Source organism: Saccharopolyspora antiqui, from assembly GCF_052246905.1.
Taxonomy (GTDB): Bacteria; Actinomycetota; Actinomycetes; order Mycobacteriales; family Pseudonocardiaceae; genus Saccharopolyspora.
Genome location: NZ_JBQQBO010000032.1, coordinates 1 through 56,179 on the forward strand (window position 1 = coordinate 1; position 56,179 = coordinate 56,179).

Below are 56,179 nucleotides of genomic sequence, written 5' to 3' on the forward strand. Positions count from 1 at the left end.
CGCAGCCACCACGACCCTGACTTCGAACTCGTCCTGCTTCGCGGTGCGGGTGGCAGACCTGGCGATTTCGCGCGAAATCGCCACCCGCCCCGCGTGGGAGAAGGCGATTTCGCGCGAAATCGTCCACCTCACCCGAGGTGGACGGCCCGACACGACCACTTCAAAGACAGGCACTCAGACCAGCGGCGGCGCGATCCACGTCAGGTCCGCGATGCCGTCGAGTCTGATCGGTCCGGGCCGACCGGTGGAACTCGTCGAGCGGTTCGGGGGCCAGCGGTGAACCGGGCGCGGGAGTGGCGCATGGCGGCCTTGTTCGTCGGACCGCTGGTGGTGCTGATCTTCGGGCTGATCGCGGTGCCGTTCGCCGACTCCATCGTGCTCAGCTTCACCGCCCGGCACGGCTCGGACACCGTGTTCGTGGGGTTGGCGAACTTCTTCGCGCTGCCGAGCGATCCGACGTTCCGGGCCGGGGCGCAGAACTCCTACATCTTCACGGTCTACTCGGTGCTGTTCAAGATCGTGATCGGGCTGATCGTCGCCCTGCTGCTGCACAACCTGCGCCGCGGCCGGGCGCTGCTGGCGGGACTCGTGCTGCTGCCGTGGGTGATTCCGACCGTGGTCACCGCGTTCACCTGGCGCGCGATGCTCGATCCGCTCTTCGGCGGCCTGAACACGCTGCTGTCGGCGCTCGGGATCGGGCCGCTGCTGGAGTGGCTGCACCTGGTGGACCAGTGGCCGGCCACCTGGCTGGCGGACCCGGACCTGGCCATGCCCGCGGTGATCGCGGTCAACGTGTGGAAGGGCATCCCGTTCTTCGCGGTGAACTTCCTCGCCGGGCTCAAAGCGATCGACAGCCACCTCTACGAGGCCGCGGCGGTCGACGGCGCGGACGCCTGGGAGCGGTTCCTGCACATCACGCTGCCCGGCCTGCGCTACGTGATCGTGGTGACCACGCTGCTGTCGTCGATCTGGACGTTCAACAACTTCGACCTGATCTGGCTGCTCACCCAGGGCGGTCCGGGTCAGGCCACCACGCCGTACGTGCTGGTGGCCTACACGAAGGCGATCCAACAGCTGCAGTACGGCGCTGGCGCGGCGGTGGCGCTGGTGATGGTGCCGGTCGTCGCGGTGCTGGTGTTCATCCTCGCGCGGTACCTGCGCAACCAGGGACCGGGTGTCAAGGAGAGTGCCATCGGGCGCTGGATCGCCCGCTACCGCCGGGCGCTGACCTGGATCGGCCTGATCGCGCTGGCCATCTCGCTGGTCGTGATCAACCCGTCGATCGCGTGGAAGGCCGCGCTCGGGCTCGCGGTCATCATCGGGCTCGGCGTCCTCTTCGGCCGCTTCGCCGGGGGGACGAACTTCAGCGGCGGACCGCCGAGGCAGGTCTCCCGGCGGCTCCCGGCGTGGCTGGCGATGGCGGTGGTGCTGATCTTCGTGGTCGGGCCGCTGTACTGGATCGTGGTGACGGCGTTCAAGACCGACACCCAGATCACCGCCCGCACCAACGACCTGTTCCCGCTGCCGTGGAGCCTGGAGCAGTTCACCCGGCTGTTCGACGAGCAGCCGTTCGGCACCTGGTACCTCAACACGATCTTCGTGTCGGTCGTGGCCACCGCGCTCACCATGGTCTTCGCCGCGCTCGCCGGTTACGCGCTGGCCCGGCTGCGCTTCCGCGGCGCGCAGACGCTGACCGGTGCGGTGCTGATCACCTACGTGATGCCCGGCGCGCTGCTGTTCATCCCGCTGTACCAGCTGCTCAGCGACCTGCAGCTGATCGACAGCCGGTGGGCGCTCATCCTCACCTATCCGACCTTCACCCTGCCGTTCGCGACGTGGCTGTTGCTGGGCTACTTCCGGTCGATCCCGGTGGAACTGGAGGAGGCGGCGATGATCGACGGCGCCACCAGGTTCCAGGCGTTCGTGCGGATCGTCATGCCGCTGGCGAAACCGGCCATGCTGGCGGTGGCGCTGTTCACCCTGACCAACGCGTGGAACGAGTTCCTGTTCGCCTTCGTGTTCATCACCTCCGACGACCTCAAGACGCTGCCGGTCGGTCTGCAGTCGATGATCTTCGGCGACGTGGTCCCCTACGGTGTGCTCGCGGCGGCATCGCTGCTGATCAGCATCCCGGTGGTGTTGATGTACTCCTTCGGCCAACGCTTCCTAACCGAAGGCCTAACCGCCGGAGCGGTGAAGGGCTGAGGCCCCGGCGTGCTCGTGAGTGAGAATTCCGGTTCGTACCGCAGAGATCACTCACGAGCACGCCGCCGACACGTTTCTTCGGGGGTCGATTCACTTGGCGTCGCCGCTTTTCGTGATTCTTTCCCGAATTTCGCCCTTCGCGCCGGGTGGTCGGCTGGTGGCAGGGGTGGGGTGCGGCTGCGAGACTGGGGTGACTTCCTCGCGGTGGGGGCTCGGCGGGTTGGCTGCGTCAGCAGCTGAGGGTGGTCGCAGGGACGTGCCAGCTCCCTCGCCGGTGCGATTGGCGGGAGGCAGCGATGTTCACCAGCCCAGACGAGGTCCTGCGGTTCGTCTCCGACCAGGATGTGAAGTTCATCGACGTCCGGTTCTGCGACCTGCCGGGCATCATGCAGCACTTCTCGGTACCGGCGGAGTCCTTCGCTGCCGAGATCTTCGACGAGGGCATCGCGTTCGACGGTTCGTCGGTGCGCGGCTTCCAGTCGATCCACGAGTCGGACATGCTGCTGCTGCCCGACCCCTACACTGCCCGGCTGGATCCGTTCCGGGCCGAGAAGACGTTGCTGCTCAACTTCTTCGTCCACGACCCGTTCACGTTGCAGGCCTACAGCCGCGATCCGCGCAACATCGCGCGCAAGGCCGAGCAGTACATCACCGAAACCGGCATCGCGGATGCCGCCTTCTTCGGTCCGGAGGCGGAGTTCTACCTGTTCGACTCGGTGCGCTTCACGACCTCGGAGAACGCCTCGTTCCACGAGATCGACGCCGACGAGGGCTGGTGGAACACCGGCCGCGCCGAGAACGGCGGCAACCAGGGCTACAAGATCAAGTACAAGGCGGGGTACTTCCCCGTCCCGCCCACCGACCACCAGTCCGACCTGCGGGACGAGATCGTGCTGAACCTGATCGACGCGGGCTTCAGCGTGGAGAAGGCGCACCACGAGGTCGGCACCGCCGGGCAGGCCGAGATCAACTACAGGTTCAACACGCTGCTGCACGCCGCGGACGATCTGCAGCTCTACAAGTACATCGTGAAGAACACCGCGTGGCAGCGCGGCAAGAGCGCGACGTTCATGCCCAAGCCGCTGTTCGGCGACAACGGCTCCGGCATGCACACCCACCAGTCGCTGTGGAAGAACGACCAGCCGCTGTTCTACGACGAGACCGGGTACGCGGGTCTCTCCGATCTCGCCCGGCACTACATCGGCGGCATCCTGCACCACGCGGCGAGCCTGCTGGCCTTCACCAATCCGACGGTGAACTCCTACCACCGCCTGGTGCCGGGCTTCGAGGCCCCGGTGAACCTGGTGTACTCGCAGCGCAACCGCTCGGCCTGCATCCGGATCCCGGTCACCGGCAGCAGCGGGAAGGCCAAGCGGATCGAGTTCCGCTGCCCGGATTCATCCGGCAATCCCTACCTGGCCTTCGCCGCCATGGTGCTGGCCGGCCTGGACGGCATCGCCAACAAGGTCGAGCCGCCGGAGCCGATCGACAAGGACCTCTACGAGCTGCCGCCCGACGAGGCCCAGCACGTCGTCCAGGTGCCGTCCTCGCTGGACGCGGTCTTGGCCAGCCTGGAGGACGACCACGATTTCCTGTTGCGCGGCGACGTGTTCACGCCGGATGTCATCGAGACCTGGCTCGCCTTCAAACGCGACCACGAGATCGATCCGCTGCGACTGCGCCCGAACCCCTACGAATTCGAGCTGTACTACGACGTCTAGCCGGGGACGTCCGGTTGCCTGGACGGTGGCGCGAGCCTTCGGCAGGCTACCGCGATGCCGAGCTGGCACGTCGCTGGTAGCGGGTGCGGGCGAGCTGGTGGGCGGTGCGGAGCAGCTCGCGGGCCGCTGTCTGCGTTCGCGAACCCGGGTTCACCACGGCGAGCCAACCCTGCCTGCCGTAGACCGGGTGGGCGATCACCGTGTCGGCAACGTCGGCGTCACCGGTGGTCGGTTCGCGCGGCTCGTGGCCCGTCCACCCGACGAATGCCTCTTTTCCGGCGGAGAAGTTCAGCCGGAAGGTGTTCGGCCGGTTCAGCCGTGATCCCTCGTCGCCCGGGTAGTCCTTCGTCACGATCGTCGCGAAGGGTTGGGTGGCGTTCGGAACGACACCGCCCGGTGAGTAGTAGAAGAACGTGTCGCCCCAGCTGATCTCGGGTGAACCATCGCCGGGTGCCGGGCTGAGGGTCAGGACCCCACCGAGGCCTTCGACGAACTCGATGATCTCGTCAATGCTCATGCGTTCCAGCTTTTCATTAAGGTGCTTGTGGAGACTTCACGTCGAGGGAGCCGAGGTGGTGGAGTGGGAAGTCGCAAATCGATCGGAATGCGCACGGTCGACGTCGCACGACAGGCCGGGTACTCCGTGCAGCAGGTGCGCAACCTGGAGCGAGACGGCGTGCTGCCCCCGGCCGGACGCACCCCGACCGGTTACCGGATCTACGCCGAGCCGCACCTGCACGCCGCGCTGGCCTATCGAGCTCTCGCGGTCGGCGCGGGTCCGGTCGAGGCGAAGCGGATCTTGCGCGCCGCGCACGGACACCCGCCGTCGAACGTGCTCGCCCTCCTGGACGCGGCACACGCCCGACTCGACACCGAGCGCCAGGAGCTCGAACTGGCCAAGGAGGCCGCCGAGGCCATCGCCGCGGAGCCGATCGATGACGTGCGCCCCTCGGACTCGATGAGCATCTCCGAACTCGCCACCGCGCTCGGCGTGCGCCCGTCGACCTTGCGGCACTGGGACGCGGAAGGTCTCGTCGTCGCCCGCCGGGACTCCGCACGAGAACCGCGACGCTACTCGCCCGATCAAGTCCGAGACGCCCGCATCGTCCACCAGCTGCGCATCGCCGGTTACCGCATCGCGCCGCTGAAAGCCTTGATGCCGCAGCTGAAACCAGCCCACCGCTGGGAAGAGGTGATGACCACGTTGGCCGCCCGGGACGCGAGCATCGAAGTTCGTTCGAGAGCTCTGCTGGAAGGCGCCGCCGCCCTCAGCGCCCTGCTGTCACGGTCGCCATCCGGGCCAGCAGAAGCCGCGCCGCTCACCGGATCGTCCGCGACTTCAGCGGTGTGAGCCACCGGTAGACGACGGCGGCGACCGCGAAGCCGACGAGGAAGGTGATGTCGCCGACCCATGGGAGGTTCTGCGGGACCAGGCCGGTGTAGCGGGCCTGGTTGGCGAACAGCACCACCGAGCTGAGCACGCCGACGACGAACGCGATGACGCCCGCCCCGTTGCGGTGCGCGGTGTCGTAGAGCAGGTCGTCGATTCGGCTGCCACGGCGCAGGTACTGGTCGATCAGCACCACCCCGAGCCACGGGCTGATCCAGTAGGAGATGATCAGCAGGAAGCTCTCGTAGGCCTCCCCGGCGTCGGCGAGGCCGAGCCAGGCGAGGACGAACCCGACCGCGCCGAAGGCCAGCGCCATGCCAGCGCGCCGCCACGCCAGCGGCAGCCGGATACCGAGGCAGAGGAAGGCCAACGCGCCGGAGTAGACGTTGAGCACGTTCGCCGCGATCGCGCCGAGGGTGATCACCAGCAGCGTCGCCGCGGCCAGCGCCGCGGGCAGGTGCCCGGTGAAGGCGGTCGTCGGGTTGTCCGATGCCACGCCGCCGACGATCGTCATCGACGCCGCACCGACCGCCATCAGGACCGTGGTGGCCAAGAACAGGCCGAGACCGGCGAAAACCCCGACCGCGCGGCGGTTCACCGACCTCGGCAGGTAGCGCGCGTAGTCCGCGGCGTAGGGATTCCACCCGGCCGTGTAGCCGAAAGCCGAGCCGACCGCGAGCAGGAACCCGCCGAGACCACCGCCACCGTCGACGCTTCCCGGACTGGTCTGGCTGAAGATCACCACCGCCACGACCGCGAACACCGCGGCGAGCACCCCGAATACGTACTTCTCGTAGGCCTGGATCAGGTTGTGGCCGAAGAACGCGATCACGATCTGCAGCACGGTCACGATGCCCAGGCAACCGAGCACCGGCAGGCCGGTCAAGGTGGCGAAGGCGAACGCCGCGCTGACGCTGTTGACGGCGAACCAGCCGACCCCGGCCATCACCGACATCAGCGCCGCGGGCACCGCGTTGCCCCGGTAGCCGAACGCCACCCGGCCGAGCACCATCTGCGGCACGCCGTGGTTCGGGCCGCGAGCCGACAGCACGCCGTGCGCCAGCGCGCCGAGCAGGTTGCCGATCGCCAACGCGAAACACGCCTGCCAGAAGCCGAGCCCGAAGGCAGATACCGCGAGCACGCCGATGAAGATCGTGGCGAATTCCAGGTTCGGCGACGTCCAGGTCCACAGCAGTTGGCGGGCGGTGCCGTGCCGGTCCGCATCGGAGACCGGCTCGATGCCGCCCGGCTCGACTGCGACCAGCCGTTCGCCGTACGCGGACGTGGTCTGCCGAGATTTCGTGGTGTCCATCCGCGGACCTTCCCGATCTTCGTCGCTTGTGGACACCGCAGCGCAGCAGTCCGATGTTCCGCTTCCCCGGGTTTGGCGCCGATGTCAGCCGACGGTGATGGCGTCCAGCTTGGCCTTCAGGTACTCCGAGGCGATCACGTCGGGATAGGTGGTCTGCCCGATCGGCGGCGCCAGGGAGCTGATCCGGGCGTCGTGGTTGGTCTCGTAGAAGAAGATCAGCGAGGTCAGCTCCTCGTCGGGGGCGCTGGCATCCGGTGGCAGGACCCGGTGCCGCGTCGAACGCCAGCGGTCCCCGGTCCAGCGTGCCATCAGATCCCCGATGTTCACGGTGAACGCGCTCGGGTCGTAGGGCGCGTCTTCCCAGCTGCCGTCCTTGGTGTAGACCTGCAGCCCGCCGACGCCGGTTTGGCGGTCCAGCACGGTCACCGTGCCGAAGTCGGTGTGCGGGCCGATCCGGAACTGGTCGGCGGCGGGCGTCCCGACCCGGTTGATCGCCGGATACCAGTTGATGTTGAACGTGTAGGTCGGATGCCGGGTGTGCGCCGTGAAGTGCGTCGGGTCCAGGTCCAGCGCGGCGGCGAAGATCGTCAGCAGCTCATCGGAGAGCGCGCGCATCCTGGTCATGTACTCCTGCGCGGTCGCGGCGAATTCCGGCACCTCCGTCGGCCACGCGTTGGGCTGGAACCAGAAGGAATCGACCGCTGCATCGCCGACCGGGGTGTCCGCACCGACCGAGTAGGACTCCTTGAGATCCGGTGGGGTCTCGGTGCCTTCGGAGTACCCGTTGGCCTCGGCGCCCGGCGGCAGCCAGCCCCGCCCGGCGACGGACACCGCGTAGGCCTCCTTCGTCTCCGCCGGTAGGGCGAAGAAGCGGCGGGCCACCTCGCGGGTGCGTGCGCGCAGCTCGTCCGGAACGCCGTGCCCGGTGATCAGCAAGAACCCGGAATCCCGCAACGCCTCGTCTATTTCGGCGGCGACCTGGGCGCGATCCTCGGTGCCACCCCGGAACCAGGGCCGCAGGTCAACGAGTGGTACCGACGAAGCCATCCGCGCTCCTCACATCGACGACACCGCTGCCAGCCACTCTCGGCCGCCCGCGGTCGACAGGCAAGACCACGGCCGGGATTTCACATCCGCGAAATACACGAGCCCCGAACTACGCTGATTTTCCTTCGGCAACCGCACCGGTCTGGTTCAGCGGGTGCCCCACCTGCCCTCGCCTCCTCCGACGGGAAGCTCGTTGACCACGAACCCGAACTCGCGCGCCCAACTCCGCCCGGCGCGTTCGAGGTCCGGGGAGCCGCTGTTGAGGTAGTCCTCCACGATCTCCCTGGTCGCGTACTTCTTGAGCAGTCTTTCCAGCTGCCCCAACGATTCCGGTCTGCCGACTTTGATCGCGGACTTCAGGACCGCGCGGGGCTCACCGCTTTCCACCGCCCCGGCCAGCGCGGCCTTGTACACGTCCGGCTCGCAGTCGCGCAGCAGGTCGTAGAGCTCACCGGCGGCGACCGGGTCGGTCCAGGTGCGATCCGGCGGCCTTCCACTGGGCTGGCCACGCCCGGAGAGGTCCAGCTGGATGGCGCCCCAGCTGTGGTGGGGGTTGACCAGGTCGGCCAGGTCGAGGAGCCGGGATTCGGCCAGCCGCACCTCGTCCTGCGTCGCTGCTTCGCCCTCGAACCGGTCGTGCGAATCGGTGTTCGTGGCGTCGTGCGGCGGAAACTCGACGGCGATCGCACCGTCGCAGCGATAGGTGAGGTGCGGCCCCGAACCGCCCGGATCGGCGTTGCGGGTCAGCGGCGCCAGCTGGGTGACGATGTGGTCGACGAGACCGTACTCGCGGGCTTCCTCGGCGTTCAACGATCGCCCCGAGAGCTGGTCGTCGAGGATCCGCTGGACGGTCTGCCCGGTGTGCTCGGCGATCATTCGGGCCAGCTCCTGCCGCACCCCGGTGACATCACCCGCGCCCGAGGTCGGCCGCATCACGATGCGGGCTTGCGGCAGGGCGTAGCGCTTGGCCTTCGTCCCAGCCGAGAGGATGAATTGCCCCATCCCCGCGACGAGGCCCATCGCATAGGTCGCCACATCGCAGGAAACCAGGGCCATCGTGTCGGTGATGGCCAACCCGGCGGTGACCGAGCCGCCTGGGGAGTCGATCAGGAAGATGATGTCGGTCGCCGGATCATCGGCGTTCAACAGCAACAGTTGCGAGACGAGCCGATTCGCCACGGCATCGTCGATGTCCTGGTCGAGCACGATGATCCGATGTCGCATCAGCTCGTCGCGATCGTGCCCGTACGCGGTCAGGTGCCCTGCCCGCGACCGGGTGCGGTTCGGGAATTCCGGGGGATCAGTCATTGCCAGGCGTTCTCCTCGTCAGCGGGACGCGGTGACACCTCGTCCGCCCGTTCAGGACGGCTCATTCGGTTACGGAGTCTAGGAATTCGGTGATGCCAGGCAGAACGTGACATCACGCGAGGTGATCGGTGTCGCGTCGAAGTCGGGTGCGTTGCCGTAGAAGAGCCCTACCGCGTTCGGATCTCCGGGCGCGGCGAACTGCGGGCACGCGGTGCGGGCGTCGCCGTCGACGACCCGCTGGAGACGCACCTTGGCCGTCGGGTCCGTGCAGTCCACCCGCCCTCCGGTGGCCAGCCGGGTGTCGAAATCCTGGTAGCAGTCGCCGTCGTCGCCGTGCAGCATCAGGCAGAGACTGGGCTTGGCGTTACTGGGCTTGGTGTTGTGGAAGTCGAACCCGACGTAATCGTCCGTCGTGCAGCTGTCCGACTGGCCGGTGGGCACCTGCCTGGTCACCCGGGCCACCGCATTGCGGTTGGCGCAGTCGACCACCCAGAGCTCGTCGCTGTCGATGCCGACGCAGTCGCCCGGCCGAGGCGTGGTGGTCGGGCGGATGTCGACGTCTGATGCGGTGCGATCAACCGAGCTGTTGGGCAAGCCCGCATTCACGGCCACGCAGGCGGTCAGCGGGGTGGCCGCGAGCAGACCACCGACCAGCAGCAGAACTTCTTTCCGCATCACAACTCCGAGGTGCCATCGGGGACCGTCCACGATCCGCTTGCGGAAGATGTGTACCGCGCACCGCTCGGGACCCCTCCCGAATTCGCGCGTTTTCCCGGTGCGAACCGGGAACTCACGAGTTGGCTGCATTGCCGAAGCGGTTGGCGAGTTTGCCGAGGTGCTTGGTGACATCGGCCGACTGCGGCGGGCACTTCGCCTCGTTGCAGGCGCCGGACCTGCTGGTCTCGGACATCCGGGAGTTCTTCCGGTCGGTGCGGTAGGAAACGGTCGCGCCGCGCGCTGTTCCGGACGCGGCGCGCCTGCTCGTCGAAGCGCGGGTGTGTCGGTGGCGCGGCCGTGGATTGCGTGGGATACGTTGCGTTTCTCGGGTGATGAAAGGGGAAGACGCAATGGCTGCTGCGCTGTCCGGCGAATCCACTGTGGGTGAATGGCTCGACCATCCGGTGGGTGGTCCGATCCTGCGTCGTCTGCTAGCGGACAGCGGCCAGAACCCAGGCGTTCTCGCGGCCGTCCGGCAGTTCTCGATGACCCGGCTCGTCGCCATGAGCGGTGGGCAGATGACCACCGCCGACCTCGACCGGCTCGTGGCGCAGGCCAACGAAGCGTCGGCCGCGCACGACGAACCGGCTCCGACCGAATCGGCTCGGCCCGCCCCGCTGCCGCAGTGGCAGGAGCGGATCACGCCAGGCCGCTTCACTGGGAACACCGTTGTCGTGACCGGCGCTGGCTCCGGGATCGGCCGCGCCACCGCATCGCGGGTCGCGCGGGAGGGCGGCCGGGTGGTGGCCGTCGACGTCGTGCCGGAGCGACTCGACGAACTCGTCGCCGCGCACCGCGAGCACGACCTCGTCCCGGTCCATGCCGACATCACCACCGAAGACGGTGTGGCCTCGATCGTGGCCGCTACCGACGGTCGGGTCGACGCCCTCGCCAACGTCGCGGGCATCACGGACTCCTTCGTGCCGCTGCACGAGGTCAGCGATGAGCTGTGGCAACGGGTTCTCGACGTCAACCTCAACGGGATGTTCCGGCTCACCCGGGCAGTCCTACCGGCGATGCTCGCGGCCCGGCGCGGGGCCATCGTCAACGTCGCCTCCGAGGCGGCGCTGCGCGGCTCGACCTCCGGGACCGCCTACACCACGTCCAAGCACGCCGTGGTCGGGCTGACCCGCAGCGCGGCGTTCATGTACGCCGCCCAGGGCATCCGCATCAACGCCGTTGCGCCCGGCGGCGTCGCCACCAACATCGAGGGCAACATGGGCTCGTCGCTGGCCCAGGAGCGGCTCGGACCGGTGCTGGCCTTGATCCCCGGCGTCGCCGAACCCGAACACCTCGCCGCGTCCATCACGTTCCTGCTCAGCGACGACTCGGTCAACATCACCGGCGTCGTCCTGCCCTCGGACGGCGGCTGGTCGATCCAATGATGTCCTCTCCCGTTCGCCGGTACGGCAGCACTTTCCGCATTCACGCCGCCCGCGAATGCGGGAAGGCATAAATCGGTCGCCCTCGGCGTGCGGCCTGCGGTAGACAGGCGTGGTGGTTGATCGACTGTTCGCCGATCCGCGCCTCGCCAGGCTGTACGACTCGCTCTGCGCGGGCCGACGCGACTTCGACTTCTACCTGCCGATGGTGATGTCCGCGGGGTCCGTGCTGGACATCGGTTGCGGGACTGGACAACTGCTCCACCTGGCGAGGGAGCTCGGTCACGCGGGGCGGCTGTGCGGCCTCGATCCCGCAGCGGCGATGCTGGAGCAGGCGCGCCAGCGGTCGGACGTCGAATGGATACTGGGCGACCTCTCCTGCGCCGCCTGGGACCGTGAATTCGACCTGGTGGTCATGACCGGTCACGCGTTCCAGGTGTTCGTCGAGGACGAAGAACTGCGCGCCGCGCTGGCGGCGATCCGGTCGACCCTCACCGCGGACGGTCGTTTCGCGTTCGAGACGCGCAACCCGCTCGTTCGGGACTGGGAGCGCTGGACCCCGGACGACGTGGTCGAGGTGACCGACGACGAGGGTGTCGTGGTGCGCTCCTGGCACGAGGTCGAAGCCCCGCTCGACGAGGGCGTGGTCCGCTTCACCCAAACGTTCGCCAGCCCCGGGTGGGACCGGCCGCGGACGAGTCGGAGCACGCTGCGGTTCCTCGACCGGGCCGCCCTGACGTCGTTGCTGACCAGCGCCGGACTTGCGGTCGAGGAGCAGTTCGGCGACTGGTCCCGAAGCCCGCTGACCGACACCAGCCCGGAGATCATCACCATCGCAAGGCGAAGCGCACCGCCCGCGCGGTAACCCGTCGACGTGCGGCTGGCACCTCAGCTCATGCTGCCGGAGCTTGGGGTTTGACGGTGACGATGCCGCGATCGGCGTCGATGCGAACGATGTCCCCGGTGGCGATGAGGTCCAGCGGGTCGCGGTCCAGTTCGGTGATGGTCGGTACCCGCGTGACCACCGCGCCCAGGGCCGCCTTCGTGGTGATGGTGTTGAAGATCATGCCGAGCGGGGCGGTGCCCAGCAGTCGGGTGCTCTGGAAGAACGCCGCCCACCCGGAAGAGCCCTTGGCGCCGGGGAACACCAGGATCTTCCCGGCGAACGACTGCCCGCAAAGCTCGTGGCGGCGTTCGATGATGGTGCCGGTGGCCGGGTCGATCCCGCCCCAGCCGGAGATGGTTTCCCGCGAGACCAGGGCCTCTCCCTCGGCGACGCCGGGGACGACCTGCCTGCCGTGCAGCGTGATCACTCCAGCTCCCCTCGCCAGCGGCCGTTGATCGCCGCGTCGATGCAGTCCTCCAGAGAACCGAACCACGCTTCGATGCCCAGGATGGCCGGTAGGTAGTGCGCTTGCTTCGCCGAGTCGGTGGCGAAAACCCGCGTGCCGGGCGGTGCGGCCCGCGACATGGCGGGGCAGGAGTCGGCGAGCACCCGCGCACCGGCCGCCTCGATGATCTCGGTGTATCCGCTGCGGTCCGCGGCGGTCTTCAGCGAGCGCGGCACCATCATCCACAGCTGCGCCTTCAACCGCTTGCCGTCCAGCAGCTTGGCGGTCATCCGGACCTGGTCCAGCGATGCGTGCGGGCAACCGAGCAGCACGAAGTCCACGTCGGTCGAGCTGCCCTGTCCGTTCAGGGTCTCGTACATCGCCTGGCGTTCGCCTCGCCCGTAGGCGACCGCGTCCGGGATCGAATGCGGTCCGAACGCCGCCTCCACGGTCGGCGCTTCCGGGGTGATGCCCGGCAGGTGGTACAGCTCGACCCCGCCCGAGGAGGCCGCGGCGGCGCCGAAGTGCTTCAGCTCCAGCAGGTCCGGGATGGCGAGCTCGCCCACCACGACCGGCCGCGCCTCCTGGACCAGGTCTCCGGCGAAGTAGCCGAGCATGCCCCATTCCATCGGGTCGTCGATCGGGACGGTCGCGTCGATCAGGTGGGTGCCGTAGCGGTTTTCCGCCAAGTGGTTGCCCCAGCAGGGGATTCGGCCGGTCAGCGAGGCGGCGCCGGTGGATGCGGTTCCTTCGCAGTTGGTTCGGGCGCCGAGCACCGAGTTGGCGTAGATGACCGCCGAGGACTCCATCCACGCGCAGTGCTCGCCGCGCACCGGCAGGTTGCCGACCTGGTACGGCGTGCAGGTGGCGAGGATGTTCACGCCCTTGCGCCCGTAGAACGCCTCGGCCTCGCTCTGCAGTTTGATCATCTCCGCCGGATACGGCACCACACCCGCCGAGTCGGGGCCGAAGCCCTGTTGCAGTTGGCAGGTCGGCACCCGCATGTCGGGGATTTCGAGCTCGTCGTCGCAGTCCAGGTTGATGACCGCGAACGCCTTGTGCCAGCCGCCTTCGCGCACCAGGCGGGCCTTCACCGGGGACGGTTGCGTCATGGTGCCCGCGACGTTTCGCACATCGCAGAGCTGCTCGGCGTCCAGTGCCTGCCCGTAGCGCACGAGCAGGTCCATCGCCGCGGCCACGGCCGGGCCTTCGGCGCCGTCGAGCATCGCCTTGTCGTCGTCGGAGAGCCTCATCGGGATTCCAATCGGTGGATACCTGGGCCTTCAGGTCGGGGAGCAGCCGATGGCGAGGTGCCCGGCTCAAAATTGCTGCGGAGCGCTCGTAAGATCCCGTTGCGGGAAAAGACGTTTCCGGAATGTTAAGGAGAATTTCCGAGCTACCGGAAGACATTCCGCGATAGATCCTTGGGCTGAGCGCCATAAACGAGATCTATGGTCGCAGCGGCGATGCGGCCGCGGTGAGGGTTTCCCGCAGCCAGCGGTGCGCTGGATCGTCGTCGAAGTTGCGGTGCCACCAGAACTCCTCGACGACCGGTTCGAGCTCGCCGGGCGGGTCGATCATCCGCAGCTGCGCCCCGTCGGCGAACTGGGTCGCCAACCGCTGCTGCAGCAGCGCGATCCGGTTGGTGCCGATGAGGAAGTGCGGGACCGCGCGGTAGCTCTCCACCCGGATCGCGATTCGGGGACGCACCCCGAGCAGGGCGAGCTGGCGGGGGATGGGGGCGGCGGACGGCGGGCCTTGATCGCGGTGGTAGGGCACGACCCAGTCCAGCTCGGCGAGGTCTTCCAGTCCGGGTGCCTCCGGCAGCGGGCTGTCGGCCGACACGAGGCACACCCACCGGTCTCGGAACAGCTCGACGGAGTTGATCTCCGGGATGCGGAATCGGTTCACCGGTGGGGAGATCACGCCGTCGATGAGCCGGATCGATTCGGTGGCGTCCGCGATCAGCGATTCGCCGACCAGCCGGACGTGCAGCCCGATCCGGGGGGCCTGCTCGGCCATCAGCCTGGAGAACCGCTCGCCGAGGACCGCGACGGTGTAGTCCGCCATGAGCAGGGTGAACTCGCGGGTCGAGGTTTCCGGGCTGAACTCCTTGCCGGTGGCGAACAGCCGTTCCAGCGCGGCGCAGACCACCTCGACCTGCTCGTCCAGCTGCGCGGCGAGGGGAGTGGGGACGTAGCCGCCGCGGCCCCGGACGAGCAGCTCATCGCCGAAATGCCGACGCAGCCGGGACAACGCCGCGCTGGCGGCGGGTTGGGTGATGCCGATCCGCTCGGCCGCCCGCGTCACGTTGCGCTCCCTGATCAGCTCGCGCAGCGCGACCAGCAGGTTCAGGTCGAGATTCGCCAGATGTGCACGCCCTCGTGTCATCGACGAACCTTACGTCGCGCTCCGCGATGCGGAAAGGTTTCGCGGGCTGCACCCGGCTGATCGCACTCCGCGCTCGAAGTCCACTGTGGTCGGTGGGCGACGGGGCGTTGTGGCGTGGGTGCTTTCCCGTCGCAGCGCGGTCCGCATGTTGCGTCAATGCATACGATTATTTCAGTGTTGAACGAAATAAACCCTCCGCTCGTCGTCCCGGAAAGCGCTGCTCCGACGCTGTTCAGGTGGCCGTGCGGGCCCGGCGGTCCTCGGCCAGCATGAGACCGGGGGCGCACGTCGAGCCGGGGGGACAGCATGAGGGTGGTCGTCGACCTGAACCGTTGTCAGGCATTCGCGCAGTGCGTGTTCCTGGCGCCGGACGTGTTCACCCTGCACGGCGAGGAAGCGCTGCTGTACCAGTCGCGCGTCGACGAGGCGCACCGCGACGAAGCGCTGCGGGCCGCGGCCGCCTGCCCGGTCCAGGCGATCCTGGTGGACCGCCTCGACGCATCCGACGCGGTCCGGCAGGAGCGCGGCCATGGTCGCTGACGGCATACCGCACGAGATCCGCGAAAGCGGCCGCATCGTGATCGTCGGTGCCTCGCTGGCCGGTCTGCGCGCCGCCGAGCAGCTGCGCGAGGAAGGGTTCGCCGGATCGCTGACGCTGATCGGCGACGAGCCGCACGAGCCCTACGACCGGCCACCGCTGTCCAAGCAGGTGCTGCTGGGACGGGTGCGCCCGGAAGACACCGGCCTGCCCAGGCGGCGGGCGATCGACGCGCAATGGCGGCTCGGCGTGGCGGCCACCGGACTGGACCGGGACGACCGGCGAGTCCTGCTGTCGGACGGGACGGCGGTCGAGTTCGACCGCCTGCTGATCACCACCGGCGTGCGGTCCCGGCCGTGGCCGCACGAAACCGAAGCCGCGCTGGACGGCGTGTGCGTGCTGCGCACCAGGGAGGACACCATCCGGCTGGAACGCCGACTGGCCAGGCGGCCCAGCCGGGTGCTGGTCATCGGTGCCGGGTTCACCGGCTCGGAGATCGCCTCGGTGTGCCGGGAACGCGGCATCCAGGTCACCGTCGCCGAGCGCGGGCAAGCGCCGCTGGTGGGCGCGCTCGGCGGGGTCATCGGTGACGTGGCCGCGCGGTTGCAGCGCGAACACGGGGTCGACCTGCGGTGCGGCGTCATGGTCACCGCGCTGGAAGGCGATGCGGGTGGCAGGCTGCGGCGCGCCCACCTCTCCGACGGCACCGTGCTGGACGCGGAGGTGGCCGTGGTGGCGCTCGGCGCGGTCCGCAACACCGCGTGGCTGGACGGGTCGGGGCTGGCGGCGGGACCCCGGGGGATCGCCTGCGACGCCGGGTGTCGAGCCTTCGACGTGCACGGCATCGTCACCGACGACGTGTTCGCCGCCGGCGACGTGGCCCGCACGCCCCACCCGCTGTTCGGGTACCAGTTCCTCTCGCTGGAGCACTGGGGCAACGCCGTGGCGCAGGCCGAGATCGCGGCGCACAACATGATCAGCACTGGTTCGCGGCGCCGACCGCACCTGTGGATGCCGTCGTTCTGGTCATCGCAGTTCGGCGTGAACATCAAGTCCGTCGGGGTGCCGTCGATGGCCGACGAGATCATCGTGACCCAGGGTTCGCTGGCCGCCTGCGGCTTCGTCGCCGCATACGGCTACCAGGGGCGCGTCATCGCCGCAGTCGGCTTCGACCACGCGAAGTGGATGGGCTTCTACGCGCGGCTGATCGAGCAGGCCGCCCCGTTCCCGCCCGATTTTCCCTGCGTGGGTCAGCGCGCCGAGGGACTGCGGCCGGTGCCTGCCCGGTTCCCCGACCCGGCGCTGCCCACCCACGGCCCCACCGTCACCCTGACCGGCCATTCGCCCAGCGACCGGCGGGTCGTCTTCACACCGCTGCGCGCCTGACCGGCGGGCCGAAATCGCGAGGAGCCGTTCCCATGCCGTCGAGCAGCCCGGTGCAGATGATCACCGACTACGCCATCCGCGCCGATCCCTATCCGAGCTTCGCGGAACTCCGGCGGACCCCGGTGGTGCGCGACGACAGCGGGGTCCACCTGGTCACCACCTACTGGGAAATCCGCAACCTGCTGCACGATCCGCGGATCAGCTCCGACGCCCGCAATCTAGCCCCGGGCACGCAACCGCAGCTCAGCGTGGGCGACGACGAGGCGCTGCCGCCCAGCTTCATCCGGCTGGATCCACCGGAGCACGACCGGCTGCGCCGCCTGGCGATGCGGCCGTTCGGCCCGCCGCACAGCCCGCGGCGCATCCACGACATGCACGGTGAGCTGGTTCGGATCGTGACCGGCCTGCTCGACGGGCTCGGCGGCGAGGACCGGTTCGACGTGGTCGACGACTTCGCCTACCCGTTCCCGGTCGCGGTGATCTGCCAGCTCCTGGGCGTGCCGAGGGATGACGAGCCGCACTTCCGGCGGATGGTCGACGCGGTGGTGGCCGGTCTGAGCCCGGCCGAGGACGCGGCGGAGCAGCGGCGTTCGGTGCAGCAGGGCCGCCTGGAACTCGGGCAGTACCTGGCCGGGTTGATCGAGGAGCACCGCCGCCACCCCGGCGACGACATGCTCTCCGCGTGGGTCACCGACGAGGGGCCGGAGGGGCGGATGTCGCTGGTGGAGCTGATCAGCACCGCCGTTCTGCTGCTGATCGCCGGTCACGAGACCACCGTCAACCTGATCACCAACGGGGTGCTCACCCTGCTGCGCCAGCCAGCGGCCCTGCAACGGCTGCGGGAGCACCCGTTGACGGTGGCCGACACCGTGGAGGAGTTGCTGCGCTACGAGCCCCCGGTGCAGATTCTGCCGCAGCGCACCACGTTGGCCGACATCGAAGTGGCGGGCACGATCATCCCGAAGGGCGCGCAGATTTGGCTGCTGCTCGCCGCGGGCAACCGGGACCCCGAACGCTTCCCCGATCCGGACCGCTTCGACCCGGCTCGCCCGGACAACCAGCACCTGGGTTTCGGCTTCGGCGTGCACGCGTGCTTCGGCGCGCCACTGGCCAGGCTGGAGGCGCAGGTCGCGCTGACCGAGATCACCCGGCGACTGCGCGAACCCCAACTGGTCGAAGACCCGCCGCCCTACCGCCCGAGCCCAGTCCTCCGCGGCCCACGCCACCTGCCAATAACCTGCACCGCCATCGCACCGCCCGCGTGACGGGTCGGCATCGTTGCGCGAGATCCTCAGGCTTCGTGCAAGCCGCGCAGGCCGATTTCGAGGCCGCATCGCATGGATTTCCAGAACTGCTCCTCGGGTTGGCCCAGCTCCAGGCTTGCGAGCGCGGCTGCCTGGGTGGCGCCCACCAGGGAGCCGACCACCGCGGCGGCGCTGATCGGGTCGAGCTCGTCCGGGTAGGCCTTCAGCAGCGCCGCGGCGATTTCCCGCTGCAGGTCGAACACCATGTGCAGCGCCCTGGCCTGCAGGGCTGGCACGGTCATGATCAGCTGGGTGTAGGTCTCCATCAGCGCTTGGTCGCGCCCTCCGACACCTTCGGTGTGGTAGTCGGCCAACATCTCGTCGTACATCCGGGTCAGCAGGTCGGCGATGCTCTCGCCCGGGCGCCGGTCGGCGATCACCGCGAGCGGGATCGTGTTGCGCTGCCGGGTGTCGGCGAACAGCACGTCTTCCTTGCTGGGGAAGTGGTTGAAGAACGTCTTCGTGGCCACGTCCGCGGCCGATGCGATCTGCGCGACGGTCGTCCGCTCGTACCCCTGCTCGCCGAACAGGCGAATTGCCGTCTCCGCGAGCAGCCGCCTGGTCTGCCGCTTCTTGCGCTCTCGCCGCGACTCATCCATGCGAAAATCTTACACCAAAGATAATGTTACATCCATTGCATGATTACACGTGATGTAGTTACATGTGGCGATGAGCGAGCACCAGGGCCCGGCTCGCTCCACCCGCCCCTTGCGTATCCATGGGCGGCCACGGATTCGCGGTCGCCTGGTGAGGACATTGACGATGACAACGACAGACCCCCTGACGTTCCCGATGACCAGCTCCGGCCCCTTCGACCCGCCGAAGGAGGTCCTGGCGATGCGCGCGGAGCAGCCGATCGCCCGAGTGCGTTACCCGGACGGCAAGCTCGGCTGGATGATCACTCGGCGCGCGACCATCCGCGCAGTGCTCGCCGACCCGCGGTTCAGCGCCCGGCAGGAGTTGCGCAGCACCCCGTTCAGCAGCACCGCGGACACGCCGCCCGCCCGGCCCGGCATGTTCATCGGCATGGACGCGCCGGAGCACACCCGATATCGACGCCTGCTCACCGGCCAGTTCACGGTCCGCCGGATGCGGCAGCTCACCGCGCGCATCGAGCAGATCGCCGAGGCGTACCTCGACCGGATGGCGACCACGGGCCCGTCGGCGGACCTGGTGGCGGCCTACGCCGTACCGATCCCCACGCTGGTGACCTGCGAGCTGCTCGGGGTCCCGGAGGACTTCCGCGAGCGGTTCATGCGGCAAACCACGCAGATGTCCCGACAGGACGCCACCGCAGAGGAGCAGCAGCGGGCGGTGGTCGACATCTCCGGATACCTCTTCGACCTGGTCGGGCACAAGCGGGCCAACCCGACCGACGATCTGCTCAGCGGGCTCATCGCCGACGGCGGTGAGTTGACCGACGAGGAGCTGACCAACATCGCGTTCCTGCTGCTGGGCGGCGGACTCGACACGACCGCGAACATGCTGGCCCTCGGTACCTTCGCGCTGCTGCGCAACCCCGGGCAGATCCCCGCGATCACTGCCGAGGAGACCGTCGACAACTCGATCGAGGAGCTCCTGCGCTACCTCTCGGTCGTCCCGGGCACCGTCCGCGCCGCACTGGAAGACGTCGAACTCGAAGGTGTCCTGGTCCGGGCAGGCGAGAGCATCACGGTCTCGCTGCCCGGCGCCAACCGGGACCCCGAACGGTTCGCCGACCCCGACATCCTCGACCTGACCAGACCGGCGACCGGACACATCGCCTTCGGACACGGCATCCACCAATGCCTCGGACAACAGCTCGCCCGGGTCGAGATGCGGGTCGGCTTTCCCGCGCTGTTCCGGCGGTTCCCGGACCTGGAGCTGGCGGTGCCACCGGAGGAGGTGCCGCTGCGCACCGACATGGTCATCTCCGGAGTCCACGCACTCCCAGTCACGTGGGGGCCGCGGTCACGATGAGGATCCACGCCGACGGACAATTTTGCGTCAGCTCGGGCATGTGCGTTCTGACCCTGCCGGAGATCTTCGACCAGGACGAGGACGATGGCCGGGTAATCGTGCGAAATCCCGTACCGGCAGCGGAATTTCACGACACCCTGCGCGAGGCCGTCATGCTCTGCCCCTCCCACGCCCTGTCCCTGCGCGAAAACCCTCGATCCTGCTGACCCGCCACACGGAGTCGGGTCTTTCCGCAGCAGTGGCCGTCGCCGCTGGACGAGACGACCGTGGCAAACGAGATCGGCACCGCGACGACCCGACAGTCGACGCCATCGCCACGTTTCTCGCTCCCACTAACCTCTTGTCCATCGGCAGCACGCCCTCCGAGCCGTTGTTGAACAGGTGAAGGGCACCTTTTACCGAGTAAGCCGGTCAAAGGTGCCCTTCACTCCACCGATGTCGTGCGGGCTCGGTGCGGTGGGGGCGATTTGCCAGCACCGGTTCGAGAGGCGGATCCCCTACGCTGGCAGGGGCAATTCCGTTCGGACGAGAGGTTGTCATGCCCCGATCGATCGCTGCCACCACCGGTGTTGGCCGCGGGTCGGCCGCTGGCCCGCGTGATCGGGTCGCGCCGTGACCGGGCCGGTCGAGCTCGATGCGGCCGAGGCGTGGACGCGGCTGCTCGGCGTCCGCACCGAGCAGGACGCCCTGGCCGCCGGACTAGTCGAGTGTCCGGACGGCGAGCTGCGGTGGGCGCAAGCAGCCTCGCCGGAGGCCGAGCAGCTCGCCGAGCTCTACCTCCCGTTGTGCCTCGCCGGTACGCGCTACGTCATCGCCCAGCTCGGCCAGAGCCTGGACGGCTACATCGCCACCCGCACCGGCGATGCCGTGTTCGTGACGGGGGAGGAGGACCGCTGCCACCTGCACCGCCTGCGGGCGCTGTGCGACGCGGTGATCGTCGGCGCGGACACCGCGATCACCGACGACCCGCGGCTGACCGTGCGGGCCTGCACCGGCGCCAACCCGGTACGCGTGGTCCTCGACCACCGCGGCCGCGTCCCGCGCGACCGGCAGGTCTTCACCGACGGTGCCGCACCGACGCTGTGGATGTTGGGCTGCGCGGATTCCGCTGATGTCCCGGACGGTGTCGACGCCGTCCGGATGCCGTGCGACGACGCTGGTCACGCACCCGAGCGCATCCTCGACGCGCTCGCGCAGCGCGGTCTGGGCCGCGTCCTCGTCGAAGGCGGCGGGGTGACCGTGTCGCGTTTCCTCCAGGCGGGCGTGCTGGACCGGCTCTACGTGACCGTCGCGCCGGTGCTGCTGGGCGACGGCGTGCCCGGCCTGCACTTCCCGGGGACCGAACGGATGCGCGATGCGCTGCGGCCACCGGTGCGCCGCGTCCCACTCGGCGTGGACACGCTCTTCGAACTCGACCTGGGTCGTGACTGATCGTTGCGGTGAATGCCCGTTTTCGTTCTTCCTTTGAAGCGATGAAGCCGCTTAGCCCACTCCCGGAACTTGCACCGCCGGTTCTCAGACGTCGTCTCGGGAGCGGAATGCATGATGTCGGGGATCGGCGGAGCGAGATCGCCCGGGGTGTGCGGGGTGTCCCCGCACCGGCACTGCCCGAGGTTCCGCTACCCGCACCGTCACGCGAAACGAGTTCGAAGACAGACCGTGCGAACCGGGATCCTCACTCGCGAGCAGGAGCGGGGCGTCGGCTGCGGCGCAGCAGCAGCACGCCAGCGCCGGGCAGGCTCGCGACGAAGGCGAGCACCCCGTACACCACGGCGACCGTGAGGCCCTGCGTCGCGCCCAGGCCCGCGGCGCCGAACGCCCAGGCCGTCACACCTTCCCGAGGTCCCCAACCGCCGACGTTGATCGGCAGGCCCATCGCCAGCAGCGCCAGCACCATCAGCGGCACCAGCTGGGACGCCGGTGCTACGACACCCGCCACCCGCGCCGCGACCAGGAACAGCGCGAGATGCCCCAGCAGGGTCGCCGCGGACAGCACGGCGACGGCTGGCCAGGTGTCGCGGGCGAGCAAGCCGTGGCGTATCTCGGCCACTGCCGTCGCGACGGCGCGCCTGCCCCGCGCGGTGCTGCGGCCCCAAGCCACGAACGCGACCGCGCACAACCCCACCGCCACGACGCCGGGCAGGTATGACCACGCGGCGAGGTCGGGCAGCCAGGAGGGCTGGCTGAGCAGCACCGCCGCCGCGGCCGCGACGACAACCACCTGGCCCGCGCTCCGTTCCAGAACCACCGCGCGCACACCGCGCCCCACGTCGTCGGCGTGCTGGCCGTGCCGCACCGCGCGGTGGACGTCACCGAGCACCCCGCCCGGCAGCGCCGCGTTCAGGAACAGCGCGCGGTAGTAGTCCGCCACAGCCGTGCCCAACCGCAGGGGCAGACCGATGCGGCGCGCGACGAGACACCACCGCCCGGCGCTGAACAGGGTTGTCAGCAAACCGATTCCCAGCGCGGCGACCACCGCCCCGGCGTTGATCACCCGCAGCCCTTCGACGAACGCGCCGCTGCCCAGCCGCCACACCAGGGCCACCAGGATCGCCACCCCGCCCAGCACCTGCAGCAGCGGCCACACCCGCCTGAACATGGCCCGGAAGCGACCGGTGGTCCGTTCATCGACATCCGTGCTCGACGCGGATCGGGTGCGGCGCATCCTGGCCACGCCTGCCTGCCCGGCAGGGGTGGTCCTTCCCGCCTCGCAGGGCGGCAGCGGCGGATCGTGCGCAACGCTTCGGATGAATCCACCGTAGCTCGGTGCGCGCCGCAGGCTCATCCGACGGGCCTCGGCGAGGGCAATGCCAGCAGGTCGCGGTGCCGGACCACCACCCGCAACCCACCCGCTGCGCACTCCGCGCGCCGATGCCGCAGATACCGCCGGGCCTCGACGGCCAGCTCGGGCCGCTGCTCGCAGGCCGCGCCGACCCAGCCGTCGAGCCACGCCGCGATCAACGCGGCATCCGACGCGCCGAGCCGCCAAGGGCTGGGGCGGGTGCGCACCGTCGCCCCGCGACGCTCGAACGCCTCGGTGGTCGCGTCGACGGCGTCCGGCCCCAGCAGTCGACGGCCCTGCACTGCCCGGCGCTGGTGCGCGTTGAACGCCGATCCGAGGACCGCGTCGAGCGGGTCAGCGGGATGCAGTTCGACCTCGCCCACCACCGACAAGGTCAGCAGCGCCGGGCATCCGGCGGCGACGCATGCCGCCGCGAGTCCGTCGATCTCCGCGCGGGTGAGCAGATCGAGCAGCGCGGAGGCGGTCACCAGCGATGTGTCGGTGAGATCGGCGCCGCGCAGGCTGGTCACGTCGGCCTGCTGCGCCTGCACTGCCACCGGGACGCCGCGCGCGTCGCGGAAGGTGGCCCGGCTCGCGCGCCGCAGCAGCTCGGGGTCGCGGTCGTGCAGGATCCAGCGCTGCGGTCCGGGCAGCCGTCCGGCCAGCCAACGCGCCATGGATCCGGTGCCGCAGCCGAGGTCGCGAACCACCATCGGCGTTGGGAGGACGGCGCGCAGCGGGGTGAGCAGCTCTGCCGCGCGGGCGGCGGCATCGGCGGGTTCCCGCAGCGCGAGCCAGTCCGGGGAGAATTCGCCTGCGGTGTTCACGATGCTCCCCGGCGAAGGGTTTCCAGCACATCGGCCAGCGCCCGCGTGGTCTCCGCCCACCCGGCCAGGGTGTCGCGGCGCGCACGCGCGGCGGCTCGGAGCTCCGCCCGCAGGTCCGGCTCGGTGAGCCAGCGCCGCAGCGCCCGAGCGAACGCCGCCCCGTCGCCGGGCGGCACGAGCAGCCCGGGCACCCCGCCATCCGGTGCGCGACCGAGCGTCTCGGGTACGGCGTCCACGGCCGTCGCCAGCACTGGGATCCCCCGGGCCAGGGCTTCGGTCACGACCATGCCGTAGGTCTCCGCGCGGGAGGTCAGCACCACGAGATCCGATTCGGCGTAGGCCGCGGCCAACTGCTCGCCCGACAGCGGGCCGACGAGCTCAACGCGGCCGGTGAGTCCGCTGCGGTCGATCAACCGACGCAGTTCCGCGACGTAGTCGGGGTCGCGGCGCACCGCCCCGGCGCAGGTGCAGGTCCACGGCAGGTCGGTGATCTGCGCGAGGGCTTCGACCAGCAGGTCCTGTCCCTTGCGGGGCGTCACCGCCGCCGGGCACAGCAACCGGGACGCGCCATCGCTGCCCTGCGCCAGTCCGGCCCGATCGGTGCCGGGAGGGGCGACGTGCACCCGGAATCCTTGCCGTGCAAGGCGTGCCGCGGTCCACGGGCTGGTCACCACGACCGCGCTCGCCGCGCGCAGCGTCGCCTTCTCCCGCGCGTCCAGCTCGGCCGCGACCGCCGGGGCCAGCCCGGTTTCATCCGCCAGCGGAAGGTGCACCAGCACACCCAGCCGCAGCCGATGTGCCTGCGGGACCACCACTTCCGGGACCCCGCAGGCCACAAGCCCGTCCAGCAGCACGACCGCACCATCGGGCAGTGCGGCCAGCGTCCGCGCCAACGCCGCGCGGGCGGCGGCCTCTGGTCGTGGCCACGCCCCGGCGAGGGCGATCGGGTGCACCCGCCAGCCGTGCCCTTCGAGCTCCCGGCACACCCGCAGTCCGTAGACGTTGCCGCCGCTGGGCACCGTCACGTCGCTGACATCGCCGGGCAGGACGACGTGCACCGAGCGGATCTCGTTCAAAGCGTTCGTTCGCAGCTCGCCGACGCCACGTGCGACTCGTGCAGCGTGACGGTGATTCCGCCCAATCCACGGGCTCCTTCGCCGAGCGCGCCCGCGTGCACCCGGTCCGCGAGCCGGTCGGCGATGACCTTGGCGAGGAACTCGGTCGAAGTGTTGATCCCCGCGAAGGCCGGTTCGTCATCGAGGTTGCGGTAGTTGAGCTCGCCGAGCACGGCGTGCAGCTGCTCGGTGGCCAGTCCGATGTCGACGACGATGTTGTCCGCGTCCAGCTCGGCGCGGCGGAACGTCGCATCCACCACGAACGTCGCGCCGTGCAGGCGCTGCGCGGGACCGAAGACCTCGCCGCGGAAGCTGTGCGCCACCATGATGTGATCGCGGACGGTGATGCTGAACAACGTTCCTCCAGATCAGTCGGGATAGACGATGCGGTGGCACAGCGCTGGGAGCTCGCCGCTGGCCAGCCGGGGCAGCACCGCGGGCAGGTCCGCGAAGTCGCTCTCCCCGGTCAGCAACGCGTCGAATCGGGGATCCGCGAGCAGATCCAGGGCCAGCGCCATCCGATCCGCGAACGTGCGGCGGCCGCGCCGCGCGGGCGACACGGTCCCCACCTGGCTGCCGCGCACCGCCAGACGCCGGGAATGGAACGCCTCGCCCAGCGGTACGGCGACCCGCCGATCGCCGTACCAGCTGAGCTCGATGACCTCGCCTTCCGGCACCAGCAGCTGCAACGACCGCGCCAACCCCGCCTCGGTGGCGCTGGCGTGCACCACCAGGTCGCAGTCGCCGACGGCCGCATCGGGTGTCGCGAACTCGACGCCGAGCGCCGCGGCGATCCTGGCGCGCCGCGGATTCACGTCGATCAGCTGAACTCGCGCACCGGGCAGCCCGGCGAGCAGCGCGGCCACGCAGCAACCAACCATCCCGGCGCCCACCACCGCGATCCGATCGCCGAGAAGCGGCGCCGCATCCCACACCGCGTTCAGCGCGGTCTCCACGGTTCCCGCCAGCACGGCACGCTCCGGAGGCACCGATTCCGGCACGGGTGTCACGGCGTTGATCGGGACGACGTAGCGGGTCTGGTGCGGGTAGAGGCAGAACACGGTGCGGCCGAGCAGATCCGCGGGACCCTGCGCAACGACCCCGACGTTGAGGTAGCCGTATTTGACCGGCCCGGGAAACTCGCCGTCCTGGAACGGCGCCCGCATCGCCGCGTACTGGCTCACCGGCACCTCGCCGCGAAACACCAGTGCCTCCGTGCCTCGGCTGACGCCCGAGTACAGGGTTCGCACCAGCACTTCGTCGGCGCCGGGTGCGGGCAGCGCCACCGGCCGGATTTCGCCCTCGCCGGGGCGGCGGAGCCAGAAGGCATGCGCATCCGGCTCCATCGGCATCCTCCAGGTGACTCGGGCTTCACGGGGCCTGTGCCGGAACCCGCCACTACGATACGTGTGCACATTTTGGACGCCAGCACGATCGGGGGCGCGGTGGCAACGCGGATCGGGCGCGGCGCGGGCCTGTTCGGCACTGAGCTGGCCGCCGGGGCCGCCGCGCAGCTCGCCCTGCTGGCGTCGCTCACCGCAGGTGTGGACCTGGGGCCGCGCGGCTGGCTGGCCGGAATCGCCTACACGGCGGGGCTGTGGACCGCCCTCGCCGTGGCCGGTCGCCGGTCGATACGAGCGCTGGGACCGGCCAACCGGGTCACCCTCGGCCGAGCGATGCTGGTCGGCTGCGTGACGGCGCTGGTCGCCGACGGCGTCAGCGCGGGGACGCGCACCGCGGTCCTCGTCGCGCTCGCGACCTGCGCGCTGATCCTCGACGCGGTCGACGGCCACGTGGCCCGGCGCACCGCGTCGGCGTCGCCGTTGGGTGCCCGGTTCGACATGGAAGTCGATGCCTTCCTCATCCTCGTGCTGAGCGTTTTCGTCGCGATGTCGTTGGGTGCGTGGGTGCTCGCGATCGGCGCGATGCGGTACGTCTTCGTCGCCGCCGCGTGGTTCCTGCCCTGGCTGCGCGCACCGCTGCCACCCAGCTTCGCCCGCAAGACGGTAGCCGCCTTGCAGGGCACGATTCTCACCATCGCCAGCGCGGGCATTGTCGCCCGGCTCGGTGCGATCGCCGTGGTCCTGGTGGCACTGGTGCTGCTCACGTGGTCGTTCGGGCGGGACATCGCATGGCTGCGGCGCAGCGGTCGCGCGAATCCCGGCACGGAGCGGGCTGAACTGGCGGGCTGAACTGGCGGACTGACAGGGGGTTCAGCCCGCCAGCACGTCAGCGCCCGGTCGAGAAGACCCCGATGCCGTTGGCCACCGCACGCGGAACCCCGTCGGAGGGCACGTTCTGCACGGTCGCCGACTCCTGGCCCGGATCCCGGACCGCGATCGTCGAAGAGCCGCCGCCGTCGAGGTTGACGGCATCCGCCGCGCCGAAGGACAGCAGCAGATCGGCCACTTCGCCGACGCTCATCCCGGTGCTGGCCGTCGACCGGCCGTCCACGGTCAGCAGGTACGCGGTCTTGCCGTCGGAGCTGACCCCGGCCGCTGTTCGCGGCGCCAGCGAGGCATCCAGACCGGACAGCGGCGATCCGGCGCGCAGGATCGGGAATCCGCCGACCGCGAACTCCAGCGGCGGCGCATCAGCGGCCACCAGGCGGGATTCGACCTCGACGCGGTCGCCCGGATTGAGCTTTTCCAGCTCGGTGGCGCCGTTTTCGCGTCCGACGAGAACCACCGTGTCCTCGGCGATGGCACCGGAGCCGGGCTGATCCTGCTCGGCGCTGACCACGCCGTCGCGGACCACCACTTCCTCGGTGTCGGTGCTGCACGGCGCTTCTCGGTCGGTGTCGGTTCCGCAGACCGCCCTGGCCCGCGAGACCGCACCCCAGTCCGAGGTGTAGACACCGATGCCGCCCACCGGCAGCGCGTACTGGTTCAGCCCCGATACCTCGGCGGTGCCCTTGGAACTGCGCACCTCGCCCTCCAGGCTCAGGCTGGACACGCGTGCTCGGTGGTCGGCGCCCACTCCGAAGACGTCCCTGGTCGAGGTGCCCGCCGGCAACGCGGGCCCGAACCGCTGCCCGTTGGGGACCGCGGCTTTCAGGTCTTCTCCGTCGGCGATCTCCGGACCGACCGAGGAGCCGGTCGCCTCGACGCCTTCGTGCGTCTCGCTCAGGTTGAAGAAGTCGCCGTTCACCCCGGCGACCGCCCGTTGCGCGTTGGTCATGTCGGGGATCTCGTCCCGAGCCGCCACCGAAGCCGGGTGCAGCAGACCCAGCTCGGCGTGCGGATTGCGCAGGTCCACGGTGATCAGATAACCGACCACCGGTCCGTGCGCAGTGGACAGTTGGAGCGTCTGGTAGGTCACCCCGGGCGCGATCTGCTCCACGGCGGTGTCGAGCTCGGCGGCGGATGCGGCCGTCGCCGGTAGCAGCAATGCGAAGGACACGACCACAGCCCCAAGCGCCCGTCGGCGCGCCAACCCAGCAGACGGCATCGTCGACTGCCTTCCTCGAAGTCAGAGATGGCGCCCACCAGCGCCCGGCCGCAGGTACAACATCATCCGGTGATGAACAGCCGGTATGACCGGGGCGAATTCGGCATGCCACGAACAAGACCGGCATGCGCGGTCGGTGACCGAACGGCCTGGACGACACTTTCAGCTGGGTCGTGATCGCGGCGCGTGATCGGGCCCGGATCGGGAGCGCCCGGATTGAGCGCAGCCCTTCACACGTGTGCTGGAGGTCTCCGGTTCATCCTGGGAGACTCGGCCTCTCGAAACAGCACACGCGAATAACGGTGCGTACCAGGCTGATCACTGGTGGAAGTGGGTGCCGCCGAACTCGGTTCGCGCGCGAGGTCGAGGCGCTCGCCGAACCTACGGCTTGCTGGCCGCGAGCGCTTCGATGATCGCGGTGACGACCTCGTCGGTCTTGGCGCTGCCGCCCACGTCGGCGGTCAGCACGCCGGAGGCGGTGGTGGCGTCGATGGCGTGGCGCACGCGGGCGGCCTCGTCGGCCAGCCCGAAGTGCTCCAGCATGAGGGCGGCGCTGCCGATCGCGCCGATCGGGTTGGCCAGGCCCTGCCCGGCGATGTCGGGTGCCGAACCGTGGACGGGTTCGAACATCGACGGGAAGCGGCGCTCCGGGTTGAGGTTGGCGCTGGCGGCCAAGCCGAGGCTGCCGGCCAGAGCCGATCCGAGGTCGGAGAGGATGTCGGCGTTGAGGTTCGAGGCGACGACGACCGACAGGTCCTCGGGCCGGAGCACGAACTTGGCGGACATGGCGTCGACGAGCACGCTCTCGGTCGCCACATCGGGGTAGTCGGCGGCGACGCGGGCGAAGACCTCGTCCCAGAGCACCATGCCGTACTGCTGGGCGTTGCTCTTGGTCACCGAGGAGACCTTCTTGCGGGACCGGGTGCGCGCGAGGTCGAAGGCGAACCGCATGATCCGTTCGCAACCGGACTCGGTGAACAGCGCGGACTGCACGGCCACCTCGTTGCCCGGTCCACGGCTGGCGAAGTTGCGCCCGCCGAGACCGGCGTACTCGCCTTCGCTGTTCTCCCGGACCACGATCCAGTCGAGTTCGGTGTCATCGGCCTTGCGCAGCGGAGAGACGACGCCGGGGTGGAAGTGCACGGGGCGGATGTTCGCCCACTGGTCGAAGTTCTGGCAGATCTTCAGCCGCAGGCCCCAGAGGCTGATGTGGTCGGGAACCGTTGGCCAGCCGACGGCACCGAAGTAGATGGCGTCGAAGTTCTTGAGCACTTCGAGCCCGTCGTCGTCCATCATGCGCCCGGTCTTCTCGTAGTAACCGCATCCCCACGGGAATTCGGTCCAGTCGAAGGCGAACGCTCCTCCGGAGTCGGCGGCGAGCGCGTCGAGGACCGCGCGGCCCGCGGCCACGACCTCCACACCTACGCCGTCGGCGGGGATCGCGGCGATCTGGAAGGTGCGCGCCGCAGGCAGAGCGGTCATCGACGCCACTCCTCGGTTGGTCTCGGGGGATGCTTCGAGTGAAGCCCCGACGCCGCCGCACTGTCCAACACGTACTTCCAATGCCGCGGATAGGACCGGCCTATCGGCGCAGTTCGACCAGGTCAGTCCAGGTGGTCCACCGGAGTGTAGGCGCGTGCGGTGGCCAGGAACGCGCAGGCCGCGGGTGTCAGGGGGGCCGCTCGGCTGAGCAGCGCGACGTGCAGGTGCGCGGGTGGGTCGATGCGGACGGTGCGCGCTCCGGCGCGTCGTGCCAGCGGTGCCCACGCGGCTGGCAGCACGGCCAGCCCGACACCCTGCAGCACCAGCGGCAGGATGGAGGTCCGGTGCGCCACCTCGGCGACGATCCGCACGTCGATTCCCGAGGCGAGGATGTCGTCGACGATCTGGCGCATCTTGCTGCCGGGGGGCGAGACGATCAGCCGGGTTCCGCCGAGCGCGGTGCGCGGCACCGGGTCTCCGGCGGGGAAGTCGGCGGGGGCGCCGACGAGTACGAACGCCTGGTCTTCCAACGGCAGCACGTCCACCCCCGGCGGTTGCAGCGGGCCGGGCGTCCCGACGAGGCCGAGTTCGCACGCGCCCTCGCGCACCTTCGCCACCACTTCGTCGGGCGTGAACGCGGCCTCGGCGCAGACCGTGATCCCCGGGTGGCGGCTGGTGAAGACGCGGGTCAGGGCGCCCAGCGGCTCGATACCGGGGGAGGGCATCGTCACCAGTTCGACCCGGCCGCGCCGGATGCCCTTCACCGAGTCCATGGTGGCCTGCGCGGTGCGCAGATCGCGCAGCACCTGACGAGCCGGTTCGATCAGTTCGGCACCCGCGTCGCTGAGCACCACGCCGCGACCGATCCGGTGGAACAGCGGCACCCCGAGCTCGCGCTCCAAACCGGCGATGGCCTGGGAGAGCGAGGGTTGCGCGAGATGCAGCTTGCGGGCCGCCCGGCCGAACCCGTCGTGATCCACGATCGCCAGGAAGTACTCAAGTTGGCGCGCGTCCATACCACCTCCGGGTCCGCGGTGACCACCACCGATAGGACGAACCTACCGACCACCACCGACCCGCGCGCCGCGGGCACCAACCCCGCCACGCGACCAGGGCACCGTTGCCAAGCCGAGAACAGAATCGGAGGGTGGTCGCTGGATCAGCCGGTTCCGGTTAGGCGGCGGGTGATCTCTTCGCTGATTCGGCGTTGGAGGTCGGCGAGTTGGGGGTCCGTGAGTTGGCCGAGGTCGGTCGGAATACCGGCCTCGGGCTGGCCGGTTCCGTACTGGGTGCCCACGCCGTTGCCGTTCTGGTCGGCCACCGATCCGCAGCGGATCAGCGAGTTGTCCGCTCGGTACAGGCAGGTTGGCTTCTCGCCCTGCAGGTTCCCGGTGCCCTGCACCCGGTACAGCAGGTTCTGGTCGTTGCCGATGGAGGCCACCCAGTTCTCCCCGGATGTCGGGGAAACCTCCAAGACCTTGTAGTTCTGCCAGTTCGGCAGGTCCTGGTAGTCGGCTTTGATGCGCGATTCGATGGCCCCCGGCGACACCCAGCTCGGGTTGAGCCGGTGCACGCTCAGCGGGGCGAGTTCGTGGCCCTGGGCTTCGGTGGTGACGGTGGACAGCGCGCTGATCGCGGTCGCCGAGCCGCGCCCGGTGAGCAGGGTGGCGTAGACGGTGCGGTTGTCCTTGGTGGGCAGTGCGAACTCGGTGTTGTTGCCGGAGTTGGTCTCGTCGTCGTCGGCGTCCCAGCCCGCGCGGTGCCACACCCAGTCCCAGAAGCCGCCCAACGTGTGGGTCGATTCGCGTTGGACCGCGGCGAGGCTTTTCGGGTAGGAGTTTCCGGGCAGACCCTTTGCGGTGTCCTGGAAGGTGATCGCGCCGGTCTTCCCGTTGTAGACGGCGACCCCGGCCGGGCGTTCGGTGACCACCAGCCAGCCGACCTGGCGCAGCAGCGGCACCACGACCTTCGGCGTGTCGCCGTCGCAGTAGCCGTACACGTCGTCGGCGTCGTAGAGCACTCCGCGCTGCTGCGACCCGATCAGCCGCCCCAGGTTGTGCGTCCACCAGCCGCCGATGCGGCGGTCGGCTTCGGCGGAGAATTCACAGGTCCGGCCGGTGCCTCGGCCGGTGAGCGGGATGTTCTGGGTCAACGCGACCTGGTAGCCGGAGAACCAGCCGCGCCGTTCGACGAGGCTGGTGAACTCGTCGTGCTGCGGCTGGTAGGTGCCGTTGACGAGATCGCCGGGCGCGTCGCCGAGGTTCGGCCGCGCCTGCGCCTGCGCCACCTGGAACGGCGCCCGCTGTCCCAGCTCCGGCACCCGGCCGTCGACCACGGCCACCGAACCGGCGTAGTCCCGGGCCTGCGCGTAGCTGTGGTAGCCGAACACCCAGAACCCGGCCGCGATGATTCCAGCGATGCCGACCAACGCGGCCAGGCACCCGGCGCCCTCCAAGCCGCGTTCCTCGTCGAGCGCCGCCAGACCGAGCACCACGACGGTCAGCACCACGACCGGGACCAGCACGAACAGCGCGGATCGCAGGCCCCACAGGACATTCGTCCAGAAGTACGGCGCGAGCCAGATCCACAGCCCGAGCAGCGCGGCGACGAGCACCACCCACCACACGACCGAGACGCTCCGCTTTCCGCTCATGGTGCCTCCAGCCGCGCGGATACCGCTGTCAGGTACCGATCATCGCGCAACCGGCTCGGGACCCCTCCCCACCCGGCGGCGGGTGCGTTCGGACGGAGCGAGCAGCGCCGCATAATAGGCGGCAGTTTCGCCTTGGCAGGAGGGAACGCGAGGTGGCGGTGAAGAAGTTCGTCCCGCAGGTGCTGCCGACTTGGGTGCGCGGCCTCGCCGCCGGGGTTCCCAAGGCCCCGCCGGGAGAAGAACCGATGGCGCCCGCGCCGCCGGGCACCATCTTCGTGCTGGCCGACGAAGGCGGCTACGCTGTGCCGCCGCGGCGGTTCGAGTTGCTGTTCGGGCGCGGCACGCCGAACGTGCACGTGCCGATCGGGGTCGACGATTCCCGCATCAGTCGGCGCCAGGGTGTGCTGGTGTGCGACGGCACCGAGTGGTGGATGCGCAACGTTGGCAAGCTACCGATCCAGTTGCCCGGCGACGCGCTGCTGCTCTCCGGCCAGGAGATGCCGGTGCCCGACGGCTACCTCCCGCTGTTCATCGGTGACCCGGCCAACCGGACGCACCTGCTGGAAGTTCGCGTGATCAGCGCGAGGCGCATCGATTCCGCCGTCGGGCCGGACAGTTCGACGGAGATCCCGCCGACCAACAAGCTCACCCATGAGCAGCGACTGGTGCTGACCGCGCTCGCGAAGCGATATCTGCACGGCCAGCGGCATGCGCAGCCCGCCACCTGGAAGGAGGTGGCCGACACCCTGAACCAGCTGCCCGGCGGCAAGACGTGGACCGAGAAGACGGTGGCCAACACGGTCGCCCCGGTACGTCGCCAGCTCGCCATCACGCGCGAGGACCTGCCCGAGCCGCTGGGCAACACGTTGAACCACAAGCTGATCCAGGTGCTGCTGCGCAACGCCACGCTGACCCCGTCGGATCTGGACCTGCTCGGCGAAACCGAGTAGTGCCCCAGCACCAGCCGGGACGGGCTACCCCGGCACAGGTCCGGCTTCGGATTGCCACCAGTCGATCAGCAGCGGCGCATCACTGCCCTTGAAGGCGAAGGCCAGGATGTTGTGCTGGTCGTCGGTCCAGATCAGGAACGGGCTGCCGGTGCTGTTCGTCGCGCACGCCAGCCGCCCGGTCGCGCCGCCCCGCGAATAGGGCGCGTTGCCGCGGAAGTCGGGCGCCCCGGCGGTGCAGTCCGGTCCGCTGATGTCGGTGTTCCAGTCGTAGCCGCTGTTCATCGACGCGGTGTCGGACAACTGGTAGTAGAACACGATGCCCGCGCCCCGAGTCGGCCCGCACACGACCGCCGCGACGGGCTCGTCCTGGACGTTCTGCTCGACCTGCTGGCGCGGTGGGCGCATGCAGTCCACCCTGGACGGTGCGGGGATGCGGTCCAGCAGTGCTTTTTCCTGCGGGGTGGGGAAAGCCGGTTCGGCATTGGCGTTGATCGCTTCGATGACCTGCCCCGCGAACGGCTCGAAACCGTAGTACTGGCGCCACCAGCTGGCCAGCGCCTCGGGCTCCGCGCCGGTGCCGCGCGTCATCAGCAGCAGCGGCTCGATGGTCCACTCGATGACCGGCGTGTCCTGCTGCCCCTGGTAGCACAGCAGGCCGCCGATTTCGATGCTGCGCAGATCCAGCCGGTTGTTGCCGAGGAAACCGCGCGCTGTGCCGTCGCCGCAGTAGACCTCCGACGGCGCGCCGACCTCGTTGACGTGGCTGTTGTAGGTGTGCTGGAGGCCGTCGAGATCGGCGAAGCGGTAGTAGGAGATCGTGTTGGCGCCGTCGTCCGGCGACGGGCAGTCGATCGCCGCCAGCACGTTTCGGAACGTCTCAAGGCCGCCGCTGGGCGCCCGACGGCAGTTCTCCAGCCCCACCAGGTCGATCAGCGCTTTTTCGTCGGCGGTGGGGAAGCTCGGCAGCCCCACCCACGTCGCCCACGAGCCCGCCAGGCCCACGTCGTCGATGTCCCGTCGGCTGGACCGCGCCATGGTGCGCGCGGCGTTGTCCGTCCACACCACCGAAGTGCTGCCATCGCGCGAGAAGCAGAGCACCCGGCCGATCGCCGGGCCCGCGCCCGGATAGCGGTGTTCCGCCCCGGCCGCCACGGTGCAGTCGCCGCTGCCGCGCGAGACCTCGGCTTGACCGAGCGCTTCGGTGTAGGCCTCGTCCATGGCGGGCAGTTCGTCGAACAGGCTGAACGTCACCTGCTGGCTTCCGTCCGAACAGGACACCACCTCGGTTGCCGCCGGTGAACCCGTTGCCGGATCGGCGATTTGGCAGTCCGCGCGCAGTCGCGCGGGGATGCGCGCCAGCACGTCCTCGCCGGGTTCGTCGCCAACACCGCCGCCGAGCTGCGGTACGACGACGGCGGTCAGGATGATCACCAGGGCCGCCGCGGCGCCCGAGACGACCAGCCGTCGTTTCGTCCGCCAAAGCCGGTCGAGCCGCTGCCGGGCCCGCTCGATCCACCCGTGCCGGGTGCCCGGCGCTGCCCCCGCGGAAGCCGCCGCCGCTGCCAGTGCCTCGGCCAACTCCGTGCAGCTGCGGTAGCGCTTGGTGGGTTTGGGGTCCAGTGCGGTGCGCACCACGTGGTCGAGCAATTCCGGCAGCCCGGCGCGCAGCTCGCTGACCCTCGGCAGCTCGCCCTTCTGCTGCGCCGCCAGCACCGCGTTCATGTCGGCGTAGTCGAACGGCCGCCGACCGGTCAGGCAGTGGTAGAGCAGCGCGCCGAGCGAATAGACCTCGCCGCGCCGGTCGAGCTCCGGATCGTCGCTCTCGTCCGCGCCGAGGCGTTCCGGTGGCGCGTAGTGCGCGGTGCCGTAGAACTCGCCCGCCCTGGTGAGGTTCTCGCCGGAGATCTCCTTGGCGATGCCGAAGTCGCAGAGGTACACGTGTCGCGCCGTGCCGGTGAGCAGGATGTTGCCCGGCTTGACGTCCCGGTGCACGACACCGTGCTCCAGCGCGTAATCCAGGGCCGCCGCGACCTGTCCGATGACGTGCACGGTCGTGGCGAGGTCGAGCGGGCCGTCCGCCAGCAGCCTGCGCAGGTCGTGCTCGGCGAACGGCATGACCAGGTAGAGCAGGTCCGCATCCGCGGCGGAGGCGGTGTAGACCTCGACGATGTTGGGATGCGACAGGGTCGACAGCACCCGGACTTCGCGGCGGAACCGCTCGCGGAACCTGGTGTCGCCAGCGAGGTTGCGGTCCATCACCTTCACCGCGACCCGGCGGTTGTACAGCCGGGGTTCGACGGCCGGGTACACCTGGCTCATGTTGGTCTGGCTCAGCGGCCGCGGAGCTAACTCGTACTCCGGCAGCAGATCCGCCACCTCGTGCTGAGGTGGGAACGCTGGGTCGGTGTTGCCTTCCAATGCAGAGCTCCTGGTGTCCGGCGAACTCGTGGTGCACGGTGTCGGAGACGGCCGGGGCCGGTCTTGATCTCGGCCCACAAGCATGAAACCAAACAGCGGGTCGCGGCGAGCGGCAACCCCGCCAGAAACAGCTGATTGCGGCCGCAATTCATCGTCGTAGCAGCTCCGGAGCCTCCGGCGGTGCGCCGGATCGCCGATCCGACGGACGGCCGCCTGCGGTGCTCAGCTGCTGGTCGGTCGCGGGGTGGTCCGCCTGGTCGGGCTCCGCTTGGACAGGTCGTGCGGGGTGGGGCGGTTTCCGGCGACGACTCCGACGATCACCGCGCGATCGGTGGTGGCGCCGGGCGGGCGGTGGTGGGTCAGCCACACCGATTCGTCGATGCGCGGTGTGCCTTCCGGATGCGGCGTCAGGTCCAGCACCAGGAGTTGGCCGAAGGGCACGTTGGTGCCGCCGTACTCGGCGGCTTGGCGCAGGTACTTGGCAGCCAGGTTCGCCCGCGACACGTTGGTCAGCTCGCGCTTGATCTCGGTCACGTAGCGGATCGCCCCGAAGGTCGTGATGACGTCCGCGCGTCCCATGGCGATGTCGGTCGCCTCCACGGTGACCAGGCCACCGAGCTGTCCGGTCGCCAGCCACTGGTAGTAGTCCTGCTGCAGATCTTCTTCGAGCGGGCGGCGCTCGCCCTTCTTCAGCAGGCGGCGGTAGTCGTGGTCCTTCTGCCGGTGCAGTCCCCACGTCTTGGTGGTGAGGTCCGCGCGGCTGAACAGGAACCGCAGCGTCTGCTCCAGCAGCAGGCCGAAGGTCGCCCGGACCTGGCTGGTGAACTGCGGAGACTCGGCCAGCTGGCCGAGCAGGCCGTCCAGCAGCGGATCGAGCACCGGGTGCGCCGTGCGGGAGCGGGCCAGATCGCTGTGGTAGACGACGCCGTCGAGGACGTTCAGGTCGTCATCGCTGATGCCCGCGGTGAGGTTCGCGGCTTGGCGCTCGCCGAAGGTGCGCACCAGCGCGGGGGCCAGCCGGTGCAGCCGCCGGACGTCCGGTTGGTGGGGGTCTTCGTCGTCGTCCTCGCCGGGGGTGCCGCGCAATCGCTGGGTGCGGCTGTCGCGGTGGTTCGCGGCTGCTGCCTCGATCCGGGTGAGCAGGAGTTCCGCCGTGCTCGCATCGAGCGGCGGGGTGTCCATTTTGGACGCTTCGGTGACCGATCGGCGCAGCGCGGCGAGCAGGCTCTGCTGGCGCAGTATCGCGTTCTCGATGGTGGGTTCGACCACGACCGCGAGCCCGGGCGTCGCCCGCACACCGGGCAGCGGCTGCGAGGTTCGAGCCTGCGTGTAGGCCTCCAGAACGGCGCCGAGCGCTTCCCAGACGTCCATCCAGATCGTCTCCGAGATGCGGATGGACGCCGCCTGCAGCAGCAGCACCAGCCGTCGCCAGGCAAGTTCCGCGGCCCGCCGGGGCCGCAGCCACGACGGCTGGTGCAGGCCGCTCAACCACGCCGAGCGCTGGTCCAGCGCCGTGGTGAGCCGGTCGGCGGCATCGGCGAGGCGCGCCTGGTCCTGCGCGGCGAACGCGAGAATCGCATCGCAGGCCGCGGCATAGGCCTTCGCGTCGTGGCGCGCCTCCTCGGCGGCGTCCACGGTGGCGAAGCGGGATCGCGCGGCGGTGAGCGAGTCGACGACCGCTGGCATGGTCGTCGCCGTAAGCGCCGATCTCAGGTGGTGGCACGCGAGCTCGAACGCCGCGTCGACGCTCGCCGCTTCGGCGTGGCAGAGCCGATCCAGGGTGTCGCGGAGCGGGACGATGACGGTGGCCTCGCTCGCCCAGCGGTCCATCGCGGCACCGACGAGTCGGGGGAGCTGCTCGGTGAACTCCTCGGCGGTGTGCTGCGCGAGGGTGGTGAGCTGGCCGAGAACCGTGAACGGCGCGACGGCGTCGGCAACCGCGAGGCGGACGGCGCCTTCGAGCCGACCCGCCGCCACCGACGGGTTGGACTCGATCAGCGGGGCGAGATCGCGCAGCAGCACATCGTGCAGGCGAGCCGCGTGCGCCCCGACCGCGGCGGGGCTGGCCAGCAGCTCGTCCACGCTGCTGGCCAGTGCGAGCAGGCTCTGCTGCGCGGTCAGGCCGCCGATGAACTCGGCGAGCGCCATCCGCCACCCGGCGGCACCGCGGCCCGCGGCGTCGGTCAACGCCTGCGCCAGCACCGGCGCCAGCGGACCGGCCGCGACCTCGGCGATGTCGGCGAGCACCGATTCGTCCGCCAATCGCGCGAGCGGACCCGTCGGCCCGTGGGCGGCTGCCGCGGCGAGCTGATCGGCGAGATCGGTCATGACCGGCTCCATCCCGGAGTGCGATCTCGGACCGCGGCGGCGGGGTGCGGGACGGTCACCACAACGGTGCTCCGTCCTCGGCTTCCACCACCGACGCGGCGGGCAGCACCGCCTTGGTCGCTGCCAGGTCCTCGGTGGTGATCACGACCTGGACCTGTTCGGTCGCGGCGAGCCGAGCCAATTCGGTGAACACCACGGCAGCATCGAAATCGGCCACCTCGTCGGCTTTGGGGCTGTCGATGAGCACCAGGCCGGGGTGCGTCGAGATCCCGAGACGAGCTCCCACCCGCAGCAACGCGATCACCACGGCGATCCGCAGCCGCAACTGCTCGCCCGCGCTCTGCTGCTCGAAAACCGACGGACTCCCGCCCTTCTTGCGCACCGTCAGCTCAGCGGCTCGGTTCACCTCGACCTGCTCCAGCGCACTGATGCCGAACCGCCTCCCGAGATCGGCGATCTCCGCGTTCAACGCGCTGAACAGATCCGCCGCCGTGGCCTGGCTCTCCTGGCTCAGCAGCGAATCCGCCGCCTCCACGACCTTCAGCGCGACGGATTCCGGCGCCACCGCACCGATGATCGGTTCGCCGAGCATCTCCACCGCGCCGCGACGCCGCGCCACCTCCAGCTCGGCGGCCATCCGCTCGCGAACCACCTCGACGGTGTCGGCCGTGCGCAACTGCTGCTGCGCCTCGGCCAGTTCGGCGGTCAGCCGGGAGAGTGCCGTTTCGGCGGCTTCCAGGTCCGCCAGCGCCAGTTCTTCGGCCGCCCGGCTGGCCGCCAACCGGGCTTGCACCACGGCCTCGACGTCCCTGCCTCCGGCGGATTCGACGACGATCTCGGTCGTGCACACCGCGCAGTGGTTGCCTTCGCGTTCGGCCCGCAGCCGCTCTTCGGTGATCGGCGCGTCGCAGCGCGGGCAGGCATTGGGTTCCAGCCCGTGGAAGAGCAGTCGGGCAACGCCCTTCTCCTTGGTGTCGTTGAGGATCTTCTCGTCGGTCTGGCGTTGCTGGCGCGCCATGCGGTAGGCCCGGTTGAGGCGGCTCCACTCCTCTTGCGCATCGGCCACCTGCCCCGCCAGTCGCGCGGCGGCCGCCGCCAGCTCGGTCAGGGATCGGCCGGGGGCTTCGTGGCGGAGCCGATCGAGTTCCGCCTCGGCCGCCGCCAGTGCCTGTTGGGCCCGGGCCCGATCGGCGCTGCGCTGCTCGACAACTCGGGTGGTCTGCGCGTGCCGCTGCGCGATCTCGGCGCGCAGCAGATCGCGCGTGGCCTTGACCCGCGCGAGCACCGCCGTGGTCGGACGTTCCAGGAAAACCTGCAACAGCCGCCCGGCCAGACCGGCCATCGGTTGATCGCCCAGCAGCGGTTTGTCCGGCCCCGACGGCAGGTACATCGCGGAGTAGTAGGCGGGCCAGCCGCGCGTGCGGGCAGTTGTCTGGTGGTCTTCGCCCGGCAACGGCTGCAGGTCGAGGCGGTCGAGCATGAAGTCCGCGACCTGCGCGGCGAAGTCGTCCTCGTCGCTGGCCCGCAGCAGGACCGAAACCCGGTGGCCGTCCGCTGCGGCGAGCTGCGCGAAATCCGCAGCCGCCAGCACCATGCCGCTGACCAGGCGGCCCCGGTCCAGCGAAAGCCGGAAACCGACCGCCTGTCCACCGATGGTGACGTCCAATTCGACCTCCGACAGCCACCGCCGGACATCCGTCCGCAAGCCGCTCGGCGATCCGCGCAGGCACCAGGTGATGATCTCCAGCACGCTGGTCTTGCCGCGAAAGCTGGCCGCGACGAGGACCGTGAAATCGGTGTCGATGTGGAAAGTTCGGTCGAAGGAGCCTTCGGGGTCGGCCCCGGCGCGCACGCCGCGCAGCCGGAGGCGATGCACCCGCACCCGGCGCCGCACCGGGGGCTGGACCAGCGGAATGCCGTGCGCGGCGAAGACGGCGACAACCGCGTCCTCGGAAATCTCCGCCGCTGCGGCGATTCGTGCCACGAGCGAGGTGGGGTGTTCGGAGTTGGGAAAGTCCACGCCGCTCATGCGCCGGCCTCCTAGGCGGCCTTGACCGTGGCCCGAAGCTTGGCGAGACGCCGCCGAGCGCGGTCGGTGATGCTCGCGATCCGCGTCCCGCGCGCCGCGGTCGCGTATTCGATCTGCAGGTACTGGCGGTTCTTCAACTGGTTCCCGCCCCGCCCATCGGCCAGGTCGAGCACCAGCTGCACCCGATCGACGTAGTAGCGGAACGCCGGGGCCTGGGCGATGACCGTTCGGGCGACCTCGCGACCACGCGCGAGCAGGTAGTAGTCGTGCCGCATCGTGTGCCCGAGCCGCCCTCGGCGGCGCCGCACGATCAGTCCGGCGCTGCGCAGCACCGCCAGCGCGTCGTCGAGCGGTTCGTAGGCGCCGAAGTGATGGCGCAACATCGGGTATCGGCGGACTTCGGGCTCTTCGGAATCCAGGATCTGCCCGGCCAGGTCGAGCAGCCTCGCCTCACAACTGAGCTCGTAATCGTTGAGCAGTTCGTCGGCCAGGAAATCCGGGCTGCGCAACCAGAAATCCAACTTCTGCAGTCGCAGTTGCCCGGCCACGACACCGACGGCATCGGCCAAGGTCGGGTCCTCGGTGATCGGGGCAGGAAGCGGCTCAGCCGCACCATCGATCAACAGCAGGATGCGTACCGCGTCCTGCTCCCTGCTCGTCACCGGCGCGTCAAACTCTTCGTCTGCAATGTCACCGCTAACGTTTTGCACGATAGTTCAGCGTGCGGCCCGAGGTAATAATCGAAATGTCACGCAGGATAAATGAACGTGTCATTCTCCGAACCATTTGGTGCAAGACATTGAACCGCACCGAAATCCGCTACCCGATCGGCCCAGTCACAGGTCACAACGGCAACCGGTTGGCCGAAGTACGACTACGGAAAGTCGTGATGCGCACCGCATGCTATCGGTGCCCGCCAGGATTGCGCAAGCGTCCCCAACAACATCCCATTCACCTGGAACCGATGCCGATCAGGATTTGCCAATCCACCGTTTGCGAGGTTCCAACGTAGGTGAGGCTTGATCTGGCGGGGGAGCTTGGGCAAGCTGATCCGTGCACAACGGGCGAGTCGGGGTCCGGCGGCGTGCGCCGGGTATGCGTCCGAAGCAGGCGCACTTGGCTGGAGGCATGCGGATGCTCACCCCCGACGATGTGCACAACGTCGTGTTCGCCAGGACGCGGCGACGCCACCGCGGCTATGACGAAGCCGAGGTGGACCACTTCCTCGATCGCGTCGCGGCCACGTTGTCCGGGCGCCAGGTGGTGACCGCGCACGAGGTGCTGACGGTCGAGTTCAGCCCGCGCAAGCCGGGCGGACACGCCTACAAGAAGACGCAGGTCGACGCGTTCCTGGACAAGGTGGCGCTGACCCTGATGAAGCGCGAGGTCCGGGAGTCCGGCGACGACCGGCGGGGGAGGAGACCGGCCCGCGCCGAGCCGGTCCGGCGGGAGCGGGTGGTGTCCCGGCCGCCCGAGCCGATCGAACCGGTGGTTGAGCTGGTCCCGCCGGGGCACGTCGAGGTTCTTGGCGGCGCATCGCAGCAGCCCGCCCTGGACAAGGCCGAGGTCGACGCGTTCGTGGACCGCGTCGAGGCGACGCTGCGCGGTGAGGACACGCTGACCGCGCAGGACGTGCTGAGCGCCCGGTTCAACCCGCCCGGACCGGGACAGCCGGGCTACCAGGAGGCCAGCGTCGTCGCCTTCCTCGTCATGGTCGCCACCAGCATCAAGCACCTGGCGCCCCGCAAGCGGCTCGGCCCGGCGCGACGCATGCCGATCGCCCGAGCCTTCCGGCGACCCTCGCGCGCCCAGGCCCCGCAACTGACCCCGGAGGTGATCGGCAACCTCGTGCTGAGCAGCTCAACTCCGGGTGAGTCCGGCTACGACGAGGACGAGGTCGACGACTTCCTGGACCGCGTCGCGGCGACGCTGCGCGGCGACGACACGTTGACGTCGCAGGACGTGCAGACCGTCGCCTTCCGCGAACTTCCTGAATCCGACGGCGGCTACGACCAGGACGAAGTCGATTCCCTGCTGGACCTGATCGAAGAACACCTCGCCGCCAACACCCGACAAGCCACCCCCGAACTCCACTAACCACCCGAGGCGCGCCGATCGGGGGACAGGTGAAGGGCACCTTTCGCCAACTTACTTGGTAAAAGGTGCCCTTCACCTCGACCTGATCGTGTGGTGCGCGGCAGATCGTCGTGGGGCTAGGTTCGTCGGTGTTGGGTGAATTTGCTCACCCGCGAAGAGCTCGTCACGAGCCTGCTCGCCGACAAGCGGTTCAAGGGGATGGCCGAGCAGCTGAGCTCGGGGTGGGGCACGCCGCTCAAACCGCTGGCGTGGCAGGGGGTGCTGTGCCACGGACCGAATCAGGGCGGCAAAACCACTTTCACCAGTCCGGCCGGGTTTTTCCCCACCTGGCGGGGGATTCCGGAACCGGACGAGGCCGCACCGGTGGCCATCGCGGCCTACCTGGGCGCCTACGGTCCAGCGACCCCCGAGACCTTCGACGCGTGGTTGTCCCGCAACAGCCTCAGCGCTCGAAGCGGAGGCGGCGCACCTCGCCCGAGCAGGCGGATACGCCAAGTTGACGGCGCGGGTGGCGTAACCGCGCCCCGGACCTGAGGGCCTGTCGCTGCGGGCAAGGCGGGCGATAATCGCCACCGCCGCACGCCGGGTGCCTGGTCATGGCCGACGGCCCGTCATCCGGCACCGACGGGCCGGATGACACGCCGTCGAAGAGCAGCGGTGGGTCAGGGCAGGATGGAGTCGACGTAGCCCCCGTCGACTCGGACCGCTGCGCCGGTGGTGGCCGAGGCCTGCTCGGAGCTGAGGTAGACGACCATGTTGGCGATCTCCTCCGGCTCGATCAGGCGCTGCAGCAGCGATTGCGGCCGGAACTGGCGCATGAAGGCACGCTGCGCCTCCTCCCACGGCAGATCCTTATCGACCAGCTCGTAGACGAAGCTCTCCACGCCGCCGGTGTGGGTGGGCCCGGCGATGACGGAGTTGACGGTGACGCCGGTTCCGGCGGCTTCCTTGGCGAATCCCCGGGAAACGCCCAGCAGCGCGGTCTTGGACATGCCGTAGTGGATCATCTCAGCCGGGATCACGATCGCCGAATCGCTGGCGATGTACTGGATGCGGCCCCAACCCCGCTCGACCATCCCGGGCAGGTAGGCGCGGGTGAGGCGGATCGCCGCGAGCACGTTGACCTCGAAGTACCGCCGCCATTCGTCGTCGGTGATGTCGAGGGCGGGTTGGGCACCGAAGATGCCGAGGTTGTTGATGAGCACGTCGACCTCGGGCAGGGCTTCGGCGAGTTCGGCGGCGCCCTGCTCGGTCGCGACATCGGCGGCGGCTGCGACCACCTCGGCGCCGGGCACTTCTTCGCGAAGCCCGCGCACAGCCGCCTCCACGGTTTCGGCCTTGCGGCCGTTGATCGCCACTCGCGCGCCGGAGCGGGCCAGCGAGGCGGCGATGGCCGCTCCGATGCCCTGCGTGGATCCGGTGACCAGGGCGGTCTTACCGGTGAAAGCCAACTGCATCTGTTCGAACCTTTCCTAGTGGTGGTGGCAAGAATAGGGTCTTGCCGCTGGTGTTGCCGGGTCGCGGCATCGGGGCCGCGGCGGTCTTCGAAAGGCCGTGCGCCTCAGGTGCGCGAGTGCTGGATCCCGGCCGCGAGGACACCGAGTACGCCGCCCGCCGGGTTCCCGACACGGGTGGCGTCTACTTCGTCCCGGCGTTCGTCGGCCTCGCGGCGCCGTACTGGGACCCCTACGCCCGCGGGGCGATCGTGGGACTCACCCGCGGCGCCAACCGCAACCACGTCATCCGAGCCGCCCTTGAGTCGATCTGCTACCAGATCCGGGACGTCGTCACGCTGATGGAAGACGATTCGCAGCTGTCCGCCAGGGAAATCCGGGCCGACGGTGGCGCGGCGCGCAACAACTTCCTGATGCAGTTGCAGTCCGACCTGCTCGACGTGCGGGTGGTGCGCCCGGACGTGGTGGAATCCACCGCTCGTGGCGCGGCTTTCCTGGCTGGCCTCGCCGTGGGGTACTGGCGCGATCGGGCCGAGCTCGCCGAGAAGTACCGCGTGGCACGCACTTTCGCACCGGAGATGCCCCAGGAGCAGCGGGATGCGATGTACGCGGGGTGGCTTCGGGCCGTCGACCGGGCCCGCGACCGGGAGAACCCGCGGCGCAACACCCGCTGACCAGGACAGCGACGTTCCACTGTGGACACGGTGCGATATCCCCGGGGCTCACCGGGGAGCTGCGGGTGGTCGCGCGGCGGGTATGCTCGAACCATCACATGGCTGTGAAGGTTCAACGGGTGAGGTCGAGCTATGCGTATCGGAGAGCTGTCGGAGCGCACCGGCACGTCCCGCCGACTGCTGCACTACTACGAAGAGCAGGGCCTGATCCTGCCCGGCCGATCGCCGAACGGCTACCGCGAGTACGACGAGTACAACGTGGACCGCGTCATGCAGATCAGGGGGCTGCTCGATGCCGGGCTGCCCACCCGGCTCATCAAGCAGATCCTGCCCTGCCTCGACAAACCCCGAATCATCCACTTCACCGACGCGACACCGGAGATGATCGCCACCCTGGAGCACGAACGCGATCGGATGACCGAACGCATCCAGTTCCTCACCCGCAACAGGGATGCCATCGCCGACTACCTCGACGCGGTGCTCGACAAGCGCTCGGGCACCGCGGCTGCACCGGCGGCGTCCTGACCTCAGCGCTCGCGGGCTTCGGTGCGGTCGGGAGGCTGTCGGAGCCGGTGGAACAGCGCATCGAGCGCGAACGGACCGGCACCCAGCACCGCGATCAGCAGGAAGATCCAGGAGTAGAGCGCGGCCGGAACCCCACCGTTCTGCATCGGCAAGAGCCCGCGCGGCTGGTGCACGCTGAAGTACGCGTACGCCATGGTGCCCGAGCACAGCAGCGCGGCTGGTCTGGTGAACAGGCCGAGCAGCACCAGACCGCCGCCGACGAACTGGATCAGCCCCGCCCACCAGGACGGCCACAGCCCGATCGGCGCCGCCGCGCCCTGCTGGCCGAACGCGCCGCCGAGCACGCCGAACAGGGTCGCCGCGCCGTGCAGCACGAACAGGAACGACACGACGATCCGCACCGCGGACAGCGCGATTCCGCCCAGCTGATCGGCAGGGATCCGCATCATGGCCGGTCGCCCCCAACATCGCCGACGCGAACATCCGGTTGGTGTCACCGGTCCGCACCGCGAAGCTCTCAACCCGATCCGGATCGGAGCTAGGGCAAAACGTCCCGTTCGGCGGGTTCGAGTCAGGGCAGTGGTACGGCGTCTCCAGCCGGGGCGTTGCTGCGGCCGTAGTGGTGCGTGGTGAACATGTACACCACGCCCGCCGCGACGACGATGCCGCCGGAAAGCAGCACGATGTAGTTGTCGTACCAGGCGGCTTCCGGCGTTCGCGGCCACGCGATGTTCACCATCGCGCCGACGCCGTAGGCCAGCGCCAGGACGTTGACCGGCAGCGCCCACCGGCCGAGGGTGAACTCGCCGGTCGGCCGCCAACCCTTCAGCCGGGCGCGCAGCGCGGCGAGCACGACCATCTGGAACGCCAGGTAGATCCCCAGGATCGCGAACGAGACGATCTTGGTCAGCGCGTCGGTGGACACCAGCGAGCCCACCGCGATCAGCACGGGCACCACCCCGGCCAGCAGCAGCGCGTACGGCGGCACGTGCCGGGCGTGGGAGAAGCGGCGCAGCAGCCGGAAGCCGATGATCATCTCGTCGCGGGCGTAGGAGTAGGTCAGCCGACCGGCCGCCGCCTGCAGGCTGATCGTGCAGGACAGGAACGAGATCAGCACCACGGCCATCACGACCCGCGCGCCCGGAGCGCCGAACGCGCTGTTGAGCACGTGGATCAGTGGATCGGGGTCCTCACCGGAGATGACCTTGTGGTAGTCCGGCACCGCCAGCAGCAGCGTCAGGCACGCGAACGTGGCCGCGGCACCGCCGATGTAGATGGTGCGCCGCATCGCCTTCGGCACGTTGCGACCGGGATGGGGCACCTCCTCGGCGGTGTCGCCGCACGCCTCGAAGCCGTAGTACTGGTAGAAGCCGATGATCCCGGCCGCCAGGAAGACCGGCAGGTAGGACCCGGTCCCGGCGGTGCCGAAGTCGTCGAAGAGCACCCCGAGGCCGTGGTAGCGGTGGGTGGTCAGCAGCCAGATGCCCACGAACAGCGCGCCCAGCAGTTCGGCGGTGAAGCCGATGATGGCCGCCATCGAAAGCACCTTCGTGCCGCCGTAGTTGATCAGGGTGGCGACGACGATCAGCGCGATCGTGCACAGCACGTTGTTGACGACGGTGGGCTGGAAGCCGAACAGCAACGCGATGTAGGGTCCGGCGCCGTAGGCGACGCTGGTGATCGTCACCAGCAGCGCCATGAGGTAGACCCAGCCGGACATCCACGCCCAGCGCTTGCCCCACAGCCGCCGTGCCCACGGGTAGATCCCGCCAGCCAGCGGGTATTGCGCGACGATCTCACCGAAGACCAGGGCGACCAGGAACTGCCCGGCTCCGGCGAGCAGGAAGCTCCAGATCATCGGCGGCCCGCCGGTGGCCAGGGCGACACCGAACAGCGTGTAGGTGCTCACCACCGGTGACAGGTAGGTGAATCCGATTGAGAAGTTGGCCCACAGGCTCATCTCCCGGCGGAACTCGGAGGTGTAGCCGAGTTCGCCCAGCCGAACGTCGTCACTGCTCGTTGCGTGGTCCGAAGTGGACATGTCGGCCCCCGGTTCGGTCAGGTTCGGGTCCGGCGGACCGCGCTCGGAGGAGTCGCGAGTTCGAATGCGCTCTCACCCACGTCCACGAGCAGTTCGGACAGCCGGATGACCCCCGAAACGGATGCCGAAATCGTCCCTCAGTCCTGCGGGCCCGGCGATCCGAACCAGCGGTCGCCGATCGTCGCGGTGTCGGATGAGACCAATGGGGCAGCGGGAGACCACGCGTCGAGCGGACCCACCGGCGGTGGTCTACGGCAGCTCCGACAGCTTGCGGGAGGGCACGATCTCGTCGATGAACCCGTACTCCTCGGCCTGCTCGGCGGTGCGGATCTTGTTCCGCTCGGTGTCCCTGCTGACCTGCGCGGCGGACCGGTTCGTGTGCGCGGTGAGCGTGTGCTCCAGCCTTTCGCGCATCCGCTGGAGTTCGCGGGATTCGATTTCCAGGTCGGAGATCGGGCCGTTGCGGACCTGCGCGGAAGGCTGGTGGATCAGCACGCGCGAGTTGGGCGAGGCCACCCGCTTGCCCGGCGTACCGGCGGCCAGGATCACCGCGGCGGCCATCGCCGCCTGGCCCAGGCAGTAGGTGCGCACGTCCGAATGCACGTGCTGCACGGTGTCGTAGATCGCCATCATGGCGGTGAACGATCGCCGCGAGCGACACTAACGGCAACGGGCCGCGCCGGTCTGCTGCGCAAGCCCGCTTTCCCTGACAGCTGATTTCGCTGCTAGCCAACCGAATCGGCCGCGCCGAACGTGCTCTTGACCAGACACGCCACAGTGGACGGTGACGGACGCGAACGGGCCGGGGGCGGCCCGGCGCCTAGGACCTGAACAGCGCGGCGCGTTCGGTGACGAACTCCTCGACGGACTGCGCGGGCTTCCCGGTGACCAGCTCAATGTCGCGGGTGGATCGGTCGTAGCGGTTCTCCCGGTGCAGCCGCGTCATGGTGGCGATGTGCTCTTCGAGGTGCGGCGAGAAACCCGCTGGCGCGAGGACCTCCTCGGACCACTCCTCGAACGGAACATCCACATAGGACACCGGTACGCCCAGTGCGCGCGAGTATTCCGCGGCGACGCCGGTCATGTCCTGGCTGCGGGGCCCGGTCAGCTGGTAGACGTGCCCGAGGTGCGGCTTCGGGTCCTGCAGCACGGTCGCCACGACGCGGGCCACATCGCGGGCCGCGACCGGTGAGGTGCGACCGGCGCCGAACGGCAGCCGGATGGTTCCGCTGTCGGCGATGGATCGCGCCGCGAGCGTGGTGAACAGCGGGTTGTCCAGGAAGATGGTGGGCCGGATGTGGACCACCGGGAGCCCGGAGTAGTTCAGCACCTGCTCGGACAGCCAGTGCAGCCGCTGCTGGTGGGATTCCGCGGTGCTGGTCGCGGTCATCTGCGACACCGTCATCTGCGACATGCTGATCAGCGCGTCCAGCGAGCCGACCGCGCGGGCCACCGTCGCGACGATCGCGGTTGCCTCCAGGTAGTCCGGCGACACCGCCATGTTGAAGAACATCCGCCGCACGCCGTCGAGCGCGGCGGCCACCTCGGCGGGATGGGTGAGGTCGCCCACGACCACCTGCACCCCCATGTCGCGCAGCGCATCCGCGCGCTCGTCGTCGCGGCGCACCATCGCGCGCACCGGGCGATCGTGTTCGCGCAGCAGTCCGATGACGGTGCGGCTCACCCCGCCGACGCCTCCGGTGATGAGGATGGGATCGCTGTCGGCCATCGGATTCTCCTTACCTCGACTCGGCGGCGTGTTCACCTGAGTTGCATAACTAGACTCACTGCGAGACTACCTCTTCGCTCGCCCCGGGAGGCGTCGGGTGCGCACTCGCGCGTGCCGGGCTCAAGGCGGCTGCGCCGACCGGCGCGTGCCGCGCGATGGGCCCGCATCGTGGCCGGAATCGCGCTCCCCGGCGCGGTTCGGGCACCGGGTCGCTGCGCGCCGCAGTGCGGGCAGGGGCGGCGGCTAGGCCTCGGCCGAGATCCGAACACCCCTGGCGCTCTCCGGGATCGGCTGAGCATTTCTGCCCGCGAAAGCGGTGGCCGCCGGTGCTGCGGCTCGCCGGTAAATGACCATGAACAAAGTCCTCGACATCTCTTGGCCGATCCTTTCGATTGCTTCGACCATCCTCGTTCCCTCCGCGAGAGCTGGACCTCGACCGCAGGTGCGGCCGGTGTTCGATGCCGAAGCGTCGTTGGCCAAGCTCGTGCCGCGAGTCTAAGAAATGGTTTTCCAGTCGCCAATGGTGCCCGTTCGACATTGTCGAACGGATTGAATTGCACCTTTGTCGTGCTGCCCGCGAAGTCGCCGCGGCCCTTCTCGTAAGTCGCTCGATCGAGTGACTTACGTTTTGCGTGACGTGCGAGATCTTGGTCGACCCTGTTGACTGCTGGGCGCGTGAGCTCCGTGCGGTGCGACACCGATCCGCACGGGCTGGCGACAGGCTCGAATCGCGAAGTGGCTGCGGCTGACCAGGACTTGTCGTGGTGTTTTGTGCAGCGGTGTCTGTCGAGTGTGGAGGGCGGCAGTGGTGGCGAAGAAACCGCGTGGCGTCGACGGACGGGTGCCGATCTACGACGCGATGGTCGAAGAACTGACCGATCCGGCGGGCATTGACTGGCAGATGTCCGAGCCGCCGTGTTTTGTGGCTGAGCTCACCGAGCGTGGTCGGGAAAACGATGTCCAGTTGGTCCCAGTTGGCGAGGAGCCCGTCGCGGCTGTCAATGCGGCAAGCGATTCGTGATCGATTCCGCAGTGGCGGCAGCTGTCGACGAAGATTTCACGACCGCGCATTCCAAGCCGCCTCGCACGAGCCTGTCGAAGAAACAAGGGCTGCGGCGGGTGTACGAGCGGTAAGTCCAATTTCGCCGACCATTTCGGCATGCGCGCTCGCCAGGTGCTCGGCACCGCGGTCGTCCGGTGGCGAGCGGAATCAGCCCCGCTGGTGGCGGCGCTCGGTCAAGTGCCGCTACACCGCCGGTGCTGGGGAGGCCGACCAGCGGCGGTAGGCCTGATTTCCGGGCGGCCGGTGTTCGCCCGCCGGTGCGACGAAACATCGGCGGCGCTTATCGAATTTCGGGAGCAGTACCCGGCAACCGCTTCGCTTCTATTCAACCGATGGGAGCTGCTATGCTGCGGATGCAGTTGTTGAAGCTGAGGGAATTTGCACTAGCGGGTTTGAGGGGCTGAAGCGGTGGATACGGGTACGATTGTTCGATTTGACAGCAGCAGGGGTTATGGCTTCATCACGCCCGACGACGGCGGCGAGGACGTTTTTCTGCACGCGTCCATTCTGGATGACTCGGTGAAGCAGATCGTCCGAGGCGGCATGCGGGTGGAGTTCGAGGCGATGCCCGGCAACCAGGGCTCGAAGGCCATGGTCGTGCACCTGCTCGAAGCGACTGCTGAAACACCGATCAAGTCGGTGCCTGCGGCGGGTGCGGAAGGCAGGCGTGACGACGAGGAGCTGTGCGACGTGCTCCCGGCGAGCGAGTTCGCGCAGAAGATCACGGACGTGCTGATCGACGCGGTGCCCAGCATGACGGGCGGTCAGATCGTGCAGGTGCGCAAGCAACTCGTGGCGTTCGCGCAACGCCACGGTTGGGTGGACGCCTGATGCTGGCCGGTTCGGCAGCGGTGCCGAGGTAATCGGCACGCCGAGTGCACTGCATCGGCATCCGGCCGGGATGCTCGGCAGCCCGGCCGGATGCCGCCATGCGAGGAGCCCGCTTGGCCGCGTTCACGGGATGCATTTGTGACCGTCGACGCGCTTCGATGCGCGTCGCCCGGATGGGAGAATTCGCCGCTGCCTGAAATTCATCCGGCGAGTGGGAATGCGTCTTCTGATAATTCCGCAAGGAATTGTGCCGATTTTCTTCGGTGTGCGAATTTGTCGGGTCCTCGTGAGAATTGTGCCATGGAAAGCGCGTTGCCGATGTGGATTGCGAACACCGTTGGGGCGGTCGAATCCGTGTTCTTCCTACAGCCGAGCTTTCGCCTCGAATCCCTTCGGCTCGTCGTGCCGGGGCAGGACGGCTCTTCCGGGGGCTCAGCACTCCACATCCTGACCCTGGCCGATCCTGACCCTGGCCGCACATCTCCACCGGACTGCTAGGACTTCGTGGTCGAGTCCACTTCGGACGTTGGATTTCCGGTGGCGGTTGGGACTTCGGTGGCCTGGTCGATGATCGAGCGGAGGCCGGTGACGAGGTCTTCGGGGCTGGGGGCGTGGTCCGGGTCGATCAGCCACTGGACCACCACGCCGACCAGCATGGCGTAGTAGAGCGCCCCGGTGGTCCTGGCCTGTTCGTCGTCGACGGTGGCCTCGTCGACGTTCTCGAACATGGCGACATTGCCCGTGCGTGCGCCGCGTATTCCCCAGCTCAGCATTTCCCGGATCTCGGGCACGTGGTCGACCTGGGTCATCATGTCCATCGACGCCGTCCAGGGGGCGCGATCGGTGGTCACCGCCTCGATGGTGCGGCGCCAGACGTCGGCGAAGCGCTCCAGGTAGGTCTGCCCCGGGGTGGCTTCGGCGCGCAGCCTCGCCTGCATTTGGTCGCCCCACTGCTCGATCGCGGTGAACACCGCCTGGTTGAGCAGCTGCCGTGTGCCGCCGTAGTGGTAGCCGATCGCCGCGAGGCTGGTACCAGCGATTTCGGTGATGTCGCGTGCTGTGGTGCGTGCATAGCCCTTGGTGCGCAGGCACTCCAGCGCGGCGGCCAGCAGATCTTCCCGGTTGCCCATGGCGGACAGCGTATCGCAGCCCTGAAACAAACGTCTTGCACAAATGTCTTAGACCATTGTACGGTCGTGTCCTCCCTGGGGTGAGCCCGATCTTTCGGTGCTCTGGCGGAAAGGTGGACGATGACCAAGCGCATGTTGATCTCTGGGGCGAGCATCGCCGGTCCGGCGCTGGCGCACTGGCTGCACCGCTACGGCTTCGCGGTGACCGTGGTGGAGCGAGCGCCCGGGCTGCGTCCCGGCGGCCAGGCGGTGGACCTTCGCGGCGTCGGCAAGGAGGTGGTGCGCCGGATGGGTCTCGACGCGGCGGTTCGTGCCGCCTGCACCGACACCAGAGGAATGTCCTATGTGGATAAGAACAATCGGGAACGCGCGCAGATGCGTGCCGACATGTTCGACGGCGACGGCTTGATCGCCGAGATCGAGATCCTGCGCGGCGATCTCGCCGCGGTGCTCTACGAGGCGACCAGGCACGACGTCGAGTACCGGTTCGGCGACACGATCACCGGCATCCAGCAGCGCGACGACGGGGTGGTGGCCGAATTCGCCAGCGGGGCGACGGAGGAATTCGACGTGGTGATCGGTGCGGACGGGTTGCACTCGGGGCTTCGGGCGCTGGTGTTCGGGCCTGAGTCGAGGTACCTGCGCGACCTCGGCTACCTGCTGGGGTTCTTCACCGTGCCCAACCGCCTCGAACTCGATCACTGGATGGCGGGCTACGCCGAACCGAACTACACGGCCGTGATCCGCAGCATCCGGGACAACCGCGCGGCGATGGCGCTGCTGAGCATCCCCGGCGACCGCTCCGACTACGACTACCGCGACGTCGCGGGTCAGAAGTCGTTGCTGCGCAAGAACATGCGGCACATGGCGTGGGAAGTGCCGTGGCTGCTGGGCCAGCTGGACGACGCGCCGGACTTCTACTTCGATTCGTGCAGCCAGGTGCACATGCCGTCCTGGTCGGCGGGTCGGGTGGCGCTGCTCGGCGATGCCGCGTTCTGCGCTTCGCCGATTTCCGGCCAAGGCACCACGTTGGCGATCATCGGTGCCTACGTGCTGGCCGGGGAGTTGGCCGCGGCCGACGGCGACCACGCGACCGCCTTCGGCGAGTACGAGCGGAAGCTGCGCGACTACGTGGCCGCGAACCAGCAGATGGGCGTGGACAACGCGAAGCGCTTCGCCCCGCGCAGCCGCCTCGGGGTCTGGGCGCAGTACCAGTTCGCGCGAGTTCTGCCCCACCTCCCCGGCAAGGCGTCGTTCATGCGCAAGATGATGCAGGTGATCAACGGCATCGAGCTGCCCGATTACCGCCACCTGCTGAGGACCCACCCGCTGAGCGCTCGCTGAGCGACCGGCGCCTGGCGGACCGCGGTGGTCGCCGGTTCGGTCACTATGATCAGCAGATAGTCCTATGTGGATTTTGTCCAGCACTGCACTGCGGCGATGGCGATATTCGCCTGGGGTTGAGGGGAAATGACGAGTCGCAGCTCGCGGACCGCGATGGTGGGGAAGGTGGCGATGTTGAGATCGTTGGCCACGGCGCGAGCGGGCTCGATCCGCTGGTCCGGTATCGGCCGCCACCGGCCGGTGCTGTCGAGGTGCTCGACCCACCAGCTCGCCGGTGCCTGGAGGGTGCTTCCGTCGCCGTGGAAGAACACCCGCACCTCGTCGAGGGTCCTGGTCCCGCCGAAGTCGATGGCCAGCCAGTCCTCGGGGTTCGGCGAGCCCAGCGTGCTCCACCGGGTGCTGGGCACGTCGAGGAAGTGCTTCTGCCCGTCGATGGCCTTCGCCGGGCCGAATCCCTCGGCCGAGTAGGACGCGGTCGCCGTCGGATACCCGGCGGCGGGATCGAGATTGGCGGCCACGTCGACCTCGGCGCGCTGCTCGGGCACCCGCGCGGCGGGCACCTCGACGGTCACCGGAGTGAGCGTGGCCTGGCGGTGTTCCAGGGCGCCGTCGATGAACACCGACAGTCCCGCGCTGTGGCCGTAATGCGAGCCGTCGCGGTCCCACAGCACGGTGACGTTGTGGCCGTGGTAGGGCAGGTTCTCGACCGCGAAGTAGTTCCAGTCCTGCGGTGCCAGCGGGTGCAGCACGAGGGTGTCGTCGGATTGCGGCCGGATCCCGAGCAGACCGGAGAGCACCAGGTCGGCGAACGTGGAGTGGTTGTAATCCTCGCTGTGCCCCCTGGCGTCGTAGATCCACACCGGTGCGTCCGGGTCGTGCGCTTCGGCGATGTAGGGCTGGCCGTCGCGGTGCTGGGTGCGGGCGTAGGTGCGCAGCAACCGGAGGTAGTCCTGCTCGTCGACGTACGGCTGCGGCGGATAGTCGATCAGCAGGTCGGCGAGCGCGGTGAGCGTTTGGCTGGTGGCGTACGGCCAGCTCGGACCGTCCCACCGGCAGCAGCCCTGCTGCGCGTCGTGCATGAACCACAGGCTGCGACGTTCCACGGTCGTCGGGCCGAACTCGGCGGCGAAACCCTCCGGATCGCCCAGCTGTCGCCACGCGGCCGCGTGCTCGGGCCCGGCCAGCCCGAACATCCACGGCACGAAGCCGATCTGTTCGCGGTCGACGAGCAGCGCCCGAGCAGGATTGTCGTCGCGCATCATGTGCTTGAAGAACTCGGCCCCGGCGTCCCAGAGCTGCGCGTGCGCCACTCGGAGCCGGTCGGCGTGCGCGTCGAACCGCTCGGCCAATGCCTCGTCGCCCGCGAAACGGGCGAGCTCGGCGATCCGGCGGGCATCGGCGTACTGGTAGCTGTTCACCGTCGGCCGGAAGCCCTCCCCGCCTCGGAACGGGTCGCTGCTCTGGTACGAACTGGCGCTGAACTCCATCCCGTCCCACACCGGGCTCTGCCAGTACAGCCCGAGCCCGGCGTCGTACTGCGGCGCCCAGCGCTCCCACTGCCGCACGAGATCGGGCAGCAGATCGCGCGCGGCCGCCCAGTCGCCGGTGACCGAAGCTCGTTTCCAGACGGCATCGGCCGCCCAGAACGAGTACTGGTGCGCCCAATCGGTGGCGTAGCGGTTGAGCTCCACCGACGGCTCCTTGTAGCCCGCGCCCGAGCCGCGCAGCCAATACCGCAGGTAGTCGTCGAGGTAGCGGCGGTCGCGCAGCCAGCGGCCCTCGGTGATGTGGTGTCCAGCGGCGGCCGCGATGGCACCGCCCGGCGCGGCGTAGCTGACCGGAACCAGGAACTCGGTGACGATCCACCCCTCGTCGACCCCGGTGTACTTCAACGCCTCGTAGTGCACCCGCCAGCGGTAGTAGTAGACCTGCTGGATCTCCGGCTCCGGCAGGTCGACCAGCGGGATGTTCGCGGCGAACCAACCAGGCTCCGGCAGACCGCCCAGCAGCGCGGCGCGGTTGAGGAATTCGGTGCCGGGACCGACCTCCGGGTAGCAGGCCGAGAGCACCCCCGAGACCTCGGAACCCGAGGAAGCCGGGACGAATTCGCCCGCGAGCGCGGTGGTCCCGGCGACAGCGGACCGCAGCAGTGCTCGTCGGGAGAAAACGAAGTCCACGGGCGATCTCCTCCGGGCCACCTGACGCACTGGCCGCCCCATTGTCGGCGGCGGGAGCGCAACGCACCTGCTCAGCGACCCGAAAGGACCCCGTCCCAGGTCAGCGCGGGTAGCCGTCGGGCAGCGGAGTGGGCTGTATCGCTCGGCTCATGCCAGTGGCGGCGAATTCCGAAACGGCCCGAACCGCGTGCTGCCTGATGAGCATCACCGTCACCGGATCTGAGGAGGTCTCGTTGACCCGGATGCCATCCGGCAGGTGCTCGATCTGCAGGTCGATCTGCTGGTGGTGCGCGAAGATCTCCGCGAACAGCGGATCCAGCTGGCGGATCGCGGCGCCCCGTTGCAGGCGGGACTTCATCTGCTCGGCGTGCGTGCGGATGCGCTCGGCGACGTCGAGGTTGGAGCTCGTGGTGGTCGCCCGGATCCCGTAGGAGAAGTGTTCGACCGTCCGCACGATGTCCTGGTGGTGGATGAGCAGGTCGCGGATCACCGAGATGTCGCGCATCAGGTCGGCGTCCGCCACGTCGTTCGGGGTCAGCATCCAGTCCGGTAGGCACTGCGGCTGCGCCACCGGACTCGGGTTCTGGCGCTGTCCGCAGGCCAACAGGCCGGGCAGGGGCGTCGCGACAGCAGCCATGAGGAGGAACTGGCGTCGCGGGCACTCGTGCTGCGCACCGGCCATTTGCTGTCCCTGCGGAGGGGAAATTCCTGTCCTCCACGATGGCTCCGGCATCGATGCCCCGCAAGATGCGGTGCTCAGCCACATGCGCATCATCGGCAACTCGAACAACTCGCGTCACAGCGTTGGTTCGCCTGGGGTATTCGATTGCTCGCGAATCGCGATGCTATTGCGCTGGCTGGATATACTGCCCGCAATAGGCTGGCCAGCTATTGCGAACCCGGCACTCCCGGCTGCCAGGGGCAAGATCGTCATGTTCCCCGAACGCATCAGGTGCGGCATCATGAGTCTGATCAAGTGCGAGATCTGCCGTGGCTATTACGACGACAGCGAGGGAGACCTCGGGCACCGCTGCAACGGACTGCGGTCGGTGGACTGGGCGCACTTCCTGCGGTCGCTGCGGCACTGGA

Annotated in this window: 51 protein-coding genes and 1 pseudogene (1 of these 52 cut by a window edge); 22 read left to right on the forward strand and 30 right to left on the reverse strand. The window is 69.2% G+C overall.

The genetic code is table 11. The features are described 5' to 3' along the window. From ACTWQN_RS33555 to glnA, 3 genes are all read left to right on the forward strand, one after another. On the forward strand, nt 1-280 hold a 280-nt coding region (locus tag ACTWQN_RS33555; RefSeq protein WP_443207669.1), incomplete at its 5' end, for a hypothetical protein. Between the two features lie 20 nt (nt 281-300). Beyond that, nucleotides 301-2,205 carry an ABC transporter permease gene (locus ACTWQN_RS33560; RefSeq protein WP_443207670.1) on the forward strand — a complete coding sequence of 635 codons (1,905 nt, stop codon included), beginning with the start codon at nt 301-303 and terminating at the stop codon, nt 2,203-2,205. A gap of 296 nt (nt 2,206-2,501) precedes the next feature. Further along, nucleotides 2,502-3,926: a type I glutamate--ammonia ligase gene (gene glnA, locus ACTWQN_RS33565; RefSeq protein ID WP_443207671.1), complete on the forward strand. Its 1,425-nt coding sequence runs from the start codon at nt 2,502-2,504 to the stop codon at nt 3,924-3,926. Between the two features lie 46 nt (nt 3,927-3,972). Here the strand turns inward: glnA and ACTWQN_RS33570 are convergent, their stop codons facing one another. Beyond that, complete coding sequence (locus ACTWQN_RS33570) at nt 3,973-4,443, reverse strand: DUF6194 family protein (protein WP_443207672.1); 471 nt, start codon at nt 4,441-4,443, stop codon at nt 3,973-3,975. 63 nt (nt 4,444-4,506) lie between these two features. Between ACTWQN_RS33570 and ACTWQN_RS33575 the strand changes: the two genes are divergently transcribed. After that, nucleotides 4,507-5,277, forward strand: a complete 771-nt coding sequence (locus ACTWQN_RS33575) for a MerR family transcriptional regulator (protein ID WP_443207673.1) — start codon at nt 4,507-4,509, stop codon at nt 5,275-5,277. Here the strand turns inward: ACTWQN_RS33575 and ACTWQN_RS33580 are convergent. The 4 genes from ACTWQN_RS33580 to ACTWQN_RS33595 form a co-directional block, all read right to left on the reverse strand. Beyond that, nucleotides 5,246-6,628, reverse strand: a complete 1,383-nt coding sequence (locus ACTWQN_RS33580) for a purine-cytosine permease family protein (protein WP_443207674.1) — start codon at nt 6,626-6,628, stop codon at nt 5,246-5,248. The genes ACTWQN_RS33575 and ACTWQN_RS33580 overlap by 32 nt on opposite strands. A gap of 84 nt (nt 6,629-6,712) precedes the next feature. Next, entirely contained in the window at nt 6,713-7,675 is a 963-nt protein-coding gene (locus ACTWQN_RS33585) for an isopenicillin N synthase family dioxygenase (RefSeq protein WP_443207675.1), read from the reverse strand. A gap of 147 nt (nt 7,676-7,822) precedes the next feature. Further along, entirely contained in the window at nt 7,823-8,983 is a 1,161-nt protein-coding gene (locus tag ACTWQN_RS33590; protein ID WP_443207676.1) for a ClpP family protease, read from the reverse strand. Nucleotides 8,984-9,061: 78 nt separating this feature from the next. Next, entirely contained in the window at nt 9,062-9,658 is a 597-nt protein-coding gene (locus ACTWQN_RS33595) for an LppU/SCO3897 family protein (RefSeq protein WP_443207677.1), read from the reverse strand. Nucleotides 9,659-10,050: 392 nt separating this feature from the next. Between ACTWQN_RS33595 and ACTWQN_RS33600 the strand changes: the two genes are divergently transcribed. Together ACTWQN_RS33600 and ACTWQN_RS33605 are read left to right on the forward strand one after the other, a co-directional pair. Next, a complete protein-coding gene (locus ACTWQN_RS33600) occupies nt 10,051-11,085 on the forward strand; it encodes an SDR family NAD(P)-dependent oxidoreductase (protein WP_443207678.1) in 1,035 nt (344 codons plus the stop codon). Nucleotides 11,086-11,197: 112 nt separating this feature from the next. After that, nucleotides 11,198-11,947: a class I SAM-dependent methyltransferase gene (locus ACTWQN_RS33605; RefSeq protein WP_443207679.1), complete on the forward strand. Its 750-nt coding sequence runs from the start codon at nt 11,198-11,200 to the stop codon at nt 11,945-11,947. Between the two features lie 28 nt (nt 11,948-11,975). Here ACTWQN_RS33605 and ACTWQN_RS33610 read toward each other — a convergent pair whose 3' ends face one another. From ACTWQN_RS33610 to ACTWQN_RS33620, 3 genes are all read right to left on the reverse strand, one after another. After that, nucleotides 11,976-12,395 (reverse strand): aconitase X swivel domain-containing protein, encoded by a 420-nt coding sequence (locus ACTWQN_RS33610; protein ID WP_443207680.1) that lies wholly within the window; start codon nt 12,393-12,395, stop codon nt 11,976-11,978. Then, nucleotides 12,392-13,666 carry an aconitase X gene (locus ACTWQN_RS33615; protein ID WP_443207681.1) on the reverse strand — a complete coding sequence of 425 codons (1,275 nt, stop codon included), beginning with the start codon at nt 13,664-13,666 and terminating at the stop codon, nt 12,392-12,394. Before ACTWQN_RS33615 ends, ACTWQN_RS33610 begins: the two co-directional genes overlap by 4 nt. A gap of 196 nt (nt 13,667-13,862) precedes the next feature. Next, nucleotides 13,863-14,804 (reverse strand): LysR family transcriptional regulator, encoded by a 942-nt coding sequence (locus ACTWQN_RS33620; RefSeq protein WP_443207682.1) that lies wholly within the window; start codon nt 14,802-14,804, stop codon nt 13,863-13,865. A gap of 306 nt (nt 14,805-15,110) precedes the next feature. On the opposite strand from ACTWQN_RS33620, the gene ACTWQN_RS33625 reads away from it, so the two are divergent. Genes ACTWQN_RS33625 through ACTWQN_RS33635 form a run of 3 tightly spaced genes read left to right on the forward strand, consistent with a single transcriptional unit; the run spans nt 15,111 to nt 17,993 of the window. Beyond that, the gene (locus ACTWQN_RS33625; protein ID WP_443207683.1) at nt 15,111-15,344 is read left to right on the forward strand and encodes a ferredoxin; all 234 of its coding nucleotides are present in this window, start codon (nt 15,111-15,113) and stop codon (nt 15,342-15,344) included. Further along, on the forward strand, nt 15,334-16,728 hold the full coding sequence (locus ACTWQN_RS33630; protein ID WP_443207684.1) for an NAD(P)/FAD-dependent oxidoreductase: 1,395 nt from the start codon (nt 15,334-15,336) through the stop codon (nt 16,726-16,728). The genes ACTWQN_RS33625 and ACTWQN_RS33630 overlap by 11 nt, the downstream gene beginning before the upstream one ends. A gap of 32 nt (nt 16,729-16,760) precedes the next feature. Then, the gene (locus tag ACTWQN_RS33635; RefSeq protein ID WP_443207685.1) at nt 16,761-17,993 is read left to right on the forward strand and encodes a cytochrome P450; all 1,233 of its coding nucleotides are present in this window, start codon (nt 16,761-16,763) and stop codon (nt 17,991-17,993) included. Between the two features lie 26 nt (nt 17,994-18,019). Here ACTWQN_RS33635 and ACTWQN_RS33640 read toward each other — a convergent pair whose 3' ends face one another. After that, nucleotides 18,020-18,631 carry a TetR/AcrR family transcriptional regulator gene (locus ACTWQN_RS33640; RefSeq protein WP_443207686.1) on the reverse strand — a complete coding sequence of 204 codons (612 nt, stop codon included), beginning with the start codon at nt 18,629-18,631 and terminating at the stop codon, nt 18,020-18,022. A 163-nt stretch (nt 18,632-18,794) separates the two neighbouring features. Here ACTWQN_RS33640 and ACTWQN_RS33645 point away from each other — a divergent pair, with 163 nt between their 5' ends. From ACTWQN_RS33645 to ACTWQN_RS33655, 3 genes are all read left to right on the forward strand, one after another. Beyond that, on the forward strand, nt 18,795-19,991 hold the full coding sequence (locus ACTWQN_RS33645; RefSeq protein ID WP_443207687.1) for a cytochrome P450: 1,197 nt from the start codon (nt 18,795-18,797) through the stop codon (nt 19,989-19,991). After that, nucleotides 19,988-20,197, forward strand: coding sequence for a ferredoxin (locus ACTWQN_RS33650; protein ID WP_443207688.1), 210 nt, complete (start codon nt 19,988-19,990; stop codon nt 20,195-20,197). The genes ACTWQN_RS33645 and ACTWQN_RS33650 overlap by 4 nt, the downstream gene beginning before the upstream one ends. A gap of 406 nt (nt 20,198-20,603) precedes the next feature. Further along, the gene (locus ACTWQN_RS33655) at nt 20,604-21,422 is read left to right on the forward strand and encodes a RibD family protein (RefSeq protein WP_443207689.1); all 819 of its coding nucleotides are present in this window, start codon (nt 20,604-20,606) and stop codon (nt 21,420-21,422) included. 244 nt (nt 21,423-21,666) lie between these two features. On the opposite strand, the gene ACTWQN_RS33660 is transcribed toward ACTWQN_RS33655, so the two are convergent. The 5 genes from ACTWQN_RS33660 to ACTWQN_RS33680 all read right to left on the reverse strand — a co-directional run bounded on the left by ACTWQN_RS33660 (nt 21,667) and on the right by ACTWQN_RS33680 (nt 26,061). After that, nucleotides 21,667-22,590: a lysylphosphatidylglycerol synthase transmembrane domain-containing protein gene (locus ACTWQN_RS33660; protein WP_443207690.1), complete on the reverse strand. Its 924-nt coding sequence runs from the start codon at nt 22,588-22,590 to the stop codon at nt 21,667-21,669. Between the two features lie 182 nt (nt 22,591-22,772). Beyond that, nucleotides 22,773-23,600, reverse strand: a complete 828-nt coding sequence (locus tag ACTWQN_RS33665) for a class I SAM-dependent methyltransferase (RefSeq protein ID WP_443207691.1) — start codon at nt 23,598-23,600, stop codon at nt 22,773-22,775. Further along, on the reverse strand, nt 23,597-24,667 hold the full coding sequence (locus ACTWQN_RS33670; RefSeq protein WP_443207746.1) for a glycosyltransferase family 4 protein: 1,071 nt from the start codon (nt 24,665-24,667) through the stop codon (nt 23,597-23,599). The genes ACTWQN_RS33665 and ACTWQN_RS33670 overlap by 4 nt, the downstream gene beginning before the upstream one ends. 5 nt (nt 24,668-24,672) lie before the next feature. After that, nucleotides 24,673-25,071: a 6-pyruvoyl trahydropterin synthase family protein gene (locus tag ACTWQN_RS33675; protein ID WP_443207692.1), complete on the reverse strand. Its 399-nt coding sequence runs from the start codon at nt 25,069-25,071 to the stop codon at nt 24,673-24,675. A gap of 12 nt (nt 25,072-25,083) precedes the next feature. Continuing rightward, entirely contained in the window at nt 25,084-26,061 is a 978-nt protein-coding gene (locus ACTWQN_RS33680) for a zinc-dependent alcohol dehydrogenase (protein WP_443207693.1), read from the reverse strand. A gap of 72 nt (nt 26,062-26,133) precedes the next feature. Here ACTWQN_RS33680 and ACTWQN_RS33685 point away from each other — a divergent pair, with 72 nt between their 5' ends. Beyond that, nucleotides 26,134-26,907: a CDP-alcohol phosphatidyltransferase family protein gene (locus tag ACTWQN_RS33685; RefSeq protein ID WP_443207694.1), complete on the forward strand. Its 774-nt coding sequence runs from the start codon at nt 26,134-26,136 to the stop codon at nt 26,905-26,907. Nucleotides 26,908-26,944: 37 nt separating this feature from the next. On the opposite strand, the gene ACTWQN_RS33690 is transcribed toward ACTWQN_RS33685, so the two are convergent. From ACTWQN_RS33690 to ACTWQN_RS33705, 4 genes are all read right to left on the reverse strand, one after another. Further along, a complete protein-coding gene (locus ACTWQN_RS33690; protein WP_443207695.1) occupies nt 26,945-28,117 on the reverse strand; it encodes a phosphodiester glycosidase family protein in 1,173 nt (390 codons plus the stop codon). 429 nt (nt 28,118-28,546) lie between these two features. Beyond that, nucleotides 28,547-29,647 (reverse strand): tartrate dehydrogenase, encoded by a 1,101-nt coding sequence (locus tag ACTWQN_RS33695; RefSeq protein WP_443207696.1) that lies wholly within the window; start codon nt 29,645-29,647, stop codon nt 28,547-28,549. 122 nt (nt 29,648-29,769) lie between these two features. Next, nucleotides 29,770-30,663 carry a LysR family transcriptional regulator gene (locus ACTWQN_RS33700; RefSeq protein ID WP_443207697.1) on the reverse strand — a complete coding sequence of 298 codons (894 nt, stop codon included), beginning with the start codon at nt 30,661-30,663 and terminating at the stop codon, nt 29,770-29,772. A 143-nt stretch (nt 30,664-30,806) separates the two neighbouring features. Further along, nucleotides 30,807-32,300 carry a hypothetical protein gene (locus tag ACTWQN_RS33705; protein WP_443207698.1) on the reverse strand — a complete coding sequence of 498 codons (1,494 nt, stop codon included), beginning with the start codon at nt 32,298-32,300 and terminating at the stop codon, nt 30,807-30,809. 158 nt (nt 32,301-32,458) lie between these two features. On the opposite strand from ACTWQN_RS33705, the gene ACTWQN_RS33710 reads away from it, so the two are divergent. Then, nucleotides 32,459-33,250: an FHA domain-containing protein gene (locus tag ACTWQN_RS33710; RefSeq protein ID WP_443207699.1), complete on the forward strand. Its 792-nt coding sequence runs from the start codon at nt 32,459-32,461 to the stop codon at nt 33,248-33,250. 24 nt (nt 33,251-33,274) lie between these two features. Here ACTWQN_RS33710 and ACTWQN_RS33715 read toward each other — a convergent pair whose 3' ends face one another. The 4 genes from ACTWQN_RS33715 to ACTWQN_RS33730 form a co-directional block, all read right to left on the reverse strand. Further along, the gene (locus ACTWQN_RS33715) at nt 33,275-35,668 is read right to left on the reverse strand and encodes a serine/threonine-protein kinase (RefSeq protein ID WP_443207700.1); all 2,394 of its coding nucleotides are present in this window, start codon (nt 35,666-35,668) and stop codon (nt 33,275-33,277) included. Nucleotides 35,669-35,890: 222 nt separating this feature from the next. Further along, a complete protein-coding gene (locus tag ACTWQN_RS33720; protein ID WP_443207701.1) occupies nt 35,891-37,996 on the reverse strand; it encodes a hypothetical protein in 2,106 nt (701 codons plus the stop codon). A 55-nt stretch (nt 37,997-38,051) separates the two neighbouring features. Beyond that, nucleotides 38,052-40,025 carry a hypothetical protein gene (locus ACTWQN_RS33725; RefSeq protein ID WP_443207702.1) on the reverse strand — a complete coding sequence of 658 codons (1,974 nt, stop codon included), beginning with the start codon at nt 40,023-40,025 and terminating at the stop codon, nt 38,052-38,054. A gap of 11 nt (nt 40,026-40,036) precedes the next feature. Next, complete coding sequence (locus ACTWQN_RS33730; RefSeq protein WP_443207703.1) at nt 40,037-40,687, reverse strand: hypothetical protein; 651 nt, start codon at nt 40,685-40,687, stop codon at nt 40,037-40,039. Between the two features lie 466 nt (nt 40,688-41,153). Here ACTWQN_RS33730 and ACTWQN_RS33735 point away from each other — a divergent pair, with 466 nt between their 5' ends. Next, nucleotides 41,154-42,122 (forward strand): DivIVA domain-containing protein, encoded by a 969-nt coding sequence (locus ACTWQN_RS33735; protein WP_443207704.1) that lies wholly within the window; start codon nt 41,154-41,156, stop codon nt 42,120-42,122. Nucleotides 42,123-42,257: 135 nt separating this feature from the next. Next, nucleotides 42,258-42,656: a DNA glycosylase AlkZ-like family protein gene (locus ACTWQN_RS33740; RefSeq protein WP_443207705.1), complete on the forward strand. Its 399-nt coding sequence runs from the start codon at nt 42,258-42,260 to the stop codon at nt 42,654-42,656. Nucleotides 42,657-42,784: 128 nt separating this feature from the next. On the opposite strand, the gene ACTWQN_RS33745 is transcribed toward ACTWQN_RS33740, so the two are convergent. Beyond that, a complete protein-coding gene (locus ACTWQN_RS33745; protein ID WP_443207706.1) occupies nt 42,785-43,579 on the reverse strand; it encodes an SDR family NAD(P)-dependent oxidoreductase in 795 nt (264 codons plus the stop codon). A 50-nt stretch (nt 43,580-43,629) separates the two neighbouring features. Here ACTWQN_RS33745 and ACTWQN_RS33750 point away from each other — a divergent pair, with 50 nt between their 5' ends. Both ACTWQN_RS33750 and ACTWQN_RS33755 read left to right on the forward strand, forming a co-directional pair. Continuing rightward, nucleotides 43,630-44,250 (forward strand): FGGY-family carbohydrate kinase, encoded by a 621-nt coding sequence (locus ACTWQN_RS33750; protein ID WP_443207747.1) that lies wholly within the window; start codon nt 43,630-43,632, stop codon nt 44,248-44,250. 132 nt (nt 44,251-44,382) lie between these two features. Further along, nucleotides 44,383-44,775: a MerR family transcriptional regulator gene (locus tag ACTWQN_RS33755; RefSeq protein ID WP_443207707.1), complete on the forward strand. Its 393-nt coding sequence runs from the start codon at nt 44,383-44,385 to the stop codon at nt 44,773-44,775. A gap of 2 nt (nt 44,776-44,777) precedes the next feature. Here ACTWQN_RS33755 and ACTWQN_RS33760 read toward each other — a convergent pair whose 3' ends face one another. From ACTWQN_RS33760 to ACTWQN_RS33775, 4 genes and pseudogenes are all read right to left on the reverse strand, one after another. Continuing rightward, nucleotides 44,778-45,224, reverse strand: a complete 447-nt coding sequence (locus ACTWQN_RS33760) for a DoxX family protein (RefSeq protein ID WP_443207708.1) — start codon at nt 45,222-45,224, stop codon at nt 44,778-44,780. Nucleotides 45,225-45,346: 122 nt separating this feature from the next. After that, on the reverse strand, nt 45,347-46,816 hold the full coding sequence (locus ACTWQN_RS33765) for an APC family permease (protein WP_443207709.1): 1,470 nt from the start codon (nt 46,814-46,816) through the stop codon (nt 45,347-45,349). Between the two features lie 249 nt (nt 46,817-47,065). Next, nucleotides 47,066-47,461 (reverse strand): annotated as a pseudogene (locus ACTWQN_RS33770) (ATP-dependent Clp protease proteolytic subunit); the annotation flags it as partial. Between the two features lie 175 nt (nt 47,462-47,636). Then, on the reverse strand, nt 47,637-48,545 hold the full coding sequence (locus ACTWQN_RS33775) for an NmrA family NAD(P)-binding protein (RefSeq protein ID WP_443207710.1): 909 nt from the start codon (nt 48,543-48,545) through the stop codon (nt 47,637-47,639). A gap of 805 nt (nt 48,546-49,350) precedes the next feature. Between ACTWQN_RS33775 and ACTWQN_RS33780 the strand changes: the two genes are divergently transcribed. Both ACTWQN_RS33780 and ACTWQN_RS33785 read left to right on the forward strand, forming a co-directional pair. Further along, on the forward strand, nt 49,351-49,566 hold the full coding sequence (locus tag ACTWQN_RS33780) for a hypothetical protein (protein ID WP_443207711.1): 216 nt from the start codon (nt 49,351-49,353) through the stop codon (nt 49,564-49,566). Nucleotides 49,567-50,016: 450 nt separating this feature from the next. Then, complete coding sequence (locus tag ACTWQN_RS33785; RefSeq protein WP_443207712.1) at nt 50,017-50,439, forward strand: cold-shock protein; 423 nt, start codon at nt 50,017-50,019, stop codon at nt 50,437-50,439. Nucleotides 50,440-50,933: 494 nt separating this feature from the next. On the opposite strand, the gene ACTWQN_RS33790 is transcribed toward ACTWQN_RS33785, so the two are convergent. Continuing rightward, nucleotides 50,934-51,569 (reverse strand): TetR/AcrR family transcriptional regulator, encoded by a 636-nt coding sequence (locus ACTWQN_RS33790; protein WP_443207713.1) that lies wholly within the window; start codon nt 51,567-51,569, stop codon nt 50,934-50,936. Nucleotides 51,570-51,689: 120 nt separating this feature from the next. Between ACTWQN_RS33790 and ACTWQN_RS33795 the strand changes: the two genes are divergently transcribed. After that, entirely contained in the window at nt 51,690-52,913 is a 1,224-nt protein-coding gene (locus ACTWQN_RS33795) for an FAD-dependent monooxygenase (protein WP_443207714.1), read from the forward strand. Between the two features lie 62 nt (nt 52,914-52,975). Here ACTWQN_RS33795 and ACTWQN_RS33800 read toward each other — a convergent pair whose 3' ends face one another. Continuing rightward, the gene (locus ACTWQN_RS33800) at nt 52,976-55,090 is read right to left on the reverse strand and encodes an MGH1-like glycoside hydrolase domain-containing protein (RefSeq protein ID WP_443207715.1); all 2,115 of its coding nucleotides are present in this window, start codon (nt 55,088-55,090) and stop codon (nt 52,976-52,978) included. A 100-nt stretch (nt 55,091-55,190) separates the two neighbouring features. Beyond that, entirely contained in the window at nt 55,191-55,727 is a 537-nt protein-coding gene (locus ACTWQN_RS33805; RefSeq protein ID WP_443207716.1) for a hypothetical protein, read from the reverse strand. Nucleotides 55,728-56,052: 325 nt separating this feature from the next. Here ACTWQN_RS33805 and ACTWQN_RS33810 point away from each other — a divergent pair, with 325 nt between their 5' ends. Then, nucleotides 56,053-56,179: the 5' portion of a hypothetical protein gene (locus ACTWQN_RS33810; protein ID WP_443207717.1), read on the forward strand. It continues 86 nt past the right edge of the window; 127 of the gene's 213 nt are visible here — the first part of the coding sequence; its start codon is at nt 56,053-56,055; its stop codon lies off the right edge, out of view.

Excerpts from the sequence above, each read along its gene's own strand:
- ACTWQN_RS33560 (WP_443207670.1), top strand. The coding sequence starts at position 301 with ATGGCGGCCTTGTTCGTCGGACCGCTGGTGGTGCTGATCTTCGGGCTG.
- glnA (WP_443207671.1), top strand. The coding sequence starts at position 2,502 with ATGTTCACCAGCCCAGACGAGGTCCTGCGGTTCGTCTCCGACCAGGAT.
- ACTWQN_RS33570 (WP_443207672.1), bottom strand. The coding sequence starts at position 4,443 with ATGAGCATTGACGAGATCATCGAGTTCGTCGAAGGCCTCGGTGGGGTC.
- ACTWQN_RS33580 (WP_443207674.1), bottom strand. The coding sequence starts at position 6,628 with ATGGACACCACGAAATCTCGGCAGACCACGTCCGCGTACGGCGAACGG.
- ACTWQN_RS33585 (WP_443207675.1), bottom strand. The coding sequence starts at position 7,675 with ATGGCTTCGTCGGTACCACTCGTTGACCTGCGGCCCTGGTTCCGGGGT.
- ACTWQN_RS33590 (WP_443207676.1), bottom strand. The coding sequence starts at position 8,983 with ATGACTGATCCCCCGGAATTCCCGAACCGCACCCGGTCGCGGGCAGGG.
- ACTWQN_RS33595 (WP_443207677.1), bottom strand. The coding sequence starts at position 9,658 with ATGCGGAAAGAAGTTCTGCTGCTGGTCGGTGGTCTGCTCGCGGCCACC.
- ACTWQN_RS33600 (WP_443207678.1), top strand. The coding sequence starts at position 10,051 with ATGGCTGCTGCGCTGTCCGGCGAATCCACTGTGGGTGAATGGCTCGAC.
- ACTWQN_RS33615 (WP_443207681.1), bottom strand. The coding sequence starts at position 13,666 with ATGAGGCTCTCCGACGACGACAAGGCGATGCTCGACGGCGCCGAAGGC.
- ACTWQN_RS33620 (WP_443207682.1), bottom strand. The coding sequence starts at position 14,804 with ATGACACGAGGGCGTGCACATCTGGCGAATCTCGACCTGAACCTGCTG.
- ACTWQN_RS33625 (WP_443207683.1), top strand. The coding sequence starts at position 15,111 with ATGAGGGTGGTCGTCGACCTGAACCGTTGTCAGGCATTCGCGCAGTGC.
- ACTWQN_RS33630 (WP_443207684.1), top strand. The coding sequence starts at position 15,334 with ATGGTCGCTGACGGCATACCGCACGAGATCCGCGAAAGCGGCCGCATC.
- ACTWQN_RS33635 (WP_443207685.1), top strand. The coding sequence starts at position 16,761 with ATGCCGTCGAGCAGCCCGGTGCAGATGATCACCGACTACGCCATCCGC.
- ACTWQN_RS33640 (WP_443207686.1), bottom strand. The coding sequence starts at position 18,631 with ATGGATGAGTCGCGGCGAGAGCGCAAGAAGCGGCAGACCAGGCGGCTG.
- ACTWQN_RS33645 (WP_443207687.1), top strand. The coding sequence starts at position 18,795 with ATGACAACGACAGACCCCCTGACGTTCCCGATGACCAGCTCCGGCCCC.
- ACTWQN_RS33650 (WP_443207688.1), top strand. The coding sequence starts at position 19,988 with ATGAGGATCCACGCCGACGGACAATTTTGCGTCAGCTCGGGCATGTGC.
- ACTWQN_RS33660 (WP_443207690.1), bottom strand. The coding sequence starts at position 22,590 with ATGTTCAGGCGGGTGTGGCCGCTGCTGCAGGTGCTGGGCGGGGTGGCG.
- ACTWQN_RS33680 (WP_443207693.1), bottom strand. The coding sequence starts at position 26,061 with ATGGAGCCGGATGCGCATGCCTTCTGGCTCCGCCGCCCCGGCGAGGGC.
- ACTWQN_RS33695 (WP_443207696.1), bottom strand. The coding sequence starts at position 29,647 with ATGACCGCTCTGCCTGCGGCGCGCACCTTCCAGATCGCCGCGATCCCC.
- ACTWQN_RS33700 (WP_443207697.1), bottom strand. The coding sequence starts at position 30,663 with ATGGACGCGCGCCAACTTGAGTACTTCCTGGCGATCGTGGATCACGAC.
- ACTWQN_RS33705 (WP_443207698.1), bottom strand. The coding sequence starts at position 32,300 with ATGAGCGGAAAGCGGAGCGTCTCGGTCGTGTGGTGGGTGGTGCTCGTC.
- ACTWQN_RS33720 (WP_443207701.1), bottom strand. The coding sequence starts at position 37,996 with ATGACCGATCTCGCCGATCAGCTCGCCGCGGCAGCCGCCCACGGGCCG.
- ACTWQN_RS33725 (WP_443207702.1), bottom strand. The coding sequence starts at position 40,025 with ATGAGCGGCGTGGACTTTCCCAACTCCGAACACCCCACCTCGCTCGTG.
- ACTWQN_RS33735 (WP_443207704.1), top strand. The coding sequence starts at position 41,154 with ATGCGGATGCTCACCCCCGACGATGTGCACAACGTCGTGTTCGCCAGG.
- ACTWQN_RS33745 (WP_443207706.1), bottom strand. The coding sequence starts at position 43,579 with ATGCAGTTGGCTTTCACCGGTAAGACCGCCCTGGTCACCGGATCCACG.
- ACTWQN_RS33755 (WP_443207707.1), top strand. The coding sequence starts at position 44,383 with ATGCGTATCGGAGAGCTGTCGGAGCGCACCGGCACGTCCCGCCGACTG.
- ACTWQN_RS33760 (WP_443207708.1), bottom strand. The coding sequence starts at position 45,224 with ATGATGCGGATCCCTGCCGATCAGCTGGGCGGAATCGCGCTGTCCGCG.
- ACTWQN_RS33765 (WP_443207709.1), bottom strand. The coding sequence starts at position 46,816 with ATGTCCACTTCGGACCACGCAACGAGCAGTGACGACGTTCGGCTGGGC.
- ACTWQN_RS33775 (WP_443207710.1), bottom strand. The coding sequence starts at position 48,545 with ATGGCCGACAGCGATCCCATCCTCATCACCGGAGGCGTCGGCGGGGTG.
- ACTWQN_RS33790 (WP_443207713.1), bottom strand. The coding sequence starts at position 51,569 with ATGGGCAACCGGGAAGATCTGCTGGCCGCCGCGCTGGAGTGCCTGCGC.
- ACTWQN_RS33795 (WP_443207714.1), top strand. The coding sequence starts at position 51,690 with ATGACCAAGCGCATGTTGATCTCTGGGGCGAGCATCGCCGGTCCGGCG.
- ACTWQN_RS33805 (WP_443207716.1), bottom strand. The coding sequence starts at position 55,727 with ATGGCTGCTGTCGCGACGCCCCTGCCCGGCCTGTTGGCCTGCGGACAG.